This window comes from Candidatus Methylomirabilota bacterium, from assembly GCA_036005065.1.
In the GTDB taxonomy this organism is placed as follows: domain Bacteria; phylum Methylomirabilota; class Methylomirabilia; order Rokubacteriales; family DASRDR01; genus DASYQW01.
The window spans coordinates 1-44,777 of sequence record DASYQW010000208.1 but is presented as its reverse complement, the minus strand read 5'-3'; the positions used below and the strand labels follow the sequence as shown (position 1 = coordinate 44,777).

General features: G+C 71.4%; 36 protein-coding genes. 3 read left to right on the top strand and 33 right to left on the bottom strand.

What is annotated here, in order from left to right; translation table 11 throughout:
* Window positions 1-22: 22 nt before the first annotated feature.
* From VGW35_15425 to VGW35_15355, 15 genes are all read right to left on the bottom strand, one after another.
* Window positions 23-430: a pyridoxamine 5'-phosphate oxidase family protein gene (locus tag VGW35_15425; protein ID HEV8309052.1), complete on the bottom strand. Its 408-nt coding sequence runs from the start codon at window positions 428-430 to the stop codon at window positions 23-25.
* A gap of 13 nt (window positions 431-443) precedes the next feature.
* On the bottom strand, window positions 444-2,330 hold the full coding sequence (locus VGW35_15420; GenBank protein ID HEV8309051.1) for a peptidyl-prolyl cis-trans isomerase: 1,887 nt from the start codon (window positions 2,328-2,330) through the stop codon (window positions 444-446).
* 82 nt (window positions 2,331-2,412) lie between these two features.
* The gene (locus VGW35_15415; GenBank protein ID HEV8309050.1) at window positions 2,413-3,771 is read right to left on the bottom strand and encodes an NCS2 family permease; all 1,359 of its coding nucleotides are present in this window, start codon (window positions 3,769-3,771) and stop codon (window positions 2,413-2,415) included.
* A 133-nt stretch (window positions 3,772-3,904) separates the two neighbouring features.
* A complete protein-coding gene (locus VGW35_15410; GenBank protein ID HEV8309049.1) occupies window positions 3,905-4,756 on the bottom strand; it encodes a tRNA (adenine-N1)-methyltransferase in 852 nt (283 codons plus the stop codon).
* A gap of 208 nt (window positions 4,757-4,964) precedes the next feature.
* Entirely contained in the window at window positions 4,965-6,134 is a 1,170-nt protein-coding gene (locus VGW35_15405) for an acyl-CoA dehydrogenase family protein (protein HEV8309048.1), read from the bottom strand.
* 107 nt (window positions 6,135-6,241) lie between these two features.
* On the bottom strand, window positions 6,242-6,742 hold the full coding sequence (locus VGW35_15400; protein ID HEV8309047.1) for a hypothetical protein: 501 nt from the start codon (window positions 6,740-6,742) through the stop codon (window positions 6,242-6,244).
* Between the two features lie 176 nt (window positions 6,743-6,918).
* Window positions 6,919-8,319 (bottom strand): HD domain-containing protein, encoded by a 1,401-nt coding sequence (locus tag VGW35_15395; protein HEV8309046.1) that lies wholly within the window; start codon window positions 8,317-8,319, stop codon window positions 6,919-6,921.
* Between the two features lie 768 nt (window positions 8,320-9,087).
* On the bottom strand, window positions 9,088-10,086 hold the full coding sequence (gene rfbB / locus VGW35_15390; GenBank protein ID HEV8309045.1) for a dTDP-glucose 4,6-dehydratase: 999 nt from the start codon (window positions 10,084-10,086) through the stop codon (window positions 9,088-9,090).
* A 22-nt stretch (window positions 10,087-10,108) separates the two neighbouring features.
* Window positions 10,109-11,170 carry a glucose-1-phosphate thymidylyltransferase gene (locus VGW35_15385; protein ID HEV8309044.1) on the bottom strand — a complete coding sequence of 354 codons (1,062 nt, stop codon included), beginning with the start codon at window positions 11,168-11,170 and terminating at the stop codon, window positions 10,109-10,111.
* A gap of 15 nt (window positions 11,171-11,185) precedes the next feature.
* Window positions 11,186-12,586, bottom strand: a complete 1,401-nt coding sequence (locus VGW35_15380; protein ID HEV8309043.1) for an undecaprenyl-phosphate glucose phosphotransferase — start codon at window positions 12,584-12,586, stop codon at window positions 11,186-11,188.
* Entirely contained in the window at window positions 12,580-13,680 is a 1,101-nt protein-coding gene (locus VGW35_15375) for a glycosyltransferase (protein ID HEV8309042.1), read from the bottom strand. The genes VGW35_15380 and VGW35_15375 overlap by 7 nt, the downstream gene beginning before the upstream one ends.
* 3 nt (window positions 13,681-13,683) lie before the next feature.
* Complete coding sequence (locus tag VGW35_15370; GenBank protein ID HEV8309041.1) at window positions 13,684-14,802, bottom strand: glycosyltransferase family 1 protein; 1,119 nt, start codon at window positions 14,800-14,802, stop codon at window positions 13,684-13,686.
* Window positions 14,799-15,995 carry a glycosyltransferase family 1 protein gene (locus tag VGW35_15365; GenBank protein ID HEV8309040.1) on the bottom strand — a complete coding sequence of 399 codons (1,197 nt, stop codon included), beginning with the start codon at window positions 15,993-15,995 and terminating at the stop codon, window positions 14,799-14,801. Before VGW35_15365 ends, VGW35_15370 begins: the two co-directional genes overlap by 4 nt.
* Window positions 15,996-16,049: 54 nt before the next feature.
* Entirely contained in the window at window positions 16,050-17,489 is a 1,440-nt protein-coding gene (locus VGW35_15360) for an oligosaccharide flippase family protein (protein ID HEV8309039.1), read from the bottom strand.
* 12 nt (window positions 17,490-17,501) lie between these two features.
* Window positions 17,502-18,647: a glycosyltransferase family 1 protein gene (locus VGW35_15355; protein ID HEV8309038.1), complete on the bottom strand. Its 1,146-nt coding sequence runs from the start codon at window positions 18,645-18,647 to the stop codon at window positions 17,502-17,504.
* Window positions 18,648-18,763: 116 nt separating this feature from the next.
* Between VGW35_15355 and moeB the strand changes: the two genes are divergently transcribed.
* Window positions 18,764-19,984, top strand: a complete 1,221-nt coding sequence (gene moeB / locus VGW35_15350; GenBank protein ID HEV8309037.1) for a molybdopterin-synthase adenylyltransferase MoeB — start codon at window positions 18,764-18,766, stop codon at window positions 19,982-19,984.
* Window positions 19,985-20,221: 237 nt separating this feature from the next.
* On the opposite strand, the gene VGW35_15345 is transcribed toward moeB, so the two are convergent.
* From VGW35_15345 to VGW35_15275, 15 genes are all read right to left on the bottom strand, one after another.
* Window positions 20,222-21,319 (bottom strand): trypsin-like peptidase domain-containing protein, encoded by a 1,098-nt coding sequence (locus VGW35_15345; protein HEV8309036.1) that lies wholly within the window; start codon window positions 21,317-21,319, stop codon window positions 20,222-20,224.
* 72 nt (window positions 21,320-21,391) lie between these two features.
* On the bottom strand, window positions 21,392-21,907 hold the full coding sequence (locus VGW35_15340; GenBank protein HEV8309035.1) for a molybdenum cofactor biosynthesis protein B: 516 nt from the start codon (window positions 21,905-21,907) through the stop codon (window positions 21,392-21,394).
* Between the two features lie 4 nt (window positions 21,908-21,911).
* Window positions 21,912-22,145: a heterodisulfide reductase-related iron-sulfur binding cluster gene (locus VGW35_15335; GenBank protein HEV8309034.1), complete on the bottom strand. Its 234-nt coding sequence runs from the start codon at window positions 22,143-22,145 to the stop codon at window positions 21,912-21,914.
* Window positions 22,146-22,188: 43 nt separating this feature from the next.
* Window positions 22,189-22,797, bottom strand: coding sequence for a YetF domain-containing protein (locus VGW35_15330; protein HEV8309033.1), 609 nt, complete (start codon window positions 22,795-22,797; stop codon window positions 22,189-22,191).
* A gap of 31 nt (window positions 22,798-22,828) precedes the next feature.
* Window positions 22,829-24,184 carry a magnesium transporter gene (gene mgtE / locus VGW35_15325; GenBank protein ID HEV8309032.1) on the bottom strand — a complete coding sequence of 452 codons (1,356 nt, stop codon included), beginning with the start codon at window positions 24,182-24,184 and terminating at the stop codon, window positions 22,829-22,831.
* A gap of 69 nt (window positions 24,185-24,253) precedes the next feature.
* Window positions 24,254-26,740, bottom strand: coding sequence for a protein kinase (locus VGW35_15320; protein ID HEV8309031.1), 2,487 nt, complete (start codon window positions 26,738-26,740; stop codon window positions 24,254-24,256).
* Between the two features lie 90 nt (window positions 26,741-26,830).
* Window positions 26,831-27,874, bottom strand: coding sequence for an AI-2E family transporter (locus tag VGW35_15315; protein ID HEV8309030.1), 1,044 nt, complete (start codon window positions 27,872-27,874; stop codon window positions 26,831-26,833).
* Window positions 27,871-29,193, bottom strand: coding sequence for a metal ABC transporter permease (locus VGW35_15310; protein HEV8309029.1), 1,323 nt, complete (start codon window positions 29,191-29,193; stop codon window positions 27,871-27,873). Before VGW35_15310 ends, VGW35_15315 begins: the two co-directional genes overlap by 4 nt.
* Before the next feature lie 23 nt (window positions 29,194-29,216).
* Entirely contained in the window at window positions 29,217-30,164 is a 948-nt protein-coding gene (locus VGW35_15305) for a metal ABC transporter substrate-binding protein (protein ID HEV8309028.1), read from the bottom strand.
* Window positions 30,161-31,267 carry an acetamidase/formamidase family protein gene (locus tag VGW35_15300; protein ID HEV8309027.1) on the bottom strand — a complete coding sequence of 369 codons (1,107 nt, stop codon included), beginning with the start codon at window positions 31,265-31,267 and terminating at the stop codon, window positions 30,161-30,163. Before VGW35_15300 ends, VGW35_15305 begins: the two co-directional genes overlap by 4 nt.
* 31 nt (window positions 31,268-31,298) lie before the next feature.
* Window positions 31,299-32,627 (bottom strand): NAD(P)/FAD-dependent oxidoreductase, encoded by a 1,329-nt coding sequence (locus tag VGW35_15295; GenBank protein HEV8309026.1) that lies wholly within the window; start codon window positions 32,625-32,627, stop codon window positions 31,299-31,301.
* Window positions 32,628-32,639: 12 nt separating this feature from the next.
* On the bottom strand, window positions 32,640-34,217 hold the full coding sequence (locus VGW35_15290; protein HEV8309025.1) for a D-aminoacylase: 1,578 nt from the start codon (window positions 34,215-34,217) through the stop codon (window positions 32,640-32,642).
* A gap of 16 nt (window positions 34,218-34,233) precedes the next feature.
* Window positions 34,234-35,655 (bottom strand): amidohydrolase family protein, encoded by a 1,422-nt coding sequence (locus tag VGW35_15285; GenBank protein HEV8309024.1) that lies wholly within the window; start codon window positions 35,653-35,655, stop codon window positions 34,234-34,236.
* A gap of 92 nt (window positions 35,656-35,747) precedes the next feature.
* Window positions 35,748-37,565 carry a serine hydrolase gene (locus tag VGW35_15280; GenBank protein HEV8309023.1) on the bottom strand — a complete coding sequence of 606 codons (1,818 nt, stop codon included), beginning with the start codon at window positions 37,563-37,565 and terminating at the stop codon, window positions 35,748-35,750.
* Window positions 37,566-37,875: 310 nt separating this feature from the next.
* Entirely contained in the window at window positions 37,876-39,051 is a 1,176-nt protein-coding gene (locus tag VGW35_15275; GenBank protein HEV8309022.1) for an MFS transporter, read from the bottom strand.
* Window positions 39,052-39,446: 395 nt separating this feature from the next.
* Between VGW35_15275 and VGW35_15270 the strand changes: the two genes are divergently transcribed.
* Together VGW35_15270 and VGW35_15265 are read left to right on the top strand one after the other, a co-directional pair.
* The gene (locus VGW35_15270) at window positions 39,447-40,769 is read left to right on the top strand and encodes an amidohydrolase/deacetylase family metallohydrolase (GenBank protein ID HEV8309021.1); all 1,323 of its coding nucleotides are present in this window, start codon (window positions 39,447-39,449) and stop codon (window positions 40,767-40,769) included.
* 712 nt (window positions 40,770-41,481) lie between these two features.
* Window positions 41,482-41,796 carry a hypothetical protein gene (locus VGW35_15265; GenBank protein HEV8309020.1) on the top strand — a complete coding sequence of 105 codons (315 nt, stop codon included), beginning with the start codon at window positions 41,482-41,484 and terminating at the stop codon, window positions 41,794-41,796.
* A gap of 42 nt (window positions 41,797-41,838) precedes the next feature.
* Here the strand turns inward: VGW35_15265 and recR are convergent, their stop codons facing one another.
* The 3 genes from recR to dnaX form a co-directional block, all read right to left on the bottom strand.
* The gene (gene recR, locus VGW35_15260) at window positions 41,839-42,438 is read right to left on the bottom strand and encodes a recombination mediator RecR (GenBank protein ID HEV8309019.1); all 600 of its coding nucleotides are present in this window, start codon (window positions 42,436-42,438) and stop codon (window positions 41,839-41,841) included.
* 79 nt (window positions 42,439-42,517) lie between these two features.
* Window positions 42,518-42,835 carry a YbaB/EbfC family nucleoid-associated protein gene (locus VGW35_15255; GenBank protein HEV8309018.1) on the bottom strand — a complete coding sequence of 106 codons (318 nt, stop codon included), beginning with the start codon at window positions 42,833-42,835 and terminating at the stop codon, window positions 42,518-42,520.
* Window positions 42,832-44,607 carry a DNA polymerase III subunit gamma/tau gene (dnaX, locus tag VGW35_15250; protein ID HEV8309017.1) on the bottom strand — a complete coding sequence of 592 codons (1,776 nt, stop codon included), beginning with the start codon at window positions 44,605-44,607 and terminating at the stop codon, window positions 42,832-42,834. The genes VGW35_15255 and dnaX overlap by 4 nt, the downstream gene beginning before the upstream one ends.
* Between the last annotated feature and the right edge of the window lie 170 nt (window positions 44,608-44,777).

The following is a 44,777-nucleotide window of genomic DNA, read 5'->3' as shown; positions in this document are numbered from 1 at the left end:
CCTGGCGGCGCCGCGGCCGAGGCTAGTCGAACCCCCAGGCGAAGGCGCGGGTGGGCGTGACCTCGATGATGACGGCGTCGCCCTCCTCCAGGGCCGCCTCGGACCGATACTGCGGGTACTTGGTGTAGAGGAGCTTGCGGGCCCGGCGGAAGCGCGGGCCGCGGGGGTGGAGCCGCGCGGTGCCGGCCAGCATCACGCCTCGCAGGCCGTCCCAGGTCTCCGAGTAGTCATCGGCGACGACGGTGACGTGGGGGTTGGCCTTGATGTTCTGCACCTTGCGGGCGTCGTCACCGGAGCCGATGTAGACCCGCCCGCCGTCGACGACGGCGCAGACCGGGACCACGTGGGGCACGCCCTTCGCGTCGGCGGTGGCCACCCGCACCACCCGGGCGCGGGCCAGAAACTCCTGGTGGGTCTTCCGAACTCGCATGCCGGACCTCGCCTTACCCAGCCTGGCTCTGCGGCAGGACCTTCCGGTTGATCTCGATCTTTGCCCGGGCGCGGGCGGCGGCGAGCCACCCTTCCCAGGTCTGGTTGCGCTTCTGCTCGAGGAGCTGCTTCTCGAGCTCGCGCCGCGCGGCCTCGAACTTCGCCGGGTCCGGATGCTCGCGGGCGACGACCTTCACGACGTAGAAGCCCTTGGGGCTGCTCACGGGGTCTCCGACCCCGCCCTCGGGGAGCTCGAGGGCCAGCGAGCCGAGCGCCTGCCCCAGCTCCGCGTCGCGCAGCGGCTCGGCCCGCGAGTGGGCCGCCGCCTCGCCCAGGCTCACGCTCTCCCGCGTGGCCAGCGCCCGCGGGTCCTCGCCGGCCCGGAGGGCGTCCGCGAGCTGGCCGGCCTTGGCCTTGGCGGCGTCGAGGGCCTTCGCTCGCCGCACCTTGTCCGCGACCTCGTTGCGGACCTCCGCGAGCGGCAACAGCCGGGATGCCTCCCGCTCGATCAGCCGGAAGATCACATAGCCCTCGGACACCTTGACCGGGGCGCTCACGCCGTCGAGCGGCAGCGCGAAGATCGCCTCGCTCGCCTCCCGCGCGCGACCGATTCCCTCGATCGGATCGGTCCGGCCGAGCGGCCCGACCTCGCGGACGGTGAGGCCCCGGCGCCGCGCCTCGGCCGCGAAGTCCCTGGCGGCCAGCAGGGCCTGCTGGGCCTCCTGGGCCCTCTCCCGCGCGGCCTTCTGCTGCCCTTCGGCGGCGAGGCTGGCCCGGATGGCCGACGCGACCTCGCGGAGCTCCTTCTTCGAGGCCGGCACGATGTCGAGCACCTTGATCACGTGGTAGCCGAACGGCGTGCGCACGGGGCCGCCGATCTCGCCGGGCTTGAGGCTGAAGGCGAGCTGCTCGAACTGGGGGACGAGCTCTCCGCGGGCGACGGGCCCGAGCTCCCCACCTCGCGGGGCGGTGGCGGTATCCTCGGAGACGTCACGGGCCACCTGGGCGAAGTCCGCTCCGGCCCGGACGCGCTGGAGGGCCTCTTCGGCCTTGGCCTTGGCGCGGTCCTCGGCCTCGCTCCCGCCGACGCTGGGGACCCGCACCAGGATGTGGGCGACCTTGAGCCGCATGGGCTGGTCGTACTCCTGGCGCCGCTCCTTGTAGGCCGCCTCGACGTCGGCGTCCGTCACGGCCGGGAAGGACACGCTCGCCGTCGGCAACAGGGCCGCCAGGACGCGCCGGCGCTCCGGCCGCGTGAACTCCGCGGGATGGGCCTTGTGGTACGTCTCGAGCTCGGCGTCGGTCACCGCCATTCCCGCCACGAAGGGTTCGGGCGTCACCAGGAGGTAGATGGCCCGGACACCCTCGTGCTGCGTCTCCCAGTAGAGCCGCAGCTCGGCGTCGGAGACCTTGGCGCCTTCCGTGACGAGGGCCCGGACCTTCCGCTGGAGGAGCTCGGACCGGACGTCCTGCTCGAAGGCGGCGGTGGTGAGCTGGACCCGGCCGAGGACCCGGAGATATTGTTCACGCGAGAAGCGCCCGCCCGTCTGGAAGGCGCTGATGCGCATGATCTCCTCGGCCAGCTCCTCGTCCGAGACGCGGAGGCCTTCCCGGTCGGCCTGCTGCTGGATCAGGCGGTCCGTCACCAGCCGATCGACCACTTGATCCTGGACCCGCAGCGAGCGCAGGAGGTCCTCGCTGAAGCGCTCCTTGAAGACCTGACGGTACTGCTCGACCGTGGATCGGTAGGCCCGCTCGTACGCGGTCGCCGAGATCTCCTCGCCGTTCACCGTCGCCACCGCCGTGGTCCCGCCACGATCCTGAGTCGCGCCGAAGTACGCGAGGCTCGCCACGAAGGTGATCACGACGAAGGCGAGGAAGTACCGAGAGCTCTGCCGCATCCAGCTCATCATCGCCATAGCGATTTAGCCTACCACACGCCCCCGGGCCTCGCCACGTTCGGGACGCCGGCTGGACCGCGGATCAGCGCAACGCGAAGTAGAGGACGAAGGCGAGGGCGGCCGCGTACATCATGGGATGCACCTCGTCGGCCTTGCCGCGGACGACCCTGATGAAGGTATAGGCGATGAATCCGGCGCCGATGCCGTTGGTGATCGAGTAGCTGAACGGCATCAGCGTCATCGTCAGGAGGGCGGGCAGCCCCTCCTCGACGTCTCCGAACGGGATCTCGCGGACGATGGTGCACATCAGATAGCCGACGACGACGAGGGCCGCCGCCGTGGCCTCGGGGGGCACGATCGCGGCCAGCGGCGCGAAGAAGAGCGCCAGCAGGAAGCAGACCGCCACCACCACCGAGGTCAGTCCGGTCCGCCCCCCGACCCCGACGCCCGCCGCCGACTCGATGTAGGTCGTGGCCGACGAGGCGCTGCCGAGGCCCCCGGCGACGGCGGCCAGCGAGTCGACCACCAGCACCCGCTTGAGGCGCGGGAGGCGGCCGTTCTGGTCGAGCCACCCGGCCTCGGCGCCGATCCCGACCACCGTGCCCATCGTGTCGAAGAAGTCGGAGAGCATGATCGAGAAGATGGCGAGGAGCGCGGTCAGGACGCCCAGGCGCGTGAACACCTCGAAGTTCAGCCCCCGGCCGAGCGTCGAGAAGTCGGGCCAGGCGACGATCTGGGTCGGGACGACCGCCACCCCGGGCAGCGTCCAGATGTTGCCGCCGCTGACAAGATTCAGCGCGACGGCCAGCGCGGTGGTGAGCACGATCCCGAGCAGCAGGGCGCCGCGGACCCGCAGGGCGAGGAGGAAGATGGTGACGAAGAGCCCGACCACGGCGACCCCCACCCGCAGGTCGCTCAGCGAGCCGAGCGTGACCGGGATCCCGGTGCCCGGCTTCACCACCCCCCCGTTCACGAGGCCGATGAAGAGGATGAACAGCCCGATGCCCACCGAGATGGCCCGCTTCTGCGAGAGCGGGATGGCGTTCATCACCGCTTCGCGGAAGCCGGTCAGCACGAGGATCGTGATCGCCACGCCCTCCAGGACGATGACGCCCATGGCTGCCGGCCACGGCAGCTTGTAGCCCGCGATCAGCTGGAAGGCGACGACCGCGTTGAGTCCCATCCCGGAGGCGATGGCCAGCGGGTAGTTGCTGGCCAGGCCCATCGCCGCCGTCATCACCGCCGCCACCAGGCAGGTGGCCGCGAGGGTCGGCTGGAACGGCGGGCCCTGCCCCTGGAGAGCCGGCACGCCGGCGAACGAGAGGATGGCCGGGTTCACGAAGATGATGTAGGCCATCACCATGAAGGTGGTGACCCCGGCCAGCACTTCGGTGCCCACCGTCGTGCCGCGCTCCCGGATCTTGAAGTAGGAGTCGAGCATGTGCCCTCCCTCCGGCGCCGTCAAAGATCCGCGGGGTACGGCTCTCGCGCTCTTGGTTAACCACCCAGCGCGGCATGTCCCGCTCCGAGCGGCGGCTCTTGCCGCCGCTACGATCCTCGGGGGAGGCCTCGACTTAGGCCGGCTCCGGCTCCTCCGGCTCGTCCGGCGCGGGCGGCGCGACCCGCGCGCCGCCCGCCCGCGGCAGGACGCGACGGGCCAGGGTAATGAAGCCCGTGTGGGCCACCATGCGGTGAGCCGGACGGACCGACAGCCCGGCGATGTGCCACGGCCGGAGGAGCGTCTCGAAGGTCTCGGCCAGCGCGAACGCGGGATGGGCGGCAAGCGCCTCGTGTGTCTGCTGGGCCTGGGGCAGCGTGGGCACGTAGGCACAGAAGATGCCGCCGGCCCGGAGCGCCGTGGCCGCCGCCTCGACCAGGCGCCAGGGCTCCGGCAGGTCGAGAAGGACCCGGTCCAGGGCCCGCTCCTCGATGCCGGCGTAGACGTCCTGCATCCGCACCGTGAGCGGCAAACCGTCGCCGAGCCGGGCCTCGATGTTCCGGCACGCCCGCCGGGCGAATTCCTCGCGCGTCTCGTAGGAGATGACCCGCCCGCTCGGCCCGACCGCCCGGAGCAGGGCCAGGGTGAGCGCGCCGGAGCCCAGGCCGGCCTCGCAGACGACCTGCCCCGGCCCGATGTCGGCGAAGAAGCAAATGGTGGCCAGATCCTTGGGATAGATCACCTGCGCCCCCCGCGGCATCTCCAGCACGTACTCGCCGAGGGTGGGGCGGAGGGCCAGAAACGCGGTCCCCATCGAGCTCTTGACCGTCGTGCCGTCGGACGCCCCGATGAGGGCGTCGTGGCCTATGTATCCGCGGTCGGAATGGAAGGCGACGCCCGGGCGGAGCACGACGAGGTGGCGCTTGCCGCGGCGCTCGTCGATGAGGAGCACCGGCTCACCCGCCTGGAACGGCGTGTCGCCCGGCATCGGGGCCCCTTATAGCACACCCGCTGCCGGCTTCCAACCGGCACCAGCGTGGAGGCGCCGAGCGTCCATCCGACACGCCGGGCGTTCGAGCTGATGCCCAGGCTTTCCAGACCGCGCGTTCCTGACCGAAGCACTCCGAGCGCGGGCTTGGCCCGCGCAACTTCCCGGAGGAGGTCTCGGAGGGGGCCGTTGAGGCCCCTCCGAAGAGTTACACGAAGGCGTCGAGGCCGGTGATATCCCGCCCGATGATCAGCGTGTGGATGTCGTGGGTGCCCTCATAGGTGATGACGGTCTCGAGGTTCAGCAGGTGCCGGATGACGGGCTGCTCATCCACGATCCCCGCCGCGCCCATGATGTCGCGCGCCATCCGCGCGGTCTCCAGCGCCATCCAGACGTTGTTCATCTTCGCCATCGAGACCTGCTGCGGGCGCGCGCTCCCCAGATCCTTCAGTCGCCCGAGCTGGAGGCACAGGAATTGCGCCTTGGTGATCTCGGTGATCATCCAGACGAGCTTTCGCTGGACGAGCTGGAAGGCCGCGATGGGCTTCCCGAACTGGATGCGGGCCTGGGCGTACTGGAGGGCCCAGTCGTAGCAGGCCATCGCCGCCCCGACCGCGCCCCAGGCGATCCCGTAGCGGGCCTGGGTGAGGCAGGAGAGAGGGCCCCGGATGCCCGACACCCCCGGCAGCTTGTTCTCCAGCGGGATCCGGCAGTCCTGGAACGACAGCTCCGAGGTGATCGACGCCCGCATCGAGAACTTCCCGGTGATGTCCAGGGTCGCGAAGCCCGGGGTCCCGCGCTCGACCAGGTACCCCCCGATCTCGCCGTCGTCCCCCTTGGCCCACACCACGGCGACGTCCGCGGCGGAGCCGTTCGTGATCCAGAGCTTGGTCCCGTTGAGGACGAAGCCGTCGCCCTTCCGGAGGGCGCGCGTCTTCATGGAGGCCGGGTCCGACCCGTGGTCGGGCTCGGTCAGGCCGAAGCAGCCGATCGCGCTCCCCGTCTGGAGGGCGGGCAGCCAGCGCTCCTTCTGCGCTTCGGACCCGTACCGGTGGATCGGGTACATGACGAGCCCGCTCTGGACCGACGCGAAACTACGGAGGCCCGAGTCTCCCCGCTCGAGCTCCTGCATGATGAGCCCGTAGGCGACGTTGTTGAGGCCGGCGCAGCCGTAGCCCTTGAGCGTCGCCCCGAATACCCCGAGCTCCCCGAGCTTGGGCACCAGCTCCATGGGAAACGTGCCGGCGCGATGGTGCTCGGGGACGACCGGGAGAAACTCCGCTTCCACCCAGTCGCGCACGGCGTCGCGCACCATGCGTTCTTCCTCCGAGAAGAGCGACTCGATCGCGTAGTAGTCGACGCCGCGGAACTTCTCCATGGCTCAGACCTCCGGTCGGGAAGTCGGCCCGGACGCCTCCAGGCCATTGGCCCGAACCCGCCGAGCCCGAGGTGGGGCGACGTCAAGCGCCGGGCGCGGGCCCCGCACTAGGGACTCCCGCTGAGGAGCGCGAAGATGCGGCGGGCCAGGACCTCGTGCTCCTCGACGTTCTGCCGGTAGATGTCGAGCCCCGAGTGGTCAAACAGATCGATCGCGGCGACGCGGTCGCCCATCGACCAGGGCTCGAGGTCGAGGACCTGGAAGCACGAGCGGCGCGCCTCCGGGTGGTCGGTGACGAAGACGAACATGAGTCCCGGCCACTGCCGCTTGGCGTGCGCGAAGATCGACTGCGAGGCACGCTGGTCCTCGATGGACAGGTACTGTCCGAGCTGCGGCCGGTACCGGACCTCGATGAGCCGAGCCGGCCCCTCCGGCGGCTTCTCGTCTTCCGGCACCCGCACGGCAAAGAAGTCCGGGATGAGCTCCTCGCGTCCGAGGCGGGCCGGCGACTCGCGAGGCCCCACCGGCGTAAGCGTGAATCCCGCCCGACGGAAGATGGACTCCACCAGCGCCCGGGCGATGCGGCCCTTGATGTCGAGAAGATCCATGGCCGGTCCAGGGACTAGATCATCGGGTCATCAGGCACGTTGGCGGACCGCTGGGCCGTGGCCGAAGACCGAGCAGCCCAAGGACGCAGGCCCGAGCCGGCCGGAGGCGTATGCCGCATACGTCGAGGACCGGCGAGGGCCGAGGACGCCGGATGCGACGGTCATCGGCCACGGCCCTAGACGTTGGTCGGGATGGCCGGACGGTCCTCGTACAGCACCTGCCGGAAGGCCTGGGTCAGCTCCCGGTCGTGCCGATGATCGCGCGCGAAGATCCGGCACTGGGCCACTTTGGCCGGCAGGTACTTGAAGAGCGCAGCCAGCGGCTCCTTGGACACCCGGGCGGTGGCGCCGTCATAGATGTAGATCTGCCGGTCGCCCATGGCGAGCGGATTGAGCGGTCGGGGGTCCTGGAAGGCCAGGTCGATCTGGAACTCGAGGTTCTTCAGCTCGCGAGGCAGCGCATCCCGGACCTGACCGGCGACGTACTCCGGCCGCATGACGGCCCAGACCTTGATCATCGAGTCGTCGAGGACCTCCTCGCGGACCATTCGCCACTTGAGGCGCCGATCCAGGATCTCGCGCCACTCCTGCCCGAGCGCGCGGCGCTCCGGGTCACTGGCGTCGTGCCAGCGCCCGACCTCCTCGAGGAGCGTCCACTCCGTGAGGTGGAGGTAGGGATGGAGGTCCTTCCGGAGGTCCCACGGGAAGACGATCTGCATCGTCGGCCGGAAGATCTCCTTGAGGTGCAGGTCGATGGCCCGGGTCGTCCGGTGGTAGTAGACGTTGGTGTACATGTAGTAGCGCGCGGTGAGGAACATGATCAGGGCCTGGGTGCCGGCGCGATCGAGCGTCAGCCCTTCGGGGGTGAAGAAGCTGTAGTAGACGATCCGTTCGAGGTCGGCCCCCACCGGAACCCCGCACATGTACGAGTCGCGCAGGACGTAGTCGAGATTGTCAGCCGTGTAGATGCCGGACAGGATCGGCTTGAGGAACGCGAGCCAGGGCGGATCCCCGGCCTCGGGGTGGGTGTAGCCCTTCCCCATGAGGTAGCAGATCCAGTTCGGGTCGATCCGTTCCCCTTCGGCGAAGGGCCCGCTCGGACTCCGCCGGAGGCCCAGGATGCCCTCGGCGAGCTCCTCCCGGATGATCCGCTGGCCGACCAGCTCGTGGGTCAGCTCGTAGTCGGCGAGGAAGTTATCGTCGAAGAAGTGCCCGAACGGCCCGTGCCCGATGTCGTGGAGCAGCCCCGCCATGCGCAGGAGCTCCTCGAGGAGGGTGGCCGACGGCGCCTCCTGGAAGACGGCTCGCAGGGACGGCGCCAGCTGCTGGGCGAAGCGTCCGGCCACGTGCATGGCGCCGAGGGCGTGCGTGAAGCGGCTGTGCTCGGCCGTGGGAAAGACCCAGCGGGCCGACTGGAGCTGCGGGATCCGGCGGAGCCGCTGGACCCAGGCGGTATCGATCAGATCCTGCTCGGTCACCTCGCCCGGGAGGCCGCCCTCCGGACGGGTGAAGGGGATGTAATGGTGGATCGGATCGCAGATGAGCCCTTTGCCGCCATAGGTCTCCGCGGCCGTCATGGCGTTCTCACAATAGCACGCGGTTTGAGGCGAAGAAAGGCGCGCGCGGCGGGAAAAAGGGGGCCAGGCCGCCAAGGTCCGATATCCTCGGTCACCTCGGCGGCCTGGCCACTCCCGGGGTCGGGTCCGGGAGTCTCTTGATCCATCCGCTCGCTCGAGCGGGTTGATCGCTTCAGCCGGTCGTCCATCAGGAGAAGCAAACCCCGGGCCACGCGGCGCGCGGAGGCCCATGGTTGTCGCAGGCTCACTTGCTCGGCGATCGATCTCATTTGAGAGAGAGGGTCGCCCGCGCCTGACGAGTTTGCGCACGGAAGCCTGCAGGATTTGTCAGCCCGTCGACCGTGATGCCTCTCAGCTGAGAGACACGAGCGCGGCGGGCGCGACGCGCGCGGGTCGCCCGATCGCCGCGGGTTGGTGTTCCACTCCGAGCGCGCGCTTCACCCGCGCAACCTTCTCCCGGCGGAGGTTGGGAGGAGGGCTGTCGAGGCCCCCCACTACCTGGGAGCGTGACTCACCGACCCGGCGCCGACCACCGAGCCCGCGGTGCATCGAGGAGTGCTCCGAGCGGCGGCTTCGCCGCCGCCACGACGGGGGGGCATCGGGGGGTCTCCCGAGACCCCCCGAGATGACCTAGGAGGCTGTCGGAGTAATCGCGCGCCACGCTTCGCCCAGCCGCCGCGGGTCGGTGTTCCACTCCGAGCGCGGGCTTGCCCGCGCAACCCTCCCGGGGGAGGTTGGGAGGGGGCCGTCGAGGCCCCCTCCCATTCCCTAGCGGGCGCCGTACTGGCGCCGATAGTATGCCAGGAACTCCCCGGACTTGAGCGGCCGCCACCAGGCTTCGTGTTCGCGGTACCAGGCCACGGTGGCGGCCAGGGCGTCGTCGAACGGGTAGGTCGGCTGCCAGCCGAGCGCGCGCAGCTTGGTCGTGTCCAGCGCGTAGCGGCGGTCGTGCCCTGGTCGATCGACGACCGGGCGGATCAGGCTCTCGGGCTTTCCGAGGAGCGCCAGGATCCGGCGGGTGAGCTCGATGTTCTCGACCTCGACGCTGCCCCCCACGTTGTAGACCTCACCCTCCGCCCCCTTGTGCAGCACCAGGTCGAGCGCCGCGCAATGGTCCAGCACGTAGAGCCAGTCGCGGACGTGCCGGCCGTCTCCGTAGAGCGGCAGCGGCAGGTCGTCCAGGGCGTTGGTGATGAAGAGCGGGATCACCTTTTCCGGGTACTGGTTCGGCCCGAAGTTGTTCGACGCCCGCGTCACCACGACCGGCGTCCGGTGGGTCGTCCAGTAGGCGAGCGCCATGTGGTCGCCGCCCGCCTTGGAGGCCGAGTATGGGCTCGAGGGGCGGAGGGGGTGCGTCTCCTGGAAGGCGCCCGTCACGATGGAGCCGTACACCTCGTCGGTGGAGACCTGCAGGTAGCGCCCGATCCGGTGGGCGCGGGCGGTCTCCAGCAGCACCCAGGTGCCGAACACGTCGGTCCGGATGAAGTCGCCGGCGTCATGGATCGAGCGGTCGACGTGGGACTCGGCGGCGAAGTTCACCACCGCGTCGCACCCGGCCATCACCTCGCGGACCAGCAGGGGTTCGCAGATGTCGCCGTGAACGAATCGGTAGCGCGGATGGTCGGCCAGACCGGCCAGGTTGGCCGGGTTCCCCGCATAGGTGAGCTTGTCGAGATTGACGACCTCGTACTCGGGGTACGTCGTGAGGAGGTGGCGCACGAAGTGTGAGCCGATGAAGCCCGCGCCGCCCGTGACCAGGACCCGCATGCCTACCGCTCCCCGCCGGGCGCTACGGCAACCCGACCTGGCTGCGATCCCCCAGCATCAGGTGATAGGCGCGAGGCTTGCCGGCCGAGCGATAGACCGTCACGTTCCGGCCGATCAGGCTATTCTCGATGCGCCCGCCGACGTCGGTGATCGCCGATCCCTCGAGGACGATCGAGTGCTCGATCTCGCTGCCCCGCAGGGTCACTCCGTCGCCGATCGAGGTGAAGGGGCCGATGTACGCGTTCTCGATCAATGCCCCCCGCCCGATGATGGCCGGGCCGCGGACCATGCTCCCCACCACCTTCGCCTCCGCCTCCACCACGACCTTCCCGAGCAGCTCCGATCCCTCGATCACCCCGTCCACGCGCACCTCGAGGGTGTCGAGGATGATCCGATTCGCCTCCAGCAGGTCCTCGAGCTTGCCGGTGTCCTTCCACCAGCCTTCGATGATGTGCGGCCGCACCGTCAGTCCCGCGTCGATGAGGTGCTGGATGGCGTCGGTGATCTCGAGCTCACCTCGCCGCGACGGGCGGATGGCCCGGGCGGCGTCGAAGACGTGGTCGTCGAACATGTAGATCCCGACCAGCGCGAGGTCGGTGGGCGGCACCTTCGGCTTCTCGATGAGGCGCACCACCCGACCGTCCCGGAGCTCCGCCACCCCGAACTCCTGGGGGTTCGGCACCCGGGCCAGGAGGATCTGCGCGTTCGGGGCCGCGTCCCGGAAGCGTGCGACCAGAGGGGCCAGACGCTCGCGGATCAGGTTGTCGCCCAGGTACATGACGAAGGGCTGCCCGCGGAGAAACTCCTCGGCGGTCAGCACCGCGTGGGCCAGGCCGAGCGGCGCGGACTGCGGAATGTAGGTGACGCGCACGCCCCAGCGGCTCCCGTCCCCGACGGCGTCACGGATCTCCTGATGGGTATCGCCGACGACGATGCCGATCTCGGTGACGCCCGACGCCGCCAGCGCCTCGATCCCGTAGAACAGGATCGGCTTGTTGGCGACCGGCACCAGCTGTTTGGCGGAGGTGAAGGTGATGGGACGGAGCCGAGTCCCGCGTCCACCGGAAAGGATCAACCCACGCATGATCGCATCCGCATGTCAGTGGGCATGGCGGTGTTGCCACGCCCGGTAGAGGGTGAGCAGAAGGATCTTCACGTCGAGGGCCAGCGACCAGTTCTGGATGTAGTAGAGGTCGTACTCGATCCGCTTCTCCAGCGAGGTGTTGCCGCGGAGCCCGTTGACCTGCGCCCAGCCGGTCATGCCCGACTTGACCTTGTGGCGCAGCATGTACTGCGGGATCATCGTCTTGAACTGGTGGACGAAGAACGGCCGCTCGGGCCGGGGGCCCACCAGGCTCATGTCGCCCCTGAGCACGTTCCAGAGCTGCGGCAACTCGTCGAGGGAGTAGCGACGCAGGAGGCCCCCGATCGGCGTCCGGCGGTCATCCTGCTCGGTGGCCCACACGGGCCCGCTCTCGGCCTCCGCGTCGACGCACATCGAGCGGAACTTGTACATCGAGAAGGAGCGGCCGTCCAGCCCCATCCGCGCCTGACGGTAGAACACCGGGCCCGGCGACGTCAATCGGATCACCGCCGCGATGAGCCCCAGCAGGGGCGACAGGATGACGACCCCGGCCGTCGCCAGGGCCAGGTCCATCCCGCGCTTGGCGATCCGGCTCCAGCCCGTGATGGGCGACTGGGCGAGGCTGATGACCGGCAGGCCCTCGAGCTCCTCGATGGCCGCCTGCAGGGTCACGAACTGCAGGATGTCCGGCACGATCCGCACGTCCACCAGCTCGCCCTCGAGCGCGTTGAGGATCTTGAGCGCCTCGTGGTGCGCCTCCATCGGCAGCGCCACGAAGAGCTGGTCGACTCGGTACTGCTCGATCACCTGCGTCACGGCCTCGAAGCCGCCCAGGATCTCCTTGCCCTCGATCCGCTCGCCGAGCGGCTGGCGGTCGTCCAGGTAGCCCATCACCCGCACGCCGAACTCGGGGTGCCCGCGGAGCCGCCGGACCACCTCCTGCCCGAGCGACCCGGCGCCGACGACCAGAGCCCGCCGCACGAAGCGGCCGTGGCGGCGCATCCCCCGAACCACCTCGCGGATCGTCAGGCGCACCCAGTAGACGCAGACGATGTCGAGTCCCCAGAAGAGCAGGATGACCCAGCGCGAGAAGGAGAAGTGGCGGATGAAGAACGTGGAGGCCACCAGCAGCAGGGTGGCCAGGGTCACGCCGCGAACGACCTGGAAGAACTCGTCGGCCTTGGTCCGCTCGTGCCGGTACTCGTAGAGGCCCGCCACCCGCAGCGCGAGCGCGTGGAGCGGCACCAGCGGCGGGAGCAGCAAGGCGTACGGCTCGAGGGGCGGCACGCCGAGCGGGGCCGGGATGACCCCGGTCCAGAACCGGATCGCATAGGCGGCCAGCAGCGCCGCCACGGCCGCCAGGGCATCGCCAGCGGCCAGGGCCAGGACGAGCCAGAGTCGCCGCTCCTTCAGCACGCCGTCTCTCGCGGGGCGACCAGGCACTCGTCGACGAACGCCGCCATCTCGGCGCGAAAGCGCGCCTCTCCGAAGCGGAGGGCATGGGCGCGGATCTTCTCGGGACTCCACCCCGTCACGTCGAAGCGTCGCAGCGCGTCGATCAGGGCGGCCGGCCGCTGCTCATGGAACAGGAGACCCGTGACACCGTCGACCACCGTCTCGCTGAGCGCCCCGCGGCTGTACGCGATCACCGGCCGGCCGGCCGCCATCGCCTCGAGCGGCGCGATCCCGAATTCCTCCTCGGCCGTGAACACGAAGGCTCGGCAGCGCGCGTAGGCCGTCCGGAGCGCCGCATCGTCCTGCCAGCCGAGGAAGCGGACCGTCGGCCCTGCGCGCCGCTTGAGCCGCGCCTCTTCGGCGCCGGCCCCGACGACGACCAGCGGCCACCCGAGGTGGGTGAAGGCGTCCACGGCCACATCCAGGCGCTTGTAGGGAGCCAGGGCCGACACGCAGAGGAACGTGTCGCCCGGCGCCCCGTTCGGCTGGAAGAAGTCGGTGCGCACCGGCGGGTAGATCACCCGCGCCTCACGCCCGTAGGCCTGGCGGATGCGGCCGGCGACATGCCGGGAAATGCAGGCCACATACCCGACCCGGCGGCCCGCCGTCCGGTCCCAGCGCCGGAGGATGGTCAGGCACAGCCGGGCCAGGCCGCGGACGCCCGGCACGACGCGGCGCAGGTATTCGTCCTGGAAGTCCCAGGCGTAGCGCATCGGGGTGAAGCAGTACGCCACGTGACGGGCCGGGGGGGCGGGCCGGACGCCGAGCGCGACGCAGTGGCTGGTCGAGATGACGAGGTCGTATCCCTCGAGGCGCATCCGCCCGGCCGCCAGCGGAAAGAGCGGGAGATAGTGGCGGAAGCGGCGGGGCGCGCCGGGAAGCCGCTGGATGAAGGAGGTGTGGATCGGCCGGCTCTCGATGACGGGGGAGACGCTGCCGGGGACGTGGACGAGGGTATGGATCGTGGCCGCGGGGTAGAGGGTCACCAGCTCTTCCAGGACCCTCTCGCCTCCCCGCATGCCGGTCAGCCAGTCATGGACTAGCGCGACCCGCATCGGTCACCCTCGACCCCCCTGGCCCAAGGCCACAGCCTCTCGGTATACGGCGATGGTGGCCTCGGCGGCGTGCCGCCATGAAAACGCGCGAGCCCGGGCCAGCCCGGCGGCCCGCAGCGCCGCGCGCAAAGGTGCATGGCTGGCGAGATCATACATCGCTTCACGCAACGCGTCAACGTTTGTGGGATCGACCAGGAGGCCGGCGTCAGCCACCACTTCGGCCAGGCCGCCCCGGTCGGCGGCCAGGACGGGCGTGCCGCAGGCCATCGCCTCGAGCGCCGGGAGGCCGAAGCCCTCCCAGAGCGAGGGACACACGAGCGCGGTCGCCCCCTGGTAGAGCAGCGGCATGGCCTCGCCGGGCAGCGCCCCCACGATGACGACCCGGGGCTCGAGCCCACGCGCCTCGATGGCGCGGGCGACCCCCGGTCGCGCCCCGGCGCGGACCCCGGCGATCACCAGCCGGCCGGCCTCGGCCGGCAGCCCCGCCAGCGCGTCGAGGAGCCGCGGGAGGTTCTTGTGCGGCAGGGGGTTCCCGACGAACAGGAGGTAGGGCCGGGCCACGCCGAGGGCGCCGAGTCGTGGCTCGAGGGCGGCGCCGTCCGGCGCGGGGTGGAAGCGGGGCGCCACGCCGTTCGGAATGACGCGGACGCGGGCCGGCGGCGCTCCGAGCCAGCCCTCGACGTCCTGCCGGGTCGACGCCGACACCGTGATCACACGGGCGGCCCGGCGGACGGCCAGCCGCAGCATGACGCGGGCGTAGAGCGGAGCGAAGGGCGTTCGCGGCGGAAAGCGCAGGTGGATCAGGTCATGGATCGTCACGACCGCCGGACAGGGCAGCACCGGAGGGCAGACGTAGTGCGGCGCGTGGAACAGCTCTGCGCGGTCCCGCCGGGCGCAGAGCGCCAAGCGCCAGAGCTCGGCCAGGGAGTAGGGGCGGGCGGGCTCGGGCCGCCAGCGAACGCGCGGGGCGCCCCGTAGAGCCGGCGGGAGCTCGACGCCGGGCGGGACGTAGGCGAGGAGCTCGTCGGGCTCGCCGAGCTCGAAGAACTCACCGAGGAGCCCCTGGATGTACGTCCCGATGCCGAAGTCGTGGAGCTTCCGCGCATCGAGCGCAACCCTCATGGTCCAGGGTTCTGCGCCCCGCGAGAGCCGGCGGCCCGCGGGGCCGCGGCTCTCCCGCGGGCGTAGACGGACTCGTAGACGGCGAGGGTCTGCCGGGCGACCGCCTCCCACGTGAACAGCCGCGCCCGTTCGCGGCCTCGAGCCACGAGCGTCGCGCGGAGCTGCCCGTCGCCGAGCACGGTCTCGATCGCCTCGGCGATCTCCGCGGGGCGGCGAGGGTCGACCAGGAGGGCGGCATCGCCGCCCACCTCGGGGATGGCGCCGGCGCGCGAGGCGACGACCGGCGTGCCCGCCGCCATCGCCTCGAGCACCGGCAGTCCGAAGCCCTCGTAGAGCGAGGGGAAGACGAAGCACGTGGCGCCCGCGTACAAGGCCGGCAGGTCGGCGGGCGTGACGTAGCCCGTGAACAGAATGTCCGCGGCCAGATCGTGAGCCGCCACCGCCTCGAAGATCCCGCCGTGGAGCCAGGCCCGCGTTCCGGCCAGGACGAGCTGCGGGATCGGCTCGCGCGCCGGACGCCGGGCGCGCAGCCCGGCGAAGGCCTCGACCAGTCGCCCGAGGTTCTTACGCGGCTCGAGGTTCCCGACGAACAGGCAATAGGGCGGCCGGATGCCGTAGCGGCGGATCACGGCCTCGACGACGGCCGGCTCCACCGGCGCCGCGAACTCGGGGGCCACCGCCTCGTGGATGACGACGACTTTCTCATCGGGGACGCCGAGGGCTCGGGTGAGGTCGTCCTTGGTCGCGCGCGACACGGCGATGATGCGGTCGGCGGAGCGGGCCGCCCAGCGCGTCATCACTCGCATGTAGAGACTGTACTTCCGCGGCACGGTCTCCGGGAACAGAAAGGACACGAGGTCGTGGATCGTCACGACCGTGCGGTAGCCGAGCTTGACGAGCGGGAGGAACACCGCGGGGCCGTGGTAGACGTCGGTGGCCCAGAGCCGGAGGCGCACCGGCAGGTAGCCGAGGAGCCAGAGGTCCCCGACCAGGTGGTTCTCGAAGGAGACCCGGGTCGGCCAGCGGGCGAAGTTCCGCTGGGTCACCGCGAGCCCGGGGCCGTCGCTGGCGACGAGACAGGTGTAGCGGTTCTCCTGGTCGATGGCCGCCAGGCCCCCGACGAGCCGCTGCGTGTAGTGTCCGACGCCGGACTGACGCCGCGACACGTAGCGGGCGTCGAGAACCACGTGCATCAGTGCGGGCTCACCTGCGCCCTCCCGCCGGGGAGGCCAGGTCGTCTCGGCGTGTCATTTTGCCTCCGGCGCCCACCACACTCCTCGCGCGACGCGGCTCCACAGGGCGACCGGGAACGGCCGCAGCACGAGGAGGCCCCCGGCATACAGGAGGAGCACGGCGCCGAGCCGCGCGGCGCTTCCGGCCGGGAGCATTCCGGCGATCAGGCTCGCCCCGAGCGCCGCCGCGCCCGCCTTCAGGGTCCCCCGGCCGAACGGGAGGCGGATGAACGGCAGCAGCGCGACGAGGGCGCCGCACGCCGTGATGGCCTCGGCCAGCACGAGCGCGACGGCGCCGCCCAGCGCGCCCAGGACGAGGACGAGCCCGGGCGTCAGGGCGGCACTGGCCACGAGACCGACGGCGGCGACCGCGACCAGCCGGCCGGGCCGATCGAGCGCGAGGAAGACGAAGCCGAGGTAGTAGTTGAGGAAGCCGAGGCAGGCGGCGGCGCCCAGGACGGCCAGGAGGGGCGCCGTCGCCTGGTACCGGGGGCCGTAGACCCCGACGGTGAGCCAGTCGGCGCCATGGGCGAAGGCGAGCGCCACCCCGAGCCCGAGCATCAGCAGGAGCTCCGCCGCCTGCACCGCGACCCGGCGGAAGCGGGGATCGCCGGGCGCCTCGCGGGCCAGGACCGGGTAGACGGCCGCAACCAGGGCCACGGGCACGACCATCACCACGTCGAGGACCCGGATCGCCGCGCCGAAATAGCCCGCCGCCGCGTCTCCACCCAGCAGGGCGACCAGGAGCGGCACCAGCCGGGTCGTGGCGAAGGCCAGGACGAAGGCGACGGCGACGAGGCCGAGCGCCCGCGCCAGGGCGCGCGCCCCGCCCGGGTCCAGCCGCCAGGCGAGCCGCGCAAAGCGCCGGTGGACGAGCGTCACAGCCAGCGCCAGCGAGGCGGCGCCCGCCAGCGTGAAGGCGCCGGCGACGAGGAGGAGCCGCCCGCCGAGCAGGAGACCTCCGACGCCCACGCCGAAGAGCAGGAGCTTCTCCGCGAGCCGGAGGCCCAGCTCGACCTCGAGGCGCTCGAACCCGGTGAAGATCGAGACGGCGAGCTCGATGAACGACTGGAGGCCGATCGCCGCCCCGAGGAGCCAGACCGCGACGGTGGTGTCGAGCGGACGGGAGGTCAGCACCGGAACGGCGACGAAGGCGAGGCCCGCCGGCACCAGGATCGCCAGCTTGAGCGTGACCGCCGCCGTCCAGTAGGCCCCGGCCTCGACCCGCGCGCGGGCCACGCTCCGGACCAGCACCGAGTGCATGCCGAGGTCGAGGGCCGCCCCCAGGATCGTGGCGAGGGCATAGGCGAAGGTGAACTTCCCGAAGTCCTCGGGACCGAGCCGCCGGGCGGCGAGGACCAGGAACAGGAGCGAGAGCAGGCGCGTCGCCTGGACGGCCACCTTCAGGACGGCATTCCGGGCGACCCGCTCGGCGGTCCCGAGCTCACCCGTCACGGCGTGATTCCTTCATGCCAGGGCCGCGCGATACACCGCCAGCGTCTCCCGCGCCGTCCGCTCCCAGGAGAAGGTCTGGGCCCGCGCGAGCCCGGCCTCGCCGAGGCGCGCTCGCAGCGCGGAGTCGGCCAGCAGCGTCCCCAGCGCGTCGGCGAGCGCCGCCGCCTCGGGCTCGACCAGGAGCGCCGCGCCGCCGGTGATCTCGGGGAGCGCCCCCCGCCGCGAGGCGATGACCGGAGTCCCCACGGCCATCGCCTCGAGGACGGGCAGGCCGAAGCCCTCCCAGAGCGAGGGAAAGACGAAGGCCGTCGCGCCCGCATAGAGCGCGGGCAACTCGACCTCCGGCACCGCGCCGAGAAACCGCACGGTGTCGCCCAGGCCGTGGCGCGCGACCGCGGCGCCCAGGCCATCGACGCCCCAGCCCGGGGCGCCGGCCAGGCAGAGCCGGGTGGTCCCCCAGGCGCCCGCGGCTCGCAGCCGCGCGACCGCCGCCAGCAGCGTCGGGAGGTTCTTCTTGGGCTCCAGGAGGCCGACGAAGAGGATGTACGGCGTGCCGAGGCCGAGGCGCTCGCGGACACGGGCCGTGTCGGCGGCGGGCGGCGGCCGGAAGTGCGGAGCGGCGGCCTCCGGCACCACGGCGATCTTGTCGGGCGCCGTCCGGTAGCGCGCGAGGATCTCGGCCCGCGTTGCCTCCGACACGGCGATCACCCGCGTCGCGCGGCGCAAGGCGCCTCCGAGCAAGATCCGCACCGCCCAGCGATGGCGCGCCGGGACGAGGTGCGGGAAGCGCAGCGGGATCAGATCGTGGACCGTCGTCACCAGTCGACACCCGCCGGACGGGAGCTCGAAGCCCGTGACGCCGTGGAAGAGATCGATGGGGCGGCGCCCGAGGTCCCGCCGGACGGCCCAGAGCGTCCACAGGAGGCGCGAGCGCCACGGCAGCCACCGGGGCTCGGTTCCCGGGGGGAGATCCCCCGGAGGCCGGTCGAGGTAGAGGATCCAGCGCACTTCGGGAGCCAATCGGACCTGCGCCTCGACGAGGGAGCGGGTATACCGTCCGATGCCGCTCCGGGGCTCCCCCCACAGGCGTGTGTCGATCCCGATCCGCATCTGTCGGTCACGATTGCCGAACTCGAATCCCGCCGCCACGGCGCTCATGGTTGCCGGCCATCGGTCGCCCCTCGACGGGGGAAAAGTCCCTTGACTCGATCGAGAAGCGTGGTAATGTGGCCGGTGACCGAGCCGCAGCCGATCCCGCCCTGGAGGACATCAGGATGAAGACCTATCGCGATCTCGTCAAGGACGCCAAGCAATTCGTCCCCGAGGTCTCGGTGGAAGAGGTCACGGCGCAGCTCCGCGAGGGAGCGCCGCCCGTGCTGATCGACGTCCGCGACCCGGACGAGTACCGCGAAGGGTTCGTCGAGGGAGCCGTGAACATCAGTCGCGGCTTCCTCGAGTTCAAGGTCCAGGACGCCTATTCCGATCCCGAGACGCCCATCGTCCTCTACTGCATGTCGGGCCTCCGCTCGCTGCTGGCCGCCAAGGCGCTGCGCGACCTGGGGTACGAGCACGTGGCGTCGATGGCGGGCGGCTTCCGCCGCTGGAAGGAGCTCCACCTCCCGGTGGTGAAGGAGGAACCCCTCACCCCGGCCCAGATGGAACGCTACAGCCGGCACTTCATGCTGGCCCAGGTCGGCGAGGCCGGCCAGAAGCGCCTGCTGCGCTCGAAGGTGCTCCTGATCGGCGCCGGCGGGCTGGGATCGCCGACGGGGGTCTACCTGGCCGCGGTCGGCGTCGGCACGCTCGGCATCATCGACTCGGACGTCGTGGATCTCAGTAACCTCCAGCGTCAGATCCTGCACCGGACGCCGGATGTCGGCCGCCCCAAGGTCGAGTCGGCGCGTGACACCATCCAGGCGCTGAACCCGGATGTCACCGTGGTGCCGTATCCCGAGCGCCTCACCGTCGACAACATCGAGCGCATCATCAAGGACTACGACGTCGTCGTCGACGGCTCCGACAACTTCGACACGCGCTACCTCGTCAACGACGCCTGCTACCTGGCTGGCAAGCCGAACGTCCACGGCTCCATCTTCCAGTTCGAGGGCATGGTGACGGTCCTCGCCCCGGGACGCGGCCCGTGCTACCGCTGCCTGTATCCCGTGCCCCCCCCGGCGGGCCTGGTGCCCTCCTGAAACGAGGCCGGCGTCCTGGGCGTGCTCCCAGGACTCATCGGAGTGGTCCAGGCGACCGAAGCCGTGAAGCTCATCCTGGGAAAGGGCGAGCCCTTGATCGGACGGCTCCTGACCTATGACGCGCTGGGGATGCGCTTTCGCGAGGTGCGGCTGCGGCGGGATCCGAAGTGTCCGCTCTGCGGCGAGGCCCCGACGATCCGGGATCTCTCGCTTCACGCCGCCACCGCGGCCGAGGCCTGCGCGCTCACGCCCGCCCACGGCGACGGAGCGCCGCAGGCGCAGGCCGTGACGGCCGGCTAAGAGGCTGTCGGAGTAACCGCGCGCCAACGCCTGGCCCAGTTGCCGCGGGTCAGTGTTCCACTCCGAGCGCGGGCTTGCCCCCTCCCATGACCTAGAAGCGTGTCGGAGTAACCCGGTGCCGACCACCGAGCGCATGGTGCATCGAGGAGTACTCCGAGCGGCGGCTTCGCCGCCGCCACGACGGGGGGGGCATCGGGGGGGTCTTCCGAGACCTCCCCGAAATATCCTAGCCCGCGGCTACCGCGCCGGCGCCTTCGGCTTCTCCTCGTCAGCTTCGGGATAGCGGCCGATCGTGACCTGGAGCTCCTGCTCCTGCCCCTCGCGGATCAGGAGCATGCGCACCGTCTTCCCGGCCGGCATGGAGGCGATGACGCGCTGGAGGTCGCGGGGCGTGACCACCGTGCTACCGTCGATGGAGACGACCACGTCCTTCACGCGCAGGCCGGCCCGCGCCGCGGGCTGATCCGGGATCACGCCGGCGATCGCGACGCCCCGCGGCTCGCGGAGCCCGTACTCGGCGACGTTGTCCTCGGTAACCTCGTCGATCCGCACACCCAGCCAGCCCCACTCGATCTTCCCCTTGGCGAGCAGCTCCGGGAGCAGCGCCTTCACGAGGTTCGAGGGGATGGCGAATCCGATGGAGCCGTTCCGGGCCGCCATCGAGTTCACGCCGACCACCTGTCCCGCCATGTTGACGAGGGGGCCGCCGGAGTTGCCGGGATTCACCGCCGCGTCCGTCTGGATGAAATCGAAGCCCGGCGCCGCCGTCTGAAGCGGCGCGCCCTTGCGGCTGACGATGCCGAAGGACACGGTCTGCTCGAGGCCGAACGGATGGCCGAGGGCCAGCACGAACTCCCCCACCCGAAGCGTGTTCGAGTCACCGAGGGGAAGAATGGGCAGCGGCTCGGTGGACTCGACCTTCACGAGCGCCAGGTCCACTCGGGCATCGCGGCCGACGACCTTCCCCATCAGCCGGCGCCCGGTGGCCAGGCGCACCTGGACCTCGGTGGCGCTCTCGACGACGTGGGCGTTGGTCACCAGGTACCCGTCGGGGTGCACGAGGAACCCCGACCCCATCGAGCGCCGGGGGCCGTCGTCCCCCTCACTGTCGCCCGGCGCGCGGCGGACCCGGATCTGGACGAGCGCGGCCTTGAGACTCTCCGCGAGCCGCGTCAGCGCGTCGTTCAGGCGCGCGATCTCGGGCGCGACCACCGCCGGCGGGGCCTCCTCCCAGAGGCGCGCGGGCGCTGCCGCGCCGGGCTGGGCCGCGCTCGGCCCGCTGAGTGTGACGGCCACCACCACGAGGACCAGTCCGACGGCCCACTTCAGGTTCATAGTCCCTCCACTATCGCGCGGCACGCTCCGGCACGCGGCTCTGACTCTATCACAGAACCCGCGCCCCGGTGCTCAGCGGCTCAGCTCGCGCACCATGTGTCCCAGCTCCGGGAGGATCAAGCGCTCGAGGGCCAGCCGGCAGGCGGCCGGCGAGCCCGGCAGCGAGAAGATGAGCCGCCCAGCCCGGGCGCCGGCCTGGGCACGGGAGAGCATCGCCGCCGCACCGATCTCCTGGTACGAGACCATCCGGAACAGCTCGCCGAACCCCGGCAGCCGCTTCTCCAGCAGGGCCTCGACGGCCTCGAACGTCTGGTCTCGCGAGGTGATGCCGGTGCCGCCGGTGAAGATGAGGGCCTGGACCGTCGGGTTCGTGCAGGCTGCATGGATCACCGCGTGAACCTGACTCGGCTCGTCCCGCACGAGCCGGTAGTCGACGACCTCGTGCCCGGCGGCGGTCAGCAGTTCCCGGAGGAGCTGGCCGCTCGTGTCGGTCTCCGGCGTCTTGGAGTCGGAGATCGTGCAGACCATGCAGCGGATGGAGCGCGGCGCGTGCGCCTTGTGCTCCGCGGCGGGTGAGCGGCTCTCCATCCCGTCAGGCCGGGCCCGACGCCGCGGCGCCGGCCTGGTCGAGCCCCTCGACGATGTGGGTCACCCGGGCCCGCCGGCCGCGCCGGCGCGGGCCGGCGGCGATCGGGAGGATGCAGCCCGGATGGGCCGTGATGACGACCTCCGCGCCCGTCGCCTCGATGTGCCGCAGCCTCCGCTCGAGGAGCCGCCGGGCTCTCTCGGGCTCGGTCAGATTGGTGGACGTGCAGTATAGCATCATCGCCTCCCGGCCCTCCTCCCCCCTCCAGGCCGGCTTCCCGGGCTTATCCGGCGGATGCCGAGCCCGCCGGCGGTCGCGGGAGCGCCGCCCGAAGGGCGGCCAGGTCGCGCACGATTCCGTCGAGCCGGGTGAGGATCTCTTGGTGTCGCGCGACCTCGGGCGGCGGCTTCTTGGGGAAGAACGAGATGGTGCCGGCCGGCTCGAGTACCGCCCGCTCCACCTCCTGGAGTGACGCGAAGCCCTGCTTGTGGGCCGCTGCCTCGAGCTCGGGCCGCGTGATCAGCTCCCGCTTGAGGACCTTCGTCCGGACGCGACCCTGGTCGATGAGCGCGTCGGCGCCGCCCTCGACCAGCCGGTCCAGGCGCTCGTGCGCATAGAGGAAGCGGACGACCGCGTAGTTGAGGGCCAGGAGCGTCGCGGCGCCGATGAGGCCGCCCGTCACCGAGTGCTCGTCGCCGATGATCGCGTTCTGCACGGTGTTGGACAGCGTCAGCAGCACGACCAGGTCGAACGGATTGAGCTGGGCGAGCTCCCGCTTGCCGGCCAGCCGGAGGCCGACGATCAGGAAGACGTAGACGAGGATCGGGCGCAGGATCTTCTCCAGCAGCGGGAGCCCCGGGTGGAACATGTCGCTCCAGATCTTGCCATCCATGAGCCGTCCCTCCGCGATCAGGCCGGTCGCGTCAGAGCCCGAGCATCACCTTGGCGATCGTGAAGTAGATGATGAGGCCGGTGGCGTCCACCAGCGTCGTGATGAGCGGCGCCGACAGCACGGCGGGATCGATCCGGAGGCGCTGGGCCGCGAGGGGAATGAGGGAGCCCACCGTCGTGGACCAGGCGCAGATCGCCAGCACGGTGATCGACACCGTCAGGGCCAGCTGCAGCGTCACGCCCCACAGCAGCGAGCGGCCGAACGCGACCACCCCCACCAGCACGCCGATGACGACCCCGGCACTGGCTTCCCGCGTCAGCACCCGCAAGGCATCCCGCAGCCGGATCTCGCCCAGCGCGATGCTCCGGATGATCGTGGTCACCGTCTGGGCCCCGGCGTTCCCGCCGGTGCCGATCAGGAGCGGGATGAAGAAGGAGAGCGCGACGACGGCCGCCAGCTCGCTCTCGAAGTAGCGCAGGACCGTCCCCGTGAAGGTCTCGGCCACGAAGAGGAGGAGGAGCCAGCCGATGCGCTTGCGGACGACCTGGAGGATGGGGTTGTCGAAGTAGGGCTTGTCGAGAGCCCCGGGCTCGACGGCCGCCATCCGCAGGAGGTCCTCGGTCCCCTCCTCGATCATGACGTCGATCACGTCGTCGACCGTCACGAACCCGACCACGCTCCCGTCCTGCTCCAGCACCGGCACCGCCAGCAGGTTGTACTTGGCGATCTTGTGGGCCACCGACTCCTGGTCCTCCAGCGCGCTGACGGTGACCGGCTTCCGCCGCATCATGTCCACCACGGGCGTCTCTAGCTCGGCCATCACCAGGTCCCGGAGCGAGACCGAGCCCAGGAGCCGCCCGGTATCCGGCTCCATGACGTAACCCGCGTAGATCGACTCCTTCTCGCGAGCCACCTCGCGGATGTGGCGCAGCGCCTGCCCCACGGTCATCGCCGGGTCCAGCCGCACGAACTCGGTGGTCATGATGCCGCCGGCCGAGCGGGCCGGGTATTGCAAGAGCCGCTCGACCTCGGCCCGGGCCTCGGCGTGGAGCTTGGGCAGCAGCCGCCGGCGCGCGTGCTCGCCCATCTGGCGGACGATGTCGGTGCGCTGGTCGGCCGCCAGGTCCTCCAGGATCGCGGCCGCCCGGCTCGGCTCGAGTTGCTCGAGCAGCGCGCTGCGGCGCCCCAGCGTCGGCTGGTTGCAGACCTGGACGGCCCGCGGCACCGACAGCATCGTGATCACCGTGGCCGCCTCGGCCAGGGTGAGCTGGTTCAGGAGATCGGCGACGTCGGCGGGCGGCAGATCGGCGACGCTCTCGCCGATCCCGGCCAGGCTCTCCTCGAGACGAAGCTGGATGCGCTCCAAGAGGTCCTTGGGTGCCGGCACGTCAACCCTCCTCGAGGGCCTGAGCGTTGCAGGGTCCGGAGAGGGCCGGCGCGGCCCCCTCGAATGAAGCTACTCCCGTCGGGCCTCCCAGCGCTGTTTCAGCTCAGCCATCAGCTCGACGAAGCGCGGGTCGGCCCGGAGGCGGTCGAGCTTCCGGCTGTCGGCGAAGAGCGGATAGTTCTCGTTGCCGAGTCGGATGGCTCGCCGAACCCAGTCGATCGCCTCGTCGGCCATCCCTTCCAGAGCATAGAAGCCGGCCAGCCAGAAGGCGGTGTCGTGGTCGGCTTCGGCCGTCTCCTTGACGCCCTCGGTGATCAGGGCGCGCGCCCGCTCGTGCTCACCCCGCGCGGAGAGGCACCAGGCCAGCACCGGCTTGACCCCTTCGAGGTGCGGATGCTGCCGCAGCACCTCCTCGACCAGCGGTTGGGCCTCGTCGACCCGGCCCTGGTTGAAGTAGGCGACGGCCAGGAAGGTCTTGGCCAGAGGATGATCGGGCTCGACGGCCCGGGCCCGCTCGAGCTCGGCGATGGCCCGCTCGTACTGGTGCTGATGGGTGTAGACCCGGGCGCGGCTGTAACTCGCGATCACGATGTCCCGCGGGTTGATCTCCAGCAGGCGGTCGTACTCGTGGAGAGCCTTCTCGTAGAGGCCGTCCAGCCGGTACAGCATCGCCGCGTCGAAGATGACCGCCGGGTCGTTGGGCGCCTCCCGGCGGAGCTCCGCGATCGTCGCGTGGGCCCGGTCCTTGTCGCCACGATGCAGGAAGACATGGACCATCTGGAGCCGCGCGTCCACCAGCGCCGGGTCGAGCACGAGGGCTTGCCCGAGCGCCGCCGCGGCCCGCCGATAGTAGTCCGCGCCCCCGTAGCCCTGGGCGTGGTGGACATAGCATCGACCGAGGGCCGCGTGGGCGAGGGCGAACTCGGGGTCCCGGCCGAGGGCCTCCCGGAACCTCCCGATGGCCTCGTCCAGGTCGGCATCGTCGAACGTCCGCAAGATGTACTGGAGGAGCAAGTCGCGGCCGCGCAGGTAGCACTCGTAGGCTTCGGCGTTGCGGGTCAGGGGGCGCTCCAGCCGCTCCTGTTCCTCGGCCGTCAGGCGGAGCCGGAGGCCGTCGATGACCCGCTCCGCGATGGTGTCCTGGATCGTGATGAGATCGCGAGCGCGGACGTCGATCTTGTCGCTCCACAGGATCTCTCCGGTCGCGGTGGCGATGAACTGGGCGGTGACGCGGAAGCGGTCGGGCCCCTTGATGAAGCTGCCGATCAGGACCGCCGCCACCGCCAGCTCGTCGCCGACCCGCCGGGGATCGATGGGCTGCCCCGCGTAGTGCGCGATGTAGGACGAGGGCCGGACGACGAGCGACCGGAGGTGGGCCAGCTCGGTGATGATCGCGTCCGCCAGCGAGACCTCGTAGAAGTTCGCGTCCGGATCCCCCGAGAGATTCTTGAACGGAAGGACGGCGACGGTCCGCCGGGTCTCGGTTCCCCACGAGGGTGGACGCCACGGCGCCGGCCGAGCGGCCCGGTCACCGATCCCGGCGTCGGCGGCGGGGCGCGGCGTGTAGCCCCCCGCGCCGCTCCGGAAGCGCCCGAAGGCGCGTCCGAGCCTCCCGCTCAAGAGCCACGAGCTCCGGGCCCGACGGGGGACGACGAGCGTTGCCGAGGTCTCGGTAGGGACCAGGCCCGTCTCGTGGGTGAGCTGCCGCATCACGGCCTTGAGCTCGTCGCGCATCGCCGCCATGCTCGGGAAGCGGTCGCGGGGGTCCTTGGCCAGGGCCCGGTCGAGGATGGCCTGGAGGCGTGGGGGGGCCCCCGGACGGAGCTCGGCCAGCGGGCGGGGCGTGTCGTGCACGACCGCGCGGAGCACCTCCAGGCGGTTCCGGCCCCGGAAAGGAGGCTGCCCGGTGACCATCTCGTAGATCACGACGCCCAGGCTGAAGAGATCCGTGCGATGGTCCACCCGGTCGCCCGACACCTGCTCCGGCGAGCCATACCCCAGGGAGCCGTAAGGGACGCCGAGCTCGGTCACCGGCTCATCGGGCCCGCGCCCCCGCGGCGCCGCGTCCTCGCCGGCGAGCAGCTTGGCCAAGCCGAAATCCAGGACCGTCACCTGCCCCCCCGGGCGGACGATGACGTTGGCCGGCTTGACGTCACGATGGGCGATCCCGCGGGCGTGAGCCGCCGCGAGGGCATCGGCGACCTGGATGGCGATCGAGAGCGCGCCGAGGAGCTCCAGGGAGCGGCCCGCCACGAGCTGCCTCAGCGTGCGGCCCTCCACGAACTGCATGACGATGTAGCAGAGCCCCTCCTCCTCCCCGACGTCGTGCACGGCACAGATGTTGGGATGGTCGAGGGCGGAGCAGAGCCGCGCCTCACGGTCGAAGCGGCGGCGGGCGGCTTCGCTGGCCGCCAGGTCGGACTGGAGGATCTTGATCACCACGAGCCGGCTCAGGCGGAGGTCCAGAGCCTTGTAGGCGGTAGCCTGGCCGCCCTCGCCGAGCGTCTCGAGGATCCGGTAGTGCGAGAGCGTCGCGCCGGGCTGGAGCCGGGCCATGCGCTGACTGTACCGCAGCCGCGCGTGTCCGGCTAGGTCGCGGGAAGAGGCCTCGACGGCCCGGGCCGCCGGGCCGGCCGCTCTCGCCTGTCAGTCCCTCTCTCGGGCGAAGAGCTCCTGGAAGAGCACCTGGGCGATGGCCGCGGTGGGGACGGCCAGGATCGCGCCGATCACCCCCAGGAGCGCGCTGCCGATGAGGAGCGCGACGATCACCGTCACGGCATTGACTCCCAACTGGCGCTCCATGAGCTTGGGGACCAGGATGTTGGCCTCGAGCTGTTGCTGGATCAGATAGAAGAGCGCGACGCCCAGGGCGAGCTTCCACGAGAGACTCAGCGCGACCGCGATTCCCGGAATCGCCGCCAGCACCGGACCCACGATGGGGATCAGCTCGCCCACCGCCGCGATCACCGCCAGCACGTACACGTACGGCACGCCGAAGACCCCGAGCCCGAGCGCCGTCGTCACCCCGATCACCCCGCCCAGCAGGAGCTGCCCGCCGAGCCAGGCGCTCACCTTCCGGGAAATCTCGAGCGACACCGCCCCGACCTGGGCGCGCTGGTGCCGCGGAAAGAGCCGCACGAACGTCGTGAAGAGCGACTCGGATTCGATCAGGAAATAGAATGTGAGGATCACGATGGTCAGGACTCCGACGATGCCGCCCAGGAAGCCCCAGAGCGCGCCGATGACCGTGCCGACGGCGTCCGGCCCCTTGCCGGGCGCTTGCCGGATGGCCTCCTGCCAGGTGAGGGGCTGGCTCAGGAGGCCGCGCTCGACCAGGTACTGCTGGGCCCGGTCGAGGAGCTCCGGAGCCTGGGTGGTGAACTCGCGCGCCTGGGTCACCAGCGGCGGGACGATCACGAAGCCGAGGCCGGTGAGGGCGCTCAGGATCACGAGGTACACGACCAGGATCGCGAGCCAGCGGGGGAACCGGCGGGTGCCGATGGGCAGGAGGCGCTGCCGCTCGATCAGCCGCACCACCGGGCTGAACCCGATCGCGAGGAGCGCGCTCACGTAAATGAGCAGCAGGACGTCCCGGAGCAGGAACAGGACCCAGACGAGCAGGATCGCGACGGCGACGGCGACGATCGTCCAGACGATGAGCCGGCGGGGGCTGTCGGGATTCCCCGTCATTCGGCCGGCTCCGCCCGCCGCCGGGCGAGGCTCCACCACGCCCAGGCCGCCGCCCCGGCCCCGAGGCCGACCAGGGGAAGCCCGAGGACGATCCGCTGGCGCGCGCGGGCCCGGGTTCGCAAATGAGCCAGGACGAACTGGTCCCCGGCCGCGATCTCCTGGCGCGAGACGAGAAACTGCCGGAGCCGCTCCTGCCGTTCCGTGTCGAGGGCCGGGTCGCCCAGGCGCACCGCCTCCCGCAGCGCGGCGAGCCGCGCGATCTCCGGGTCGCTCCGCGCGGCCGTGCGCCGCGTCTCGTCCCGGACCTCCCGCTCCCGCGCCGTCAGGAAGGCCGTCTCCACGATCGGCAGGCGCCGCTCGACCGCGGTGAGCCAGAAGTGGTTCCCGTGGGGAAACGCGAGCAGGAGCGCCGCGGCCGCCGCCACGCTGCCGCTCCCGATCACGACGGCGACCAGGGCGGCGCGGGCGAGGCTTGCCCGGCGCGTGCCGGGCGAGCCGAGGGCGGCGCGAGCCCCGAGGGTCCCCGCGAGCACCGCGCCGTGCGCCGCCACGATCGCCGCGCCGGTCGGCCAGTCCCAGGCGACCGAGCCGACCAGCCCGGCCGTGGTGGCGCCCGCCCCGACCGCCCAGCCCGTGAGCAGGCGCCGTCCGAGGCCGTCGGCCACGAGCGCGCCCACCAGGGCCGGCACGACCAGGTAGGTGAAGACGAGCAGGACCCCGGCGACGCGGACGGAGCTCGTGACGACGAGGGCGAACGTGGCGTAAAAGGCGAAGTCCCAGGCGCGGGCGGCCGGCCCGAGTGGGAGCCGGCCCCACGAGAGGTCCAGAAAGCGCCGGCGGCCGACCCAGTGCCCGAGCCCGATGACGCCGTAGAGGAGGGCCAGGGTTCCCACCTCCGCCGGCGTCACCGCCACGATGTTTCCGACCAGGAGCGCCTTCACCCGTTCAGCCCCCTCCGGGGCGCGGTCCAGGACGAGCACGGCGACGGCCGCCGCGACCACGTAGATCACGCCGATGAGCCCTTCCTGGGGGACGCGTTCGTGTCGGAGCCGGGTCAGGGCGAGCAAGGCCGCGCCGCCCAGCGCGAAGGCGAGCGAGTAGCCGTAGGCGGCCTCGCCCTGGGGTGAGTGGCCGGCGAGGGTCGCGACCGCCGCGCCGAGCGCCGCCACCTGGGCGAGCGCCAGGTCCACGAAGATCACCCCGCGCGCGAGGACGTGCAGACCCAGGTACGCGTGAATGCCGGCCAGGATCAGGCCGGCGGCGAACGCGGGCCAGAGCAGGCCCCAGAGCACACTCCAGGCGGCGAGGCTGCCGTCCACGGTCGCGGAGACTCCCGGACGCCTCAGGATCCCGGCCCGGCGCCGGTCGCCTTGAGGGCCTCCGCCAGGCGGGCGGTGATCGCGTCGAACAGGGCGAGATAGTCTCCCGTGCCCGGGCCGCTGTCCACCGACGTCGGGAGCCGGGCGACCTGCCCGCCCGCTTCCGACGCCACCCGGCGGGCGAGATCGTCGGGAAGCCACGCCTCCGAGAGGACGAGCCGGATCCCGTGGCGCTTCATGTCGCGCACGATCCGGGCCAGGTGGGCCGGCGGGGGCGCGACGCCGGGATGGGGCTCGAGGGAGGCCGCCACGACGAGGCCGAAGCGCTGGGCCAGGTAGGGGAAGCTGTCGTGCACGGCCACCACCCGGACGCCCCGGTACGGCGCGAGCGCCGCGGTCCAGCGCCGGAGCCCCTCGTCCAGGCGGGCCACGAACGCCGCCCGCCGCGCGGCGAACTCGGCGCCGTCGGCCGGCGCCGCCCGGGTGAAGGCGGCCACCAGGCCGGCCGTGATCGGCCTGGCGTTCTCGGGGTCGAGCCAGTAGTGCGTGTTCCCGAAGGCGTGGACGTGCCCGGCGCCGGAGGCCGTCCGCGGCGCGGGCTCGAGGAGCTCGATCCCCCGCGAGGCGTCCACGTGGCCAGGCCGCCCGGGCAGGAGCCGCGCGTTGCCCGCCTGCTTGAGAAGGGCGGCGAGCCAGGCGTCGTGATCGAGCCCGATCCGCACCACCAGGTCGGCGGCGCGGAGGGCGGCCAGGTGGCTCGGCTTGGCCTGGAAGACGTGCGGCGGCTGGGCGCCCCCGAGCAGGCTCTCGGCCGAGACCCGGTCGCCCCCGACCACCTCGGCGAGCGCGCGGAGGTCCGTCGTCGTGGTGATCACCCGGAGTCGCGCGGGCGGCCCGCCGGCGGCGGCCGGCAGCAGGCCGGCCGTCGCGGCGAGGAGGGCGAGGAGGAGCGGTCCGTGGCGCCCCCTCACGCCTTGAAGAGGCTCTTCGGCACCATGCAGTGGACGCCCTTCCGGACGTCCACCACCTGGGTCACGCGGCAATCAGCCACCATCGAGGTCAAGGAATACGCCTCGTAGCGGTCGAGCCCCTTCGTCGCCAGGAAGTCCACGGTCTCGCGGACCGCGTTGACCAGCGCCTTGTTGAGGTCCTCGTCGAACCCCATCAGGATCCAGTGGGTCCGCGTCTCCATCCGGGGCCACTCGAGCTTCAGGTCCTTCCGGACGACCGGCTGGATCACGATCTCCTTGTAGGCGCACTCCAGCGCGGTCAGGTTCACCTCGCCGTTCCCCTGGCGGCAGTGGGAGTCCCCCATCCAGATGAGGCCGCCCTTGAGGAAGACCGGGATGAAGATCGTGGTCCCTTCCTGCAGCTCGTTGAGATCCATGTTGGAGCCGTTCTTCCACGGGCGGAGCGTGCTCACCGGCGCCATCGGGTCCTGGACGCCGCCCTTCCGTGGCGACGGATCGTTCGGGTCGATCCCCACCGCCAGCGTTCCGGGGAACGGCTGGAGCTCGATCGTGACGCCGGGCTTGAACTCGGCCTGCTTCTTGTCCCAGTCGAGATAGAAGTAGCGGACCCAGCCGTTGGGGAACTCCGGGGCCAGCGCCCCGACGGTCGGGAAGTCCCGGCCCGGCAGGTTGAAGTTCACGCCGAAGGCCTTGGGGACGATCTTCTTGATCCGGATCTCCATCACGTCGCCCGGCTCGGCGCCGTTGACGTAGATCGGCCCCGTCACCGAGTGCGGGCCGCCGCCGGGGTTCGCCCGCCGGAGGGCGACGATCTCGTCCATCGTCGTCCCGGGCTGGATCTTGTTGTGCGAGTGCATCATCGTCTCGACGGCCACGGTATCTCCCGAGTTGACGACGAGCTTGGGGGGCTCCTTCGGATCGAGCCAGCCCCACTGCGTGGTGTCGAGCGTGGCCGGGAGCACGTGATACTTGCCGCCGTCGGCGGAGACCGCGCGATCCCGCTTGGCTTCCTCGAGCTGCTGGGCGACCGCCAGCCACCCGACGAAGGAGACCAGGGTCAGGAGCGACAGGACGAGCACGAGCTTGACCCAGATCAGGCGCATGAGCGACCTCCTTGTTCGCGAGGGCCTGCCCTCAGGAGGCGCGGGCGCGCCCCTGGGGCGGCTCCTCGGCATGATTCCGGCGCGACGCCAGCTCCGTGTCCCCGGTGATGAGCCGCACGCCCCGGTTGAAGGTGGCGTAGGCCCAGGCCCACTCGATCATGACCAGGAGCCGATTCCGGAAGCCGATGAGAAAGAAGATGTGGACGATCACCCACGCGAGCCAGGCGAGCCATCCGTGGAGCTGGAGGCGCCCGCGCTGGGCCACGGCCGCGTGGCGGCCGATGGTGGCCAGCATGCCCCGGTCGCGGTACCGGAAGGGCTGCCTCGCCTCGCCCCGCGTGGCGCGGAGGATGTTCTGGGCCGCGTGCCGCCCCATCTGGATCGCCACCGGCGCCAGGCCGGGCAGCGCCTGGCCGTCCGGCTGGCGGAACGCGGCGAGGTCCCCGATGACGAAGACCTCGGGATGGCCCGGGATGGTCAGGTCGGGTTCGACGAGGACGCGACCCGCACGGTCGAGCGGCACCCCCAGCGAGCGGGCCAGGGGCGAGGCGGTCACGCCGGCGGCCCAGAGCACGGTTTCGGCCCGGATCAGGAGCGGTCCGGCCTCCACCAGGCCGGGGGCGATCCGCGTCACCGCGGTGCGGGTCAGGACCTCGACCCCGCGCGCGCCGAGCACGCGGGCCGCCGCCGCGCCGAGCGGCTCGGCGAACGCGCTCAGCAGCCGGGGGCCGGCCTCGATCAGGACGATCCGCGCCTGGGCGGGGTCGATGGCCCGGTATTCGTGCGCGAGCGCGTCGCGCGCGATCTCGGCCAGCGCGCCGGCCAGCTCCACCCCGGTGGGCCCCCCGCCGACGATGACGAAGGTGAGGAGCGCTCTCCGCCGCGCCTCGTCCGGCTCGCGTTCCGCGGCCTCGAAGGCCAGCAGCACGCGGCGGCGGATCTCCAGCGCATCCTCGATGGTCTTGAGGCCCGGGGCCAGAGGCCGCCACTCGTCGTGGCCGAAGTAGGCATGGCTCGCCCCGGTAGCCAGGATCAGGGCGTCGTAGGCGAGCTCGCCGTCGGCCAGGACGAGACGCCGGCGCGTCAGGTCCACCGCCGTCGCCTCGGCCAGGACGACCGCGACGTTCGGGATCCGGCGCAGGATATGGCGGATCGGCTGGGCGATGTCGCCCGGAGACAAGCCGGCCGTCGCCACCTGATAGAGGAGCGGCTGAAAGAGGTGGTGATTCCGCCGGTCCACCAGCGTGACGCGTACGGGCCGGCCATCGAGCGCGAAGGCGGCATAGAGCCCGCCGAACCCGCCGCCGACGATCACGACGTGGGGGAGGTCGCGGGGGGCGGCGCCGGCGGGCCCGTTCATATCGCGGACGGGTCAGGAGGCCGGACGACCGCGCCGGAGGGCCCGGCCGGCCAGCACGCCCGCGTGCCGCCCCTGGTCGACCACGACCTTGCCGTTGACGATCACGTAGTCGATGCCGATCGGGAACTGCTTGGGCTCGGTGCGGGTCGCCGGCGCCTTCACGGTCCGGGCGTCGAACACGACGATGTCGGCCGTGAAGCCGTCGCGCAGGAGCCCGCGGTCCGGGAGGCCGATGCGTTGCGCCGGGAACGACGTCATCTTGCGGATGGCGTCGGGCAGCGCCAGGAAGCGATCCTCCCGAACATACTCGGCCAGGATGACGGGAAAGGTCCCGTAGGAGCGGGGGCTCGGGTACTCCCCGATCAGGAGGGCATCGCTTCCCACCATGGACAGCGGATGGCTCACGAACTTGGGCAGCGTGGCGGCGTTGGCGCCAGCCGACACATAGGAGACCTGCTGGTCTTCCAGGAGGAGAAGATCGCAGATCGCGTCGACCGGGTCCTTGCCCATCCGCTCGGCCACCTCGGCGATCGAGCGCCCTTCGTAGCGATGGTGCTCGGGCCGCTTGAGATGGGTCACCCACATCTCCTGCCACGAGGCCGCGCGGGGCGCCATCTCCTTCCGCATGCGGGCCCGGGCCTCGGGGGAGGCCAGCGCGGCGCGCAGCCGCTCGGGCCCGCCATCGAACGCCCACTGGGGGATGACGATGTTGAGCCGGGTGCTCGAGAAGATGTAGGGGTAGCTGTCGAAGGTGACGTCCAGCCCTTCCTCCCGCGCGTCCTCGACGAGTCCCAGCATCCGCCGGGCGCCCGCGGGCGCCGTCGTGCGGTGGTAGAAATGCGTGATGTGGGTCGGGATCCCGCTCTGCCGGCCGATCTCGATCGCCTCGCGGAAGGGGTCGAGGAAGCGGTCGCCGAGGCTGTAGCGCACGTGGGTGTGGTAGATGCCGCCGAGCCGGGCCGCCTGGCGGGAGAGGGCGACCAGCTCGGCGGTGTCGGCGTAGCTCCCGGGTGGATAGTCGAGGCCGGTCGACATGCCCCAGGCGCCTTCCTCCATGGCCACCCGGAGGAGCGCCGTCTGGTTGGCGAGCTCGGCCGCCGTCGGCGGCTTGTCCTCCCAGCCCATCGCGCCGATGCGGATCGGGGAGTTCCCGACGAGGTAGACGATGTTCACGGCGACCCGGTTCGTGAAGAGATCGAGGTACTGCTCGACGGTGGCCCAGCGGCCCGGCAACGGCGGGCAGCCGTCCAGTCCCGAGTTGACCTCGACGAAGCGGCGGAGGTCGTCGTGGGAGTGAAACGGCGCGTAGGAGCAGCCGTCGATCCCGATCACCTCGGTGGTGACGCCCTGGCGGACCTTCGGCGCGTGCTCGGGCTCGGCCAGGATCACGAGCCCGGAGTGGGCGTGCATGTCGATGAACCCTGGGCAGACCACGCGGCCGCTGGCGTCGATCGTGCGGTCGGCCTGGACGCCGGCCAGGTCCCCCCGGAGGATGCGCACCCGCTCGCCCTCGACACCCACGGCCCCGTAGAATCCCGGGTTCCCGGTGCCGTCGATGATCAGGCCCCCTCGGATCAGAAGGTCAAGCATCCGTTACCTCCGCCACCTATCGGACGGACCCGGCCAGCGGCGGGATCGGCGCCCCTCGCGAGAGAAACTGCCCGTAGCCGGGCGCCTGCTCGAGCCTCCCCTCGTTCAGAAGGACGCGCCCCCGGAGAAGCGTCATCCAGGGTCGCCCGCGGACCGGCCACCCCTCGTAGAGCGTCCAGCCGGCCATCCCGTGGTGATCGGTCACCCGGATGGTCCACTCCGGCTCCGGATCGATGATCAGCAGGTCCGCGTCGGCGCCGATCCGGATGGCGCCCTTCCGCGGGTAGAGCCCGAAGATCCGGGCGGGGTTCTCGGCGAGCGCGCGGGCGAGCCAGGGAAGCGGGAGCCCACGCTTGACCACGCCCTCACTGTACATCAGCGGGACCATGGTCTCGACCGACGGACTCCCGAAGGGAATCGGCCGTCCCTGCCCGTCCACGAAGATGTTCTGCCACCCCGGCGCCTTCACCGCCTGGGCGCGCGGCGCGTGGTCGCTCCCGACGGTGGCGATGTAGCCCTGGGCCGAGCCCTGCCAGAGCGCATCGCGGTCGGGGCCCGCGGCGGGCCGGAGCGGCGGCCCGATCTTGGCCAGCGGTCCCCACCGCTCCATCTCGGCGTCGGTGAGGAGGAGGTACTGGGGGCACGTCTCGGTCCACACGCGCTGGCCGGCGGCCTGCGCCTGCTTGATCCGCTCGAGCCCGAGCCGGCTCGACAGGTGCACGACGTAGACCGCGGCGCCGGTGAGGGCGCCCAGGCGGATGGCCCGGTTGATCGCCTCCTCCTCGGCCCAGTCGGGGCACGTCGCCGGAAAGTCCCGGGGGTGGACGCGGCCCTCGGCGATCGCCCGGTCCTCGAGGTAGGCGAGCACATCGCCGTTCTCGCAGTGGAGCTGGGCGAGGGCGCCGTGGGCGGCGATCTGCTCCATGGCTCGGCAGATGAAGTCGTCGGAGCACATGCGCAACGGACGCTTCTTGTAGGTCATGAACATCTTGAACGACGTCACCCCGAGCCGGACCGCTTCCGGGATCCCGTCGAGGATCTCCGGCTGGTTCAGCAGGATGAAGTGAAACCCGAAGTCGAGGATCGATTGCCGGCCGACCTCCTCTCGGAGGCGCCGGATGGCCTGCGGCAGGGTCTCGCCGGCCTGCTCGTCGTACACGCCGAATCCGAGCAGCGTCGTGAGGCCGGCGTGGGCGGCGGCAAGGGGGCCGCCCTTCCAGTCGTCGTACTCGGCCCCGAGGTGGATGTGGCAGTCGATGGCGCCCGGCAGCACGTACTTGCCGGCGGCGTCGACGTAGCGCTCGGCCGGCGGCAACAGCTCGGCCGGGCCGAGGGCCACGATCTTCTCGTCCCGGATGGCGATGGCGCCCTCGTACACGTCAGAGCCGGTGACGATCCGTCCCCCGTGCACGACCGTATCGACCCTGGCCGCCCCCATCGTCCCGCTCACCCGATATTGATAACCCGGGGCGGCAGGCTTCGGCAACCCGCCGGGGGCGCCCCCGGGCCCCCGGCGGGATCTCGTGCCGACTACCAGGTCTGCAGGGCCTGGCGAATCTCCTTTCGGAAGAGCTCGTTGCCGGCATTCCCGAGGGCATTGTCGGCCGCCACCTTGGTGGAGCAGTTGACGCCCGGCCCGCAGGGGATGCTCAGGTCATTCGCCCACTGCCCGAAGACGTAGTGCACGGGCACGATCGCGCCCGTGCCCGACTTGAAGGGCAGCGTCATCCGGCCCGCGTTCGAGCGGTAGTAGAAGTAGGGATTGCAGCTCGTGATGCAGATGTCGTAGGAGCCGCCCTTGAACCGGGAGTCCATCTGGGCGATGAAGGCGTTGGCCGCCGCGGCCGACTTGCCGAGCGCCGTCGCCTCCTGCCGGACGATGGTGGCGAGCGCCGACGAGGAGCCGATCCCGCCGCCCAGCATGATGTTGTAGAAGGTGGTGCGGGAGCTCCCCGTGAGCAGGCTGCCGTTCGCGACCGCCTCGTAGAGCTTGCCGACGTCGACCAGCGTGAGGTCATTGCGCAGGTTGTTCCGGAACCCGCAGCCCAGGACCTGGCGGAGCTCGGTGTTGCTCATGCCGAGCGAGTCGGCCCGGGCGTTGAGCGCGGCCTGGCCGTACCGGAGCTGGAGGCCTCGAGTCGTCCGGTTGTCGGAGTTCTGCATCGTCTTCGCGAGCCCGTCCTGGAGCGTGGTCGTCCGCTTGTTGGCATCGACCTCGGGCGCATCCAGCGGACAGATGTCCTTGTTGTTGGGGTCGTCGGGCTTGACGAAGTAGACGAAGTTGGACGACAGGGAGTCCAGCCCGACCTGGACCCGGCGCATGGCATGGGCATGGTGGAGCACCTTGATGGCGCTGGCCGGCTCGAAGATCGTCCCGCCCTGGAGGTCCACCTTCACGCCGCCCCCGACTTGTTTGAGGTAGATCCCGAAGCGGCCAGCCGACAGGCCGGGGTCCATGATGGCCCACAGCCGCCGGGTCTCGGCGTTCGAGTTGTCCAGCAGGATGGCGGCGAAACGCGTCTGGCCGCCGTCCGTGTAGCGCTCGATGTCGATGACCCGAGCCCCCTTCTGGAGCGCTTTGTCCACGACCGCCTGGGCGCTGGGCAAGCCGTAGTACCACCACCAGTACTCGCCCTCGCGTCGGTGCATGACGACGTCGAGCCTGCCGTCGGGCCGTCGCTCGTAGTCGACCAGCCGGGCGCGGTTCTCGATGAGCTTGGCCGATACGAAGCCCGGCGGCACGTTGACGTACCACCACCACTGCTTGGCGTCGGCCCCGGTGTTCCGGATCATGACGCCCGAGAAGACGCGGGTCCCGTTGACCACGTAGCTGTCGAGGTCGATGAGGCGCGCCTGGTTCTCGGTGAGCTTCTGGCTGAGGAAGGCGGCCGAGACGCCCTGATACCACCACCAGGCCCGGGCGAAGCTGCCGGTGTTGGACACCATCACGGCGGCGAAGCGCACGCCAGAGGAGGTGACGTAGGGCTCGAGGTCGATCAGCCGCGCCTGGTTGGCATTGAGGCGGTCGGTGACCTGGGCGGCGGTGAGGCCGAAGTACCACCACCAGGCCGGCACGGCGTAGGCGCCCGCGTTCTTGACCAGGGCCGCCGTGAAGCGGTAGGGACTGGTGCTCTGAACCTCGAGGTCGGTGATGCGGGCGCCGTCCTGCTGGATCTTGTTTGTGAGGAACGCGGCGTCGACGCCGGTGTAGAGCCACCACGCGGTCGGCACCGTGACCGACCGGTCGTTGATGACCGCGGTCGCGTCGGCGACCGCGGGGACGACTGATCCGAGGTGTAGCATCGCCAACGCGATGACGATACCGAGACCTAGAGTGATGCGGCGCATGGTGCCCTCCCCGTGTTGGCGCTGAGCCGGCAGGTCTGAACGTCTGCGGAGAAGGGAACGGCTAGCGCGGACTGACCGAGTCACCCGGACCCCCGAGACGCTGACCAGCGGGGCGCCTCGCTCTCCCGGGATCCGAGACATGAGTGGGCAGGACTGTAGGGGGGAAACCTGAGCTTGTCAAGGTGGGAATTTCACTGAATCGCGCCGGCTTGCTCGGGGAGGCGCCCGCGAACTCCGAAAAGCCGGCGGCCGGGCCGCCCCGGTCTGGTACGACCTGCCGCGTCCGTCAGCTATGGAGGTCGCCGGCGCCTCAGCCTCCCGCGGGTGCCCGGCGAAAGCGGCGCTGGAGCCCGCGGAACGCCCAGAGCGCCGGCAGAGTGAGAAGCCAGAGCGCGGCGGCCAGCCAGAGGGCGGCCGCCGCCCCGCCCGTCCGGTCGACCAGATAGCCCGCCAGCGCCGGCGCCAGCGCCATCCCGGCGTAGTAGAGGGCGTAGAAGACGCCGAAACCCGTGCTGCGGCTCGCGGGTCCCAGCACTTCTCCAGGCAGGGCGATGACGCCGGCCGCCGGCGCGATGAGCACCCCGACCAGCACGCTCCAGAGCCAGGCCGGCTCCCCCAGCGCGAAGGCCGCCGACGCGGCGCCCGCGCCCACGAGGCCGGCCACCACCACGGTGTCGCTTCGCCCGAGCCGGTCCAGCAAGGCCCCGCCGAGGGGCACCGAGCCGATCGAGACCAGCGAGGCCCAGCTCACCACGAGCCCCGCGGCCGCCGGCGAGAGCCCTCGCTCCACCAGGAGCTTGGGACCGAACGCGAGGACCCCGATGAACCCCGCGTTCAGCGTCGCCCACGCGACCCCGGCGACCACTGTCAGACCCAGCTCGCGGCCGGAGATCGCCCACCACCGGTGGGGCCCCCGCCCCGGGCCCGCGACACGTGGATCGCGGTACAGCGCCAGGATCAGGACGAGCGCGAACGCCGCGTAGGCCGTGGTCGTGCCGATGGCGACCTGCCACGACGTCACCGCCGCGACCGCGCCCAGCGTGGCCAGCGCCAGCGCGATCCCGAGCGGCCACGCCGTGAGCATTACGCCGAGCGCCGTCGCCAGCTCCTGGCCGACAAACCACTCCGTCACGATCTTCGCGAGCTGCATGTTGAGGAGGACGCCCCCGGCGCCGGCGACGAGACGGCTCGCCGCGGCCTGGACGAAGGCGCCGCTGGCCATCAGGCCCGCCCCCCCGAGGATCATGAGGCCGAGCCCTGCGAGCACGAGCGCGCGATCACCGAAGCGCGCCGCCAGGAGGCCGCCCGGAAGGGCAAGGAATGCGCCCGGCAGGAGGTAGAGTCCGATCAGCGTCCCCAGCTCCGCGTAACCGACGCCGAGGTCGGCGACGAGGAACGGCCCCACCACGGCGACCGCCTGGAACTGGAAGCCCATCGCGATCCGCGCCGCGACGACCAGAGCCAGCACCCCCCAGCGGTTTCCCATGATCCCGGCGCCCGCCGGCCACCCGGCGCGCTACGGGCGCGACGCCGCCATGCGCGCGTAGAGGGCGATCTGCTGGAAGAAGTGGCGCAGGCCGTAGGGCTCGTCGACGTCGCGGTTGTCGCTGGTGGCCGCCGGGATTGGCATACCGAACACTCTGCCTAGCCCCGCCGTCCGCGGTCAAGGCGGTCTTCCAGGGCCTCGCCGGGTGTTCGCGGTCGAGCACCCCGACCCCCTGGCGGCCGTGCCGCCGGGCGCGGTATCGTCGGGGTGCGCCGGAGCGGCCCGGCCGGGGAGGGGCCACGGGCGGGGAGGACGGGAGACCGGAAGGTGCTTTGCGGTTCCAAGATTCGGGCCAGCCGGCGTCCTGGGCGGCGCCGCGCGCTAGGAGGTCAGGCATGGACGTCACCCGACGGAACTTCATCCTCTCCACCACCGCGGCGGCTGCGGGCGCCACGCTCGCCGGGGAGACCGCCGGCGTGAGCGCACAGACCGCGACGCTGGTCGCTCAGGCGACCGGACACCCGGCGCCACGGGGCTTCGATGCCGCGGACCCGGCACTCAAGTTCGACATCATGATTGCCAACGGCGACGTGCTCGATCCGAGCCAGAAGCTCCGGGGCAAGCGCGATATCGGGATCAAGTTCGGCCAGATCGCCGCGATTGCGCCGAGCCTTCCCGCCGACCGCGCCGCTCAGCGCATCGATGCCGCGGGCAAGCTCGTCACGCCCGGGCTCGTGGATCTGCACACGCACCTGGTTCCGCATCTCGGCATCGGGCTGCCGGCTGACGAGCTGGTGCCGATCACGGCGGTGACCACGGCGGTCTCGGCCGGCGACGCCGGATGGCAGACCTTCGGGGCCGTCCGTCACTACGCAATGCCGCAGTCCCGGACGCGCATCTTCGCCTTCGTCCACATCGCCTCGATCGGCCTGGCCGGTGGGCTCGCGCCCGGCGAGATGCTCAACATCGACTATGCGAACGTCGACGGCTGCGCCAGGGCAGTCTCCGAGAACCCGGACGTGGTGCTCGGCGTGAAGGTCCGCATCACCGACTCGGTCGTCGGGCAGAACGGGCTCGAACCCCTCCGCCGTGCACTCCGGGCGGCCGAGATGGCGGGCAAGCAGGTGCCCGTGATGTGCCACATCGGCGCCGCGCCGGGCTCGCTGTCGGACCTGCTCGACCTGCTGCGGCCGGGCGACATTCTGACCCACGCGTACAGCGGCGCCGGCAACAACACCGTGCAGAACGGCCAGCTCTTGCCCGCCGCGCGCGCGGCCAAGCAGCGCGGGGTCATCTTCGACGTCGGTCATGGAGGCGGAAGCTTCGACTACACGGTCTGCGAGCCGGCGCTGCAGCAGGGTGCGCCGCCCGACACCATCTCGAGCGACATCCACGCCGTCAGCATCAACACGCCGGGGTACCCGACACTTCCAAACGTGATGTCGAAATTCCTCAATCTGGGCATGCCGCTCGAGGAGGTGGTGGCCAAGGCCACCGTCGAGCCGGCGAAGATCATCGGCCGCGTGCCGGGTCTCGGCACGCTCCAGATCGGCGCGCCGGCCGACGTGGCGGTCTTCGACCTCGTGGACGGGCCGGTCGAGTTCGTGGACACGCGACAGAACCGGCGCAGCGGGACCAAGAAGCTCGTCCCCGTGTTGACGGTGCGCGGCGGGCGGCCATTCGGTCGGCCGCCGATGCCCTTCCCGTTCACGTACTAGGAGGCTGTCCGAGTAACCCGGCGCCGACCACCGAGCGTGTGGTGCCGCGCCGACTGAGGGTCAGGCCTGCACCCGTAAGAGCCGGGGTTGTCGGTGCCGTCGATGACGAGGCCGCCGTGGATCAATGGGTCCAGCATGGGGCGCGCCTGGGGTGGAAGGGTCGCGGACGCGAAGGGCCGCCGGCTCGTCACCGGCGGCCCTCCGGAGCTGGCTCCCCGGGCAGGACTCGAACCTGCAACCTCGTGGTTACAAGGCCCCCCGCGTTTCCGCGGGGCTTGGACTATCTCATCCCCGTAGGCGGCTTCAGGCCACCCGTAGGGGGCGGGCGCTTCCCCCGGCGGCGCGCCGCCGGAGTACGACCTCGCGGTCTAGTCTCTGCACGCTCCCTCGCGCCGGAGCGCGAAGGCTTCGCTCAGGGTTCCCGTGTCCCCCGAATGGGAGAGGTAGGCTTCCCTGAATTCGCCCGCTTTTCCATCCCGCCTTTCGGCCGGGACGCTGCCTTCCGACAGCCACTTGCTCTACCGGTTGAGCTACCGGGGAACGCGGCCATTGTACCCTACCCGCGGGCAAAGACGCACGCCGTCAGAAATGTGACGTCTGGAGGCCGGCCGCCGCGCCCTTGTACGGACGAAAGCCGTTCCCTCCAGTAGCCCGGCGGTGGCATGATGGTTGCTGAGACAGAGGAGAAGAGATTGTGCCAGGGGGTGCGGACATGACCAGCAGGAACGCGATCATCGCGAGCGCGACGGCCCTGGTCCTGGTGTTCGGAAGCGTCGGCGGCTGGGCAGCGGACCCCAAGCAGGGACCCGACCAGGTCGTCGAAGGCGCGAAGAAGACGGGGCAAGGGGTGGAGGAAACCGCCAAGGGGGTCGGCAAGACCGTGACCCAGGGCGCCAAGAAGGCCGGGGATCAGGCGAAGCCGGTGGGCGACAGGCTCCACGACAGCGCCAAGGGGTTCGGCGAAGCTCTCTTCGACGGCGCCAAGTACGTGGGCCGGACGATCTCGAACTTCTTTACCGGGAAGTAGCGCCCGCGACCGCAGGACTCGCCCCGGCCCGCCCGGGGCGGGTCACATCTCCTTTCGCCCCTCCAGCGCCCGCGCCAGCGTCACCTCATCCGCGTACTCGAGGTCGCCGCCGACCGGAAGCCCGCGCGCGATCCGGGTCACGCGGAGCCCGAGCGGACGCAGGAGCTTCGCCAGGTAGATCGCCGTCGCGTCGCCCTCCACGTTCGGATTCGTGGCGAGGATGACCTCCTGCACGCGGTCCGCCTCGAGGCGCCCGAGGAGCTCCCGGACCTTCAGCTCGTCCGGCCCGATGCCGTCCAGCGGGGAGAGCGCGCCGAGCAGGACGTGGTAGCGGCCGCGATACTCGCCGGTGCGCTCCATCGCCAAGAGGTCGTTCGGCTCCTCGACGACGCAGAGGAGGCTCCCGTCTCGGGCCGGATCGCGGCAGATCCGGCACGGCTCCTCGTCGGTCACGTTGAAACACCGCGAGCAGTGGGCCACGCGCGCCTTGAGGTCGACCAGCGCGTCGGCGAGGGCGCGGACCGCGGCTTCCGGCTGCTTGAGGAAATGGAACGCGAGGCGCTGCGCCGTCTTCGGCCCGATCCCCGGCAGCCGCTGAAGCGCCTCGATCAGGCGGCCCAGCGGGGGGGGGTGATACGTCACGGGCGGCGAGACCCGACGCGGCGACGGGGGGGCCGCCGACGATGGAAGCCGATGCGAGGCGACGCCGGTCGGCTCCGCACTAGAACATGCCGGGAAGCTTCCCGCCCAGGCCGCCGGCCAGCTTGGACATCTCCCCGGCGACCATCTCGCGGGCCTTTCTGAGGGCCTCGTTGACGGCGGCGAGGACCAGGTCTTCGAGCATCTGGGGGTCGTCGGGGGTGATCACGTCCCGGTCGATCTTGATCGACAGGATCTCCTGGTTGCCGTTGGCCTCGACGACCACCATCCCTCCGCCCGCCGACGCTTCGACTTTCCGCTTGGCCACCTCTTCCTTGAGGGCCTCGAGTTGTGCCTGAAGCTTCTGGGCTTCCTTGACGAGATTTCCGAATCCCTTCATGTGTCCTCTCCGCTGTGGGGTGCCGCCCCCTCCGGCCCGGCCGCGCCCGACTGGGGCCCGCGGCCAGCCGGGCGGACGGTGGTCACCTCGCCGTTGAAGAGCTCGACGGCCGCCTGAACGGCCGGATGACTCGTCACCTCGCCCGCCGCGGCGCCGGGCGCGGGCCCCGTGGTGAACACGATCTCCCGTACCCCCGGTCGGACTCGCCGCGCCGCCTCCAGGATGAGCTGGCGGTTTCCGACGTCACGGAGCTGATCCCGCGTGAACACGTTGCCATCGGGCACGGCCACCGTGAGACGCCCGTCCTCCTCCGAGACCACGACCGCATCGGCCAGCAGGTGCGCCAGGGTCGGCCGGAGCCGCGCGATCTCGGCCACGGTCCGTCGCCACACGTCGTCCTCGCTGGCGGGAGCCGCGGCCACGGGTGGCGCCACCGGCCGCGGCGGCGCGACGGGCGGCCGCTCGCCGACGGTGACGGGCAGTCGGCTTCCCCCGGTCATGGAGCCCCGCGCGGGGGGGGACGGCGCCGGGAGCTCGCCGGCGCCGCCCAGGAGATCCGTCTGCTGCGGCCCGGCCGCCGCGGGGAGCCCGGCGGAAGGCCCGTAGCCGCGCAGTTGAGCCTCGGCGCGTTCGAGACGCTCCAATACCTGCTCGATCGGCTCCGGCTGGGGCCGGTGACAGAGGCGCACCACGGCGATCTCGAGGTCGACCCGGGGATGCGGGGACCGCCGCATCTCCGCCTCCGCCTCGAGGAGGCCCTTGACGAGCAGCAAGAGGTCCTCGGTGCCCCCCCGACCCAGCGTCTTGAGCCGCGCCGCCTCCGCTTCACCGAGCTCGGAGGCCATGCCGTCGCGGACGCCCAGCAGCAGAGCGCGGCGAAGCACCTCCATCGCCTCCTGAGCGAGCAGGCCGAGATCCAACCCGTCGGCCGCGGCCCGCTCGATGCGGCCGAGCGCGTCGCCCGCGTCGCGATCGACGAGGGCCGCCGCCAGCCCCCAGGCCGCCTCCGCGCCCCCGCTCCCCAGCAGCTCCTGGACGGCTTGCGCGCTCACCCGGCCTTCACCGTAGGCGAGCGCGGTGTCGAGGAGCGAGAGCGCGTCGCGGAGACTCCCGTCCGCGGCGCGCGCGATCACGGTCAAGGCCTCGGCCTCCACCGCGACGTCGACACCGTTCCGAGTCGCTTCCTCGTCGAGGATCCGCCGAAGGCCCGCCGCGATCTCCCCCGGGGCGATCGGCCGGAAGTCGAAGCGCTGGCAGCGCGACAGGATCGTCGCCGGCAGGCGCCGGGGCTCGGTGGTGGCGAGGACGAACACGACGTGGGCCGGCGGCTCCTCCAGGGTCTTGAGGAGCGCGTTGAACGCCGGCTCGGTGAGCATGTGGACCTCGTCGATGATGTAGACCTTGCGGCGCCCGCGCGCCGGAGCGTAACGGGCGTTCTCCCGGAGCGTGCGCACCTCGTCGATCCCGCGGTTCGACGCGCCATCGATCTCGATGACGTCGAGCGCCCGTCCGGCGACGATCTCCCGGCACGGGTCGCACGCCGCGCACGGCACGGGCCCTTCGGCGCCGGCCCGCTCGCAGGCGAGCCCCATGGCGAGGAGACGCGCGGTGGTCGTCTTCCCCACCCCACGCGGGCCGGTGAAGAGATAGGCGTGGGCGATCCGCTGGCGCGCCAGCGCGTTCTGGAGGGTGCGCACGATCGGCGCCTGACCGACGACCGTCTCGAACGTGAGTGGCCGCCAGCGCCGCGCCAGCACCTGGTACTGACTCACGCCAGGCGACCCCTCCAGGAGCGGAGTGGTTGGGACTCCCCGGTGGCCGCCGGGCGCGCACGACCCCCAGGTGGGAGGGTCAAGGGGGGGAGTGGTTGGGCCTCCCCGGTGGCCGCCGGGCGCGCACGACCCCCAGGTGGGAGGGTCACGGGGAGTAGTGGGGACTCCCC

Bases quoted from the DNA above. Each gene is read 5' to 3' on its own strand.
- VGW35_15425 (HEV8309052.1), bottom strand. From the start codon at position 430: ATGCGAGTTCGGAAGACCCACCAGGAGTTTCTGGCCCGCGCCCGGGTG.
- VGW35_15420 (HEV8309051.1), bottom strand. From the start codon at position 2,330: ATGCGGCAGAGCTCTCGGTACTTCCTCGCCTTCGTCGTGATCACCTTC.
- VGW35_15415 (HEV8309050.1), bottom strand. From the start codon at position 3,771: ATGCTCGACTCCTACTTCAAGATCCGGGAGCGCGGCACGACGGTGGGC.
- VGW35_15410 (HEV8309049.1), bottom strand. From the start codon at position 4,756: ATGCCGGGCGACACGCCGTTCCAGGCGGGTGAGCCGGTGCTCCTCATC.
- VGW35_15405 (HEV8309048.1), bottom strand. From the start codon at position 6,134: ATGGAGAAGTTCCGCGGCGTCGACTACTACGCGATCGAGTCGCTCTTC.
- VGW35_15400 (HEV8309047.1), bottom strand. From the start codon at position 6,742: ATGGATCTTCTCGACATCAAGGGCCGCATCGCCCGGGCGCTGGTGGAG.
- VGW35_15395 (HEV8309046.1), bottom strand. From the start codon at position 8,319: ATGACGGCCGCGGAGACCTATGGCGGCAAAGGGCTCATCTGCGATCCG.
- rfbB (HEV8309045.1), bottom strand. From the start codon at position 10,086: ATGCGGGTCCTGGTCACGGGCGGCGCGGGCTTCATCGGCTCACACTTC.
- VGW35_15385 (HEV8309044.1), bottom strand. From the start codon at position 11,170: ATGCGTGGGTTGATCCTTTCCGGTGGACGCGGGACTCGGCTCCGTCCC.
- VGW35_15375 (HEV8309042.1), bottom strand. From the start codon at position 13,680: ATGCGGGTCGCGCTAGTCCATGACTGGCTGACCGGCATGCGGGGAGGC.
- VGW35_15370 (HEV8309041.1), bottom strand. From the start codon at position 14,802: ATGAGGGTTGCGCTCGATGCGCGGAAGCTCCACGACTTCGGCATCGGG.
- VGW35_15365 (HEV8309040.1), bottom strand. From the start codon at position 15,995: ATGCACGTGGTTCTCGACGCCCGCTACGTGTCGCGGCGTCAGTCCGGC.
- VGW35_15355 (HEV8309038.1), bottom strand. From the start codon at position 18,647: ATGAGCGCCGTGGCGGCGGGATTCGAGTTCGGCAATCGTGACCGACAG.
- VGW35_15345 (HEV8309036.1), bottom strand. From the start codon at position 21,319: ATGAACCTGAAGTGGGCCGTCGGACTGGTCCTCGTGGTGGTGGCCGTC.
- VGW35_15340 (HEV8309035.1), bottom strand. From the start codon at position 21,907: ATGGAGAGCCGCTCACCCGCCGCGGAGCACAAGGCGCACGCGCCGCGC.
- VGW35_15335 (HEV8309034.1), bottom strand. From the start codon at position 22,145: ATGATGCTATACTGCACGTCCACCAATCTGACCGAGCCCGAGAGAGCC.
- VGW35_15330 (HEV8309033.1), bottom strand. From the start codon at position 22,797: ATGGATGGCAAGATCTGGAGCGACATGTTCCACCCGGGGCTCCCGCTG.
- VGW35_15320 (HEV8309031.1), bottom strand. From the start codon at position 26,740: ATGGCCCGGCTCCAGCCCGGCGCGACGCTCTCGCACTACCGGATCCTC.
- VGW35_15315 (HEV8309030.1), bottom strand. From the start codon at position 27,874: ATGACGGGGAATCCCGACAGCCCCCGCCGGCTCATCGTCTGGACGATC.
- VGW35_15300 (HEV8309027.1), bottom strand. From the start codon at position 31,267: ATGCGCCTGATCTGGGTCAAGCTCGTGCTCGTCCTGTCGCTCCTGACC.
- VGW35_15295 (HEV8309026.1), bottom strand. From the start codon at position 32,627: ATGAACGGGCCCGCCGGCGCCGCCCCCCGCGACCTCCCCCACGTCGTG.
- VGW35_15290 (HEV8309025.1), bottom strand. From the start codon at position 34,217: ATGCTTGACCTTCTGATCCGAGGGGGCCTGATCATCGACGGCACCGGG.
- VGW35_15285 (HEV8309024.1), bottom strand. From the start codon at position 35,655: ATGGGGGCGGCCAGGGTCGATACGGTCGTGCACGGGGGACGGATCGTC.
- VGW35_15280 (HEV8309023.1), bottom strand. From the start codon at position 37,565: ATGCGCCGCATCACTCTAGGTCTCGGTATCGTCATCGCGTTGGCGATG.
- VGW35_15275 (HEV8309022.1), bottom strand. From the start codon at position 39,051: ATGGGAAACCGCTGGGGGGTGCTGGCTCTGGTCGTCGCGGCGCGGATC.
- VGW35_15270 (HEV8309021.1), top strand. From the start codon at position 39,447: ATGGACGTCACCCGACGGAACTTCATCCTCTCCACCACCGCGGCGGCT.
- VGW35_15265 (HEV8309020.1), top strand. From the start codon at position 41,482: ATGACCAGCAGGAACGCGATCATCGCGAGCGCGACGGCCCTGGTCCTG.
- VGW35_15255 (HEV8309018.1), bottom strand. From the start codon at position 42,835: ATGAAGGGATTCGGAAATCTCGTCAAGGAAGCCCAGAAGCTTCAGGCA.